The sequence below is a fragment of the Paracoccus onchidii genome, assembly GCF_028294535.1.
GTDB classification, from domain to species: Bacteria; Pseudomonadota; Alphaproteobacteria; order Rhodobacterales; family Rhodobacteraceae; genus Paracoccus; species Paracoccus onchidii.
Genome location: NZ_JAQBIE010000005.1, coordinates 1 through 57,671 on the forward strand (window position 1 = coordinate 1; position 57,671 = coordinate 57,671).

48 protein-coding genes are annotated in these 57,671 nt (G+C 60.5%); 29 read left to right on the plus strand and 19 right to left on the minus strand.

The features are described from left to right. From PAF17_RS05125 to PAF17_RS05135, 3 genes are all read right to left on the minus strand, one after another. The coding region (locus PAF17_RS05125; RefSeq protein WP_271888017.1) for a transposase at positions 1-180 on the minus strand (180 nt) is incomplete at its 3' end. Positions 181-293: 113 nt separating this feature from the next. Next, entirely contained in the window at positions 294-1,517 is a 1,224-nt protein-coding gene (locus tag PAF17_RS05130; protein ID WP_271888018.1) for a GumC domain-containing protein, read from the minus strand. Between the two features lie 7 nt (positions 1,518-1,524). Then, on the minus strand, positions 1,525-2,397 hold the full coding sequence (locus PAF17_RS05135) for a CpsD/CapB family tyrosine-protein kinase (protein ID WP_271888019.1): 873 nt from the start codon (positions 2,395-2,397) through the stop codon (positions 1,525-1,527). Positions 2,398-2,546: 149 nt separating this feature from the next. Here PAF17_RS05135 and PAF17_RS05140 point away from each other — a divergent pair, with 149 nt between their 5' ends. Next, the gene (locus PAF17_RS05140; RefSeq protein ID WP_271888020.1) at positions 2,547-3,563 is read left to right on the plus strand and encodes a glycosyltransferase; all 1,017 of its coding nucleotides are present in this window, start codon (positions 2,547-2,549) and stop codon (positions 3,561-3,563) included. Between the two features lie 3 nt (positions 3,564-3,566). Here the strand turns inward: PAF17_RS05140 and PAF17_RS05145 are convergent, their stop codons facing one another. After that, positions 3,567-4,322 carry a WecB/TagA/CpsF family glycosyltransferase gene (locus PAF17_RS05145; RefSeq protein WP_271888021.1) on the minus strand — a complete coding sequence of 252 codons (756 nt, stop codon included), beginning with the start codon at positions 4,320-4,322 and terminating at the stop codon, positions 3,567-3,569. Positions 4,323-4,487: 165 nt separating this feature from the next. Between PAF17_RS05145 and PAF17_RS05150 the strand changes: the two genes are divergently transcribed. From PAF17_RS05150 to PAF17_RS05195, 10 genes are all read left to right on the plus strand, one after another. Beyond that, on the plus strand, positions 4,488-5,939 hold the full coding sequence (locus tag PAF17_RS05150) for a hypothetical protein (RefSeq protein ID WP_271888022.1): 1,452 nt from the start codon (positions 4,488-4,490) through the stop codon (positions 5,937-5,939). 372 nt (positions 5,940-6,311) lie between these two features. After that, positions 6,312-12,710 (plus strand): type I polyketide synthase, encoded by a 6,399-nt coding sequence (locus PAF17_RS05155; RefSeq protein WP_271888023.1) that lies wholly within the window; start codon positions 6,312-6,314, stop codon positions 12,708-12,710. Between the two features lie 4 nt (positions 12,711-12,714). Further along, positions 12,715-13,713, plus strand: a complete 999-nt coding sequence (locus PAF17_RS05160) for a glycosyltransferase family 2 protein (RefSeq protein WP_271888024.1) — start codon at positions 12,715-12,717, stop codon at positions 13,711-13,713. Next, positions 13,710-18,287 carry a MupA/Atu3671 family FMN-dependent luciferase-like monooxygenase gene (locus tag PAF17_RS05165; RefSeq protein WP_271888025.1) on the plus strand — a complete coding sequence of 1,526 codons (4,578 nt, stop codon included), beginning with the start codon at positions 13,710-13,712 and terminating at the stop codon, positions 18,285-18,287. Before PAF17_RS05160 ends, PAF17_RS05165 begins: the two co-directional genes overlap by 4 nt. A gap of 2 nt (positions 18,288-18,289) precedes the next feature. Continuing rightward, positions 18,290-18,955, plus strand: a complete 666-nt coding sequence (locus PAF17_RS05170; protein ID WP_271888026.1) for a 4'-phosphopantetheinyl transferase family protein — start codon at positions 18,290-18,292, stop codon at positions 18,953-18,955. Positions 18,956-18,973: 18 nt separating this feature from the next. Next, positions 18,974-19,945 carry a hypothetical protein gene (locus tag PAF17_RS05175; RefSeq protein WP_271888027.1) on the plus strand — a complete coding sequence of 324 codons (972 nt, stop codon included), beginning with the start codon at positions 18,974-18,976 and terminating at the stop codon, positions 19,943-19,945. Beyond that, the gene (locus tag PAF17_RS05180) at positions 19,942-22,464 is read left to right on the plus strand and encodes a hypothetical protein (protein ID WP_271888028.1); all 2,523 of its coding nucleotides are present in this window, start codon (positions 19,942-19,944) and stop codon (positions 22,462-22,464) included. The genes PAF17_RS05175 and PAF17_RS05180 overlap by 4 nt, the downstream gene beginning before the upstream one ends. Beyond that, the gene (locus tag PAF17_RS05185) at positions 22,461-23,306 is read left to right on the plus strand and encodes a glycosyltransferase (protein WP_271888029.1); all 846 of its coding nucleotides are present in this window, start codon (positions 22,461-22,463) and stop codon (positions 23,304-23,306) included. The genes PAF17_RS05180 and PAF17_RS05185 overlap by 4 nt, the downstream gene beginning before the upstream one ends. A gap of 88 nt (positions 23,307-23,394) precedes the next feature. Beyond that, entirely contained in the window at positions 23,395-24,606 is a 1,212-nt protein-coding gene (locus PAF17_RS05190; RefSeq protein ID WP_271888198.1) for a glycosyltransferase family 4 protein, read from the plus strand. Continuing rightward, positions 24,603-25,943: an oligosaccharide flippase family protein gene (locus tag PAF17_RS05195; RefSeq protein ID WP_271888030.1), complete on the plus strand. Its 1,341-nt coding sequence runs from the start codon at positions 24,603-24,605 to the stop codon at positions 25,941-25,943. The genes PAF17_RS05190 and PAF17_RS05195 overlap by 4 nt, the downstream gene beginning before the upstream one ends. A gap of 16 nt (positions 25,944-25,959) precedes the next feature. Here PAF17_RS05195 and PAF17_RS05200 read toward each other — a convergent pair whose 3' ends face one another. Together PAF17_RS05200 and PAF17_RS05205 are read right to left on the minus strand one after the other, a co-directional pair. Then, on the minus strand, positions 25,960-27,102 hold the full coding sequence (locus PAF17_RS05200) for a Hint domain-containing protein (RefSeq protein WP_271888031.1): 1,143 nt from the start codon (positions 27,100-27,102) through the stop codon (positions 25,960-25,962). A gap of 136 nt (positions 27,103-27,238) precedes the next feature. Then, positions 27,239-28,234, minus strand: a complete 996-nt coding sequence (locus tag PAF17_RS05205; protein WP_271888032.1) for a GlxA family transcriptional regulator — start codon at positions 28,232-28,234, stop codon at positions 27,239-27,241. 172 nt (positions 28,235-28,406) lie between these two features. Here PAF17_RS05205 and PAF17_RS05210 point away from each other — a divergent pair, with 172 nt between their 5' ends. After that, a complete protein-coding gene (locus tag PAF17_RS05210) occupies positions 28,407-29,813 on the plus strand; it encodes a class II 3-deoxy-7-phosphoheptulonate synthase (RefSeq protein WP_271888033.1) in 1,407 nt (468 codons plus the stop codon). An 83-nt stretch (positions 29,814-29,896) separates the two neighbouring features. Here the strand turns inward: PAF17_RS05210 and PAF17_RS05215 are convergent, their stop codons facing one another. The 3 genes from PAF17_RS05215 to ssb all read right to left on the minus strand — a co-directional run bounded on the left by PAF17_RS05215 (position 29,897) and on the right by ssb (position 32,372). Then, positions 29,897-30,778: a lysophospholipid acyltransferase family protein gene (locus tag PAF17_RS05215; protein ID WP_271888034.1), complete on the minus strand. Its 882-nt coding sequence runs from the start codon at positions 30,776-30,778 to the stop codon at positions 29,897-29,899. Further along, the gene (locus PAF17_RS05220; RefSeq protein ID WP_271888035.1) at positions 30,775-31,650 is read right to left on the minus strand and encodes a DMT family transporter; all 876 of its coding nucleotides are present in this window, start codon (positions 31,648-31,650) and stop codon (positions 30,775-30,777) included. Before PAF17_RS05220 ends, PAF17_RS05215 begins: the two co-directional genes overlap by 4 nt. A 209-nt stretch (positions 31,651-31,859) precedes the next feature. After that, the gene (gene ssb, locus PAF17_RS05225; protein WP_271888036.1) at positions 31,860-32,372 is read right to left on the minus strand and encodes a single-stranded DNA-binding protein; all 513 of its coding nucleotides are present in this window, start codon (positions 32,370-32,372) and stop codon (positions 31,860-31,862) included. Between the two features lie 289 nt (positions 32,373-32,661). Between ssb and PAF17_RS05230 the strand changes: the two genes are divergently transcribed. The 3 genes from PAF17_RS05230 to PAF17_RS05240 all read left to right on the plus strand — a co-directional run bounded on the left by PAF17_RS05230 (position 32,662) and on the right by PAF17_RS05240 (position 35,265). Next, positions 32,662-33,285 carry a lytic transglycosylase domain-containing protein gene (locus PAF17_RS05230; protein ID WP_271888037.1) on the plus strand — a complete coding sequence of 208 codons (624 nt, stop codon included), beginning with the start codon at positions 32,662-32,664 and terminating at the stop codon, positions 33,283-33,285. A gap of 41 nt (positions 33,286-33,326) precedes the next feature. Beyond that, positions 33,327-33,851 carry a hypothetical protein gene (locus PAF17_RS05235; protein WP_271888038.1) on the plus strand — a complete coding sequence of 175 codons (525 nt, stop codon included), beginning with the start codon at positions 33,327-33,329 and terminating at the stop codon, positions 33,849-33,851. Between the two features lie 124 nt (positions 33,852-33,975). After that, positions 33,976-35,265 carry a homoserine dehydrogenase gene (locus PAF17_RS05240; RefSeq protein ID WP_271888039.1) on the plus strand — a complete coding sequence of 430 codons (1,290 nt, stop codon included), beginning with the start codon at positions 33,976-33,978 and terminating at the stop codon, positions 35,263-35,265. Between the two features lie 60 nt (positions 35,266-35,325). Here PAF17_RS05240 and scpA read toward each other — a convergent pair whose 3' ends face one another. Beyond that, a complete protein-coding gene (scpA, locus tag PAF17_RS05245) occupies positions 35,326-37,461 on the minus strand; it encodes a methylmalonyl-CoA mutase (RefSeq protein ID WP_271888040.1) in 2,136 nt (711 codons plus the stop codon). 57 nt (positions 37,462-37,518) lie between these two features. Between scpA and PAF17_RS05250 the strand changes: the two genes are divergently transcribed. Continuing rightward, positions 37,519-38,058 carry a DUF4174 domain-containing protein gene (locus PAF17_RS05250; RefSeq protein WP_271888041.1) on the plus strand — a complete coding sequence of 180 codons (540 nt, stop codon included), beginning with the start codon at positions 37,519-37,521 and terminating at the stop codon, positions 38,056-38,058. 89 nt (positions 38,059-38,147) lie between these two features. Here PAF17_RS05250 and PAF17_RS05255 read toward each other — a convergent pair whose 3' ends face one another. The 7 genes from PAF17_RS05255 to PAF17_RS05285 form a co-directional block, all read right to left on the minus strand. Next, positions 38,148-38,750, minus strand: a complete 603-nt coding sequence (locus PAF17_RS05255) for a hypothetical protein (protein ID WP_271888042.1) — start codon at positions 38,748-38,750, stop codon at positions 38,148-38,150. A 52-nt stretch (positions 38,751-38,802) separates the two neighbouring features. Continuing rightward, complete coding sequence (locus PAF17_RS05260; protein WP_271888043.1) at positions 38,803-40,851, minus strand: acetyl-CoA carboxylase biotin carboxylase subunit; 2,049 nt, start codon at positions 40,849-40,851, stop codon at positions 38,803-38,805. A 105-nt stretch (positions 40,852-40,956) separates the two neighbouring features. Continuing rightward, positions 40,957-41,142, minus strand: a complete 186-nt coding sequence (locus PAF17_RS05265; protein WP_271888044.1) for a hypothetical protein — start codon at positions 41,140-41,142, stop codon at positions 40,957-40,959. Between the two features lie 90 nt (positions 41,143-41,232). Beyond that, entirely contained in the window at positions 41,233-41,472 is a 240-nt protein-coding gene (locus PAF17_RS05270) for a hypothetical protein (protein WP_271888045.1), read from the minus strand. Positions 41,473-41,608: 136 nt separating this feature from the next. Beyond that, on the minus strand, positions 41,609-42,013 hold the full coding sequence (locus tag PAF17_RS05275) for a hypothetical protein (RefSeq protein ID WP_271888046.1): 405 nt from the start codon (positions 42,011-42,013) through the stop codon (positions 41,609-41,611). A 72-nt stretch (positions 42,014-42,085) separates the two neighbouring features. Continuing rightward, entirely contained in the window at positions 42,086-42,226 is a 141-nt protein-coding gene (locus tag PAF17_RS05280) for a hypothetical protein (protein WP_271888047.1), read from the minus strand. Positions 42,227-42,430: 204 nt separating this feature from the next. Then, positions 42,431-43,963: an acyl-CoA carboxylase subunit beta gene (locus PAF17_RS05285; protein WP_271888048.1), complete on the minus strand. Its 1,533-nt coding sequence runs from the start codon at positions 43,961-43,963 to the stop codon at positions 42,431-42,433. A 176-nt stretch (positions 43,964-44,139) separates the two neighbouring features. Here PAF17_RS05285 and alr point away from each other — a divergent pair, with 176 nt between their 5' ends. From alr to PAF17_RS05315, 6 genes are all read left to right on the plus strand, one after another. Beyond that, complete coding sequence (gene alr, locus PAF17_RS05290) at positions 44,140-45,156, plus strand: alanine racemase (RefSeq protein WP_271888049.1); 1,017 nt, start codon at positions 44,140-44,142, stop codon at positions 45,154-45,156. A 38-nt stretch (positions 45,157-45,194) separates the two neighbouring features. Then, the gene (locus PAF17_RS05295) at positions 45,195-45,917 is read left to right on the plus strand and encodes an MlaE family ABC transporter permease (RefSeq protein ID WP_408636379.1); all 723 of its coding nucleotides are present in this window, start codon (positions 45,195-45,197) and stop codon (positions 45,915-45,917) included. Continuing rightward, entirely contained in the window at positions 45,914-46,621 is a 708-nt protein-coding gene (locus tag PAF17_RS05300; protein ID WP_271888051.1) for an ABC transporter ATP-binding protein, read from the plus strand. The genes PAF17_RS05295 and PAF17_RS05300 overlap by 4 nt, the downstream gene beginning before the upstream one ends. Positions 46,622-46,777: 156 nt before the next feature. Further along, on the plus strand, positions 46,778-47,854 hold the full coding sequence (locus PAF17_RS05305; RefSeq protein ID WP_271888052.1) for a PhoH family protein: 1,077 nt from the start codon (positions 46,778-46,780) through the stop codon (positions 47,852-47,854). Then, positions 47,847-48,344, plus strand: a complete 498-nt coding sequence (ybeY, locus tag PAF17_RS05310) for an rRNA maturation RNase YbeY (protein ID WP_271888053.1) — start codon at positions 47,847-47,849, stop codon at positions 48,342-48,344. Before PAF17_RS05305 ends, ybeY begins: the two co-directional genes overlap by 8 nt. Then, positions 48,341-49,303: a hemolysin family protein gene (locus PAF17_RS05315; RefSeq protein WP_408636374.1), complete on the plus strand. Its 963-nt coding sequence runs from the start codon at positions 48,341-48,343 to the stop codon at positions 49,301-49,303. Before ybeY ends, PAF17_RS05315 begins: the two co-directional genes overlap by 4 nt. Here the strand turns inward: PAF17_RS05315 and PAF17_RS05320 are convergent. Next, positions 49,291-50,235 carry an alpha/beta fold hydrolase gene (locus PAF17_RS05320; protein WP_271888054.1) on the minus strand — a complete coding sequence of 315 codons (945 nt, stop codon included), beginning with the start codon at positions 50,233-50,235 and terminating at the stop codon, positions 49,291-49,293. The two genes, PAF17_RS05315 and PAF17_RS05320, sit on opposite strands and share 13 nt — an antisense overlap. Before the next feature lie 10 nt (positions 50,236-50,245). Continuing rightward, positions 50,246-50,530 (minus strand): SCP2 sterol-binding domain-containing protein, encoded by a 285-nt coding sequence (locus PAF17_RS05325; protein ID WP_271888055.1) that lies wholly within the window; start codon positions 50,528-50,530, stop codon positions 50,246-50,248. A 151-nt stretch (positions 50,531-50,681) separates the two neighbouring features. On the opposite strand from PAF17_RS05325, the gene PAF17_RS05330 reads away from it, so the two are divergent. From PAF17_RS05330 to PAF17_RS05360, 7 genes are all read left to right on the plus strand, one after another. Continuing rightward, positions 50,682-51,182 carry a tetratricopeptide repeat protein gene (locus PAF17_RS05330; protein WP_271888056.1) on the plus strand — a complete coding sequence of 167 codons (501 nt, stop codon included), beginning with the start codon at positions 50,682-50,684 and terminating at the stop codon, positions 51,180-51,182. 10 nt (positions 51,183-51,192) lie between these two features. Further along, positions 51,193-54,036 (plus strand): helicase-related protein, encoded by a 2,844-nt coding sequence (locus PAF17_RS05335; protein ID WP_271888057.1) that lies wholly within the window; start codon positions 51,193-51,195, stop codon positions 54,034-54,036. After that, on the plus strand, positions 54,033-54,326 hold the full coding sequence (locus PAF17_RS05340; protein ID WP_271888058.1) for an RNA-binding S4 domain-containing protein: 294 nt from the start codon (positions 54,033-54,035) through the stop codon (positions 54,324-54,326). Before PAF17_RS05335 ends, PAF17_RS05340 begins: the two co-directional genes overlap by 4 nt. A gap of 161 nt (positions 54,327-54,487) precedes the next feature. Then, entirely contained in the window at positions 54,488-54,826 is a 339-nt protein-coding gene (gene fdxA, locus PAF17_RS05345) for a ferredoxin FdxA (RefSeq protein WP_271888059.1), read from the plus strand. A 363-nt stretch (positions 54,827-55,189) separates the two neighbouring features. Next, on the plus strand, positions 55,190-55,699 hold the full coding sequence (locus PAF17_RS05350) for a CarD family transcriptional regulator (protein WP_271888060.1): 510 nt from the start codon (positions 55,190-55,192) through the stop codon (positions 55,697-55,699). Between the two features lie 148 nt (positions 55,700-55,847). Continuing rightward, a complete protein-coding gene (locus PAF17_RS05355; protein WP_271888061.1) occupies positions 55,848-56,765 on the plus strand; it encodes a manganese-dependent inorganic pyrophosphatase in 918 nt (305 codons plus the stop codon). After that, positions 56,765-57,634 carry a TIGR01459 family HAD-type hydrolase gene (locus tag PAF17_RS05360; RefSeq protein ID WP_271888062.1) on the plus strand — a complete coding sequence of 290 codons (870 nt, stop codon included), beginning with the start codon at positions 56,765-56,767 and terminating at the stop codon, positions 57,632-57,634. Before PAF17_RS05355 ends, PAF17_RS05360 begins: the two co-directional genes overlap by 1 nt. The last annotated feature ends 37 nt before the right edge of the window (positions 57,635-57,671 follow it).

The following is a 57,671-nucleotide window of genomic DNA, read 5'->3' on the forward strand; positions in this document are numbered from 1 at the left end:
TTCGCGCGCCGGCGTCAGCCGGCGCATCTCGTCGGGCAATGGCCCAGCATACTGCTTCCAGTTGAAACAGGTCGCCTGACTGAGCCCAGCCTTTCGGCAGATCTCGACAACCGGCATTCTCTCTTCGCCTTGCCGCAAGAGGAACGATTTCTGCGCATCCGTGAACTTCGATGCGTTCATGCGTGTCCGCTCCTTTCCCAGCCAGGAGAATCTACCTGAAAACTCCAGCTCCAAATGAGCCAGTTCTCAGGGGGAAAAGCAGGCTTTGGAGTGGGGAGCCGAGCCCCCCATAGTTATTTCGTTTGGGGCTTTCCGGCGAGTTTGGGAATGGTCGCGACAGGGCGCAGACCCGAGCTGCGCTCCATTTGCCCGGCGGATCTGATCACGGGTTTCAGCATTTCAAGCAACAGGGCCAGCATAAGAGCGAGCGCCATTGACCCCGCCAGTCCGAAAACCATCGTTTTCTTGCGACCCGAGGAAAGCGGATAATCCGGCTGCGTGGCTTGTTCCAGCAGGATGAATTGTTCGCTTTGCTGTTCGGCATCTAGGCGCTGCGCAGTCTCTGCTGCCGCGCGCCGACCGCTCATCTCGGCCTGTTGTTCGCGCAGTTGCAGAAGGCGCCGATCATAGGCTTGCATCTGTGCTTCGGCGTTGACGCTGCGCTGACCCGAGGCGCGGATTTCCGACATCCGTTCACGCAATTGGTCCTGGCGGGTTGTCATAAGGGTGATCTGGTTGTTGATCTGCGAGGCATTGCGCTGTTCGATCGTGCTTAGTGGGCTGCGGCTCATCAACTCATCATATTCGCTGCGCGCGCGAAGAAGGTCACCGGCGATTTCCGACAGTTCGGCATCGATGGTGCGCATCTCGGTGGGACGGTTGTCCAATGTCGTGGGCAGCACATCGAGATTTTCGTTGCGAAAGGCAGCCATCTCGGATTCTACGGCATCGATCTGTTGCGCAATGCGTGATTCTTCGCGGCTATAGAACTCCAGCGTTTCCTGAACCTGTTCGGTCTGGGTGGTCGAGTTCAGTTCGAGCACCCGTTCTGCCATTTCATTGGCCAGATCCGCAGCCAGTTTGGCCGAGGGCATGGTGGCAGTGACCCGCAAGACACCGGGCCACTGTTCTGCATTGGCATAATATTGTCCCCCGGTCACGGGATCGATGCGAAAGGAATTTCGCATGATCTGGACCTGCAGGGCTTCCGACATTGCGGGCGTGTCGGCGAACAGATCGTATTTGTCGATCAACCCGAGAATATTGTCCCGGACCATCAGGCGTGCTTGCACCAGTTGCAGCCAATAGCCCGCCGCGATGCCGCCGGTGCCACGCGGTGCGTCGGCAAAGCTGCGCGGGGTTTCGATTTGCAGCACCGCCGATGCGGCATAGCTGTGGGGCTGGCTGACCGCCATGTGATAGCTGAGCGCAGCGCCGGCCAGAACCGTGGTGCCAAGCACCAAGCGCCGCCGCCACAGCATCGAAAGAATATCGCCAATTGAACCTAGACTACCCATGACAGAACTACCTTTTCCTGCGACCGCGGAACCAGCGATCGCCAAAATCTTGCATGATCTCGGCCAGAGACCTGCGGATCTCTCCGCGATTCAGAACAACGGCAACCAGCTTGCTGCGGCCATTCAGCATTTCTTCCGCGGCGCGCAGTTGCGATGCGGTGTGCATCGTGCCATCGGCCACCAGCAAGACGCCATCGAGCTGGGGCAGGAACGACAATGTATCGTCATGCCCCAAAAGCGGAGGCAGGTCGTAGATTTCGACAGTGGGTCCGAATTTGCGCCGCATGTTGCCAAGCGCGACGGTGGTGGAACTTTCCTGCAAAATTTCGGCGCTGCCCTGAGCTACCTGAGAATTCATCAACACCGCAAGGCTTCCCTGATAGCTGCGCAGCTGATCGCTGGAGGGGTGCTTGCCTGCCAGAAACTCGGTCAGCGGGCCGGGAGGATTGGCGCCGAACATGCGCGCCAGACCGGGTTTGCGCAGATTCATATCCGCCAGAATCACCCGTGAACTGGGGCGCCGGGCCATTGCGAGCGCAAGATTGGCGGCGATGAAAGATGTTCCCGACCCTTCGGTGGGGGCGGTGACACCCAGGCGCAGGATGCCGTTTTCTTCCAGGGCGGTTGCAAGCAGGGTGCGCAGCATGTCGAAGCGGCGCGTTATATCGTCATCCTGACTGTCGGCAAAGAGGTGGTTGCGTTTCATCGAGGCCGCGTCGGCACGCATGGGCTTGATCGATGCCCAATTGCGCGCGTGATCGATACCGGCGGATGACGCATTACTTGTGCCGCTGCGGTCCAGCCGCAGCCGTGCTACCTTGGTTGGAGCCTGTTTCGCAGCGGCCGGACTATGCGCCGAATGCGGAGTGTCAGAAGTCATAACTGGTTACCCGGTCACTATCTTGTCGGAACTATGCAATATATGCAGCATGACTAACAGATGCCGTGACTTAATCAATTTGTACAATAGAACATGTAAAATGCAGACTATCACGGTGTTAGCCGTCTGTCAGAGGGAATAATCGGATCGTGAACACGAATTTACATCCAGCTTCCGGCAAGGCCGTTTCGGGCGCGATAGATGCCGTTGCGATCGGTCGCAATGAAGGGCGGCGGCTGACGGATTGCCTTGCGTCCTTGCAGCGGGCCGGCATTCGGCGGATCGTTTATGTCGATAGCGGATCGACTGATGGCAGTGTTCTGGCGGCCGAGGCCGCCGGGGCGAGCGTCATTCGACTGGATATGACACAGCCTTTTACGGCGGCACGGGCCCGGAACGCGGGACTGGAAATGTTGCTGTCGATGGATGATCCGGCTGAATTCGTTCAGATGATTGACGGCGATTGCGAGCTGCGCAGCAGCTGGCCATCCGAGGGGAAGGCGTTTCTTGACCGCAATCGCGAGGCGGTGGCCGTATGTGGGCGCCGTCGCGAACGTGCGGCGTCGGCAAGCGTATATAACCGGTTGTGTGACGTTGAATGGGACACCCCGGTTGGCAAGGCGCTGGCCTGTGGTGGGGATGCGCTGTTCCGACTGGACGCATTGGCCAAGGCCGGTGGGTATCGCGCCGATCTGATCGCAGGCGAAGAACCCGAGCTTTGTGTCAGACTGCGGGCAGCGGGCGGGCAGATCTGGCGTCTCGATGCGGAAATGACCTTGCATGATGCGGCGATGACGCGGTTTTCCCAGTGGTGGCGTCGCAGCCGCCGGGCGGGCTATGCCTTTGCCGAGGGGGCGGCGCTGCATGGGGCTGCGCCGGAACGGCATTGGGTTGCGCAAACCCGTCGGGCGGTTCTTTGGGGGCTGGCCCTGCCGGCGGCAATCGTGATTCTGGCCGGACTGTTTCCGTCACTTTCGGCAATGATGGCGCTGATATATCCAGCGCAGATCCTGCGGCTGGCCACACGGCGCGGCCTGTCAAAACGCCTGTCATGGGAAGTCGCGGTGTTTACGGTTCTGGGCAAGTTCCCCGAAGCGATGGGGGTGCTGTCTTACTGGCGAAATCGCATCGGCGGGCGCGCCGGGCGGCTGATTGAGTACAAGTAACCTTCAGCGCGCCGATCGCTGCCTTAAGGCGTTCATCGTTTCAAGAGGGAGGATCGCCGCGCAGCGCGCATAGCGAGGGGCCAGACGCTTGGGCGACGACAGCATGCGCCAGGCCCATTCCATTGCAATCTTGCGCACCCATTCCGGCGCGCGCTGCTGGTTTCCGGCCAGAAAATCCAGACCGGCGCCAATCGAGGCGAATCCGATTTCGGGGGCTTCGATCCGCCCGCGTGCGGCCAGTCGTTCCTGCTTTGGCGCCCCGAGTGCGACAAAGCACAGGCGGGCGCCACTGGCGCGAACCTGTGCCAGCAATTGGGTGCCTGCATCTGAATCGGGGTCAAAACCCATCGCTGGGGCGATGCAGGCGGTGATGTCGATTCCGGGGGCCTCGGCACCGATGCGGGCCGCTGCCGCTTCGAGCGCGGGCTGCGTGCTGCCGATCAGGGCGACGGGCACGTTTTCGGCAGCTGCCAGTCGTGCAAGGGGCAGGACCAGATCCGAACCGGGCAGCAGCGACAGATCCTTGCCGGCAAGGCGCGACAGCCAGATGATCGGGTTGCCATCGGCCACGATCAGATCCTGCGCGGCGTAGGCATGGCGGAACTGGCGGTCCTGGCGGAGCTTGACAAGGTGATCCAGGTTGATCGTGGCCAGGGCAAAACCCTGGCGGGCGCGAAATCGTCTGGTCAGTTCCGCCATCAGGCTTGGCTGGTCAGGCATATTGACCCGAATAATGTGATCTTCATAGGAAAATTGCATGCTTCTGGATGCCCTGAAAACTTCACTGTGCGGAAATACCGAACGCATTCGTTACAATGTCTGGCACTTTCAACGCGTCGGGACAAGCGGTGACAGTTTGTCAAAACCCGTAATTGTGCTAGTGACATAGAGGTTACCAGTTTTCGTTCCCTGCGATTTTTCAAGATGCCCAACAGTCTCGCCTTTCTCATGATTACCAGCTGGCCATTGGTCACGCTGATCATGTATTTGCGAATGCCACCAAGAACCGCGGTGATCTGGTCGATACTTGCGGGATACCTGCTGCTTCCCGCGGGGATGGTCCTGGATCTTCCGGGGTTGCCCGGACTCAGCAAACACAGCATTCCGGCGTTGTTCGGTTATCTTTACGTGACCTTGCTGCTGGGGCGGCGGGTGCGCATCATGCCCGAAAGCAAGGCGGGACGGATTCTGGTGGTGATGCTGTTGCTGTCGCCTTTCCTGACAGTGCTGACCAATGGCGATCCGATCTTCATCAACAGCTCGAAGGTGCTTCCCGGGCTGCGTCCCTATGACGGGGCCTCGATGCTGGTGGGGCAGGTCGGGTTTCTTCTGATCTGGGCGCTTGGCCGGGAATTTCTGCGCGATGGGGCGGCGGTTCGGCAACTGATTTCGGCGCTGGTGATTGCATGGCTCTGGTATTCCCTGCCCATGTTGTACGAGGTGCGGATGTCGCCGCAGCTGCACATCATGATCTATGGCTTCTTCCAGCATGATTTTGCGCAAATGATGCGGCAGGGCGGGTTCCGCCCGATCGTGTTCCTCGAGCACGGGTTGTGGATCGCGATGCTGACCTCGATGTCGGCATTGCTTTGCGTGGTGCTGGGGCGTGAAGCGGGTCCCGGCCTTTCCCGCAGGTACTACATGGCCGCCGCCTATCTGGTTGTGGTGCTTGTGCTTTGCAAAAGCGTGGCGGCCTTGCTGTATGTTCTGCTGTTGATGCCGGCGATGATCTTCCTCAGTGGCAGGCGGCTTGGTCAGATTGCCATGTTCATGGGGGTGCTGATCCTAAGCTATCCGATCGTGCGGACGCTGGACATCGTTCCGACCGAGGCGCTGATCGAAATGGCGGGCCGCGTTTCGGAAGAGCGTGCCCAGTCGCTGAAATTCAGGTTCGACAACGAGGATGCGTTGCTGGCGCACGCGATGGAACGTCCGCTGGCCGGGTGGGGCGGCTGGGAAAGAAGCTCGATCCATGATGTGACCACCGGCGAAACGGTTTCCACCACCGACGGTCTCTGGGTGATCGCAATGGGCTATAGCGGGTTCATCGGATTCATCGCCCAGTTTGGATTGCTTTGCCTGCCCATATTCCTGCTGTCTGGGGCCTATCGCACGGCGGGGCGCGAGATCAGCGTTCTGATGGGGGGAACAGCGGTGGTCCTGGCGGTGAACCTGATCGATCTGCTGCCGAATGCCACGATTTCGCCAATAACATGGCTGATCACCGGGGGCATGCTGGGATATCTGGAACAGCTGCGACACGGCGTTCCCGAGGGGGAGGGCGCGCCGCAGCCAGCCCCGGCAGCGCCGCGCGGTCCAAGGCCCTATGCCGGATTGGTCGGACAGGGCCGTATCGGGCCGCGCAGTCTGCTTTAGGATCGGGATGGTTGATGACGAAAGAAAAATGATTGGTTTCGTTCGGTATGGCTGTGGTTCCATGGTACATTCGATGCCGATGCTCAGGGACGAATGATCGCAACCTGTCCAAAGCGTCAGGTTCAAACCGCGGGCCGGGCGAATTAGCTGTTATGTCTGTGTATGAAGGTTGAATTGGTAAATGGAAATCGCGTTGCATGTGGCTTGGGCCGCGCACCGTCGGCATTCTTTGGAATGGTTGCAATTTCAGGCAGATCCCGCTGGCGCCAACAAGAATGGGCTGGCTAGATTGCCGGGGTCGAATCGTTCGTCGGCCATGATGAATGCGGAACGTCCGAATGCGGGACAGGGCAATGCGATACGGGTGGCGCTATGACAAAACACGATAATCCGGTGCAGGGTCTCGAAGGGGCAATCGCCATCACCGGCATGTCGGCGCATCTGCCGGGGGCGGCGGATATCGGTCAGTATTGGACAAATCTGCGCGACGGAATCGAATCCATTCGGCAAATGTCGGTCGAGGACCTGATTGCCAATGGCGAAAGCCCTGCGCGCATCCGCCAGAAGAACTATGTTCCCGCAGCTTCGGTTCTGGATGGTTTCGAACGTTTTGACGCGGATTTTTTCGGGCTGTCACCCAAGGAAGCCGCAATCATGGATCCACAGCATCGCCAGTTCCTGGAATGCGCGTGGGAGGCTTTTGAAAACAGTGGGCACACGCCCGAAGGGTTCGACGGCCCGATCGGGGTTTTCGCTGGCTGTGGTATGGGCAGCTACTTTTATTTCAATATCTGTTCGAACGCGGATCTGGTGAAGAACACGGGCATGTTCCTGTTGCGCCATACCGGCAATGACAAGGATTTCCTGTCAACGCGTGTCAGCCATATTTTTGATCTCAAGGGCCCAAGCCTGTCGATCCAGACGGCCTGCTCGACGTCGTTGGTGGCGGTTCATCAGGCCGCGCAATCGCTGTTGAATGGCGAATGTGACATGGCTTTGGCGGGGGGCGTCACGATCGAGCTGCCCCATGGGCGCGGATATCTGTTCGAGGATGGCGAAATCCTGTCCCCTGACGGGCATTGCCATGCCTTTGACCATCGCGCGCAGGGTACCGTTTTCGGGTCCGGAGCGGGGTGCGTGGTGCTGCGCCGGCTGGAAGATGCCATCGCCGACGGGGATCATATCTGGGCGGTCGTGCGTGGAACCGCGGTCAACAACGATGGATCTGCCAAGGCCGGTTATCTTGCGCCCTCGGTCGAGGGGCAGTCACGTGCGATTGCCGAGGCACAGGCTGTCGCGGGGGTGAATGCCGACACGATCGGATATGTGGAATGCCATGGCACCGGCACCTATCTGGGGGATCCGATCGAGGTTGCGGCACTGACCCAGGCATTCGAACAGACCACGCAGGCGCGCGGCTATTGCGGGATCGGCAGCGTCAAGACGAATATCGGACATACCGACACCGCGGCGGGGGTTGCCAGCCTGATCAAGGTCAGCATGGCCTTGCATCACGGCCAGATCCCGCCATCGCTGGGATATGAAGCCCCCAATCCGGCAATCGATTTCGAACATTCGCCATTCCTGGTCAATTCAACGCTGCGGGATTTCCCGCGCCTGAATGGCGCGCCGCGTCGCGCGGGTGTGAACAGCCTGGGCGTTGGCGGCACCAACGCCCACGCCGTGATCGAAGAAGCTCCGAAACAGGCGGCATCGGAAGAAAGCGATTGGCCGTTTCAGTTGCTGGTCCTGTCTGCGCGCAGCAAGAAGGCACTGGATCAGGCGGCGGGAAATCTTGCTGCACATCTTCGTGCCCATCCGGAACAGCCACTTGCAGATGTGGCCTGGACGCTGAAACAGGGCCGTCGTGCCTTTGAACATCGGCGTATCCTGGTGGCCAATGACCATTCCGAGGCCGCCGCCAAGTTGGAGGAATCGGACCCGCGCAAGGTTTTCACCCATCAGGAACTACCTGAACCGCCGGAAACGGTATTCATGTTTCCTGGCGGGGGTGCCCAATTCGCAGGCATGGCACGCGACCTCTATGAAACCGAACCGGTGTTTCAGGAATGGATGGATCGCGGTCTGGACCATCTGGCGCCATCGCTGGATTACGATTTGCGTGCGGTCTGGTTGCCCGGGGAAGCAGACTATGCCGATGCTGTCGAGCGGCTGAAGAAACCTTCGGTCCAGTTGCCGCTCATCATGATCACCGAATATGCGCTGGCGCAATTGTGGATCAGCTGGGGTGTTCAGCCTTCGGCTCTGATCGGTCATTCGATGGGGGAAAATACCGCGGCCTGTCTGGCTGGGGTGATGTCATTTGAAGATTGTATCGGCCTGGTGCATCTGCGTGGCCAGCTGTTCGACACGATTGCCCCCGGCGGGATGCTGTCCGTGCCGTTGTCGCGCGACGCCCTGCAGCCCTATTGGGCCGATGATCTGGACATGGCGTCGATCAATGCGCCTGACCTATGTGTTGTCTCTGGCCCTCAGGCGGCGCTGGAAGCGTTGGAAAAGCGCCTGGCGGGTGACGACATCGAAGCGCAGCGCATTCAGATCGACATCGCCGCACATAGCCGAATGCTGGAGCCGATCCTGACGCGGTTTGGTGATTACCTGCGGTCCATTCCGCTTCATGCGCCCCGATTGCCGGTGATTTCCAACCATAGCGGCGAGCCCCTGACCGCGGCCGAGGCGACCAGCCCCGATTATTGGGTCGCGCATCTGCGCAACACCGTCAATTTCGCCGACGGTATTGCCTGGCTGATGCAGAAACAGAACCGGGTTTACCTGGAGGTAGGGCCAGGCCGGGCGTTGTCGTCCTTGGCTCAGGCGAATGGAATGGCGTCCAATCAGGTGATCCCCTCATTGCGCCATCCCGATCAGCAGGTGCCCGATGATGAATGGTTCATCTCGACCCTGGGCCGGCTTTGGGCCGTTGGGGTTCCAGTCGACTGGGCGCCGATCTGGGGCGAGGCGCGGCGCAATCGCGTGCCGTTGCCAACCTATCCTTTCCAGCGCAGTAGCTATTTCATCGAACCCGGGCAGACCGCGGCCCCTGTCGAAGAAGAATGGCTGGAGCGCAGCGATGATATCGCCGAATGGGGTTGGCAGCCGCATTGGCGCCCGCGCGCTGCCGAAACCGAGATCGAGGCCGAGGATCTGGCCGCAAGTGATCCTCAGACCTGGTTGGTCTTTGCAGATGAGGTCGGATTGGCCGATCGCGCAATCACTCGGTTGCGTGATGCGGGGCACAGGGTCATCGAACTGCGTGCGGGCGATCTGTATGCGCAGACGGAAGAGGACCGTTTCACCCTGTCGCCTGAGCGTGGGCGCGAAGATTATGACCGGCTGATTCACGATCTGGTGGCGCAGGGTTTGGTTCCGCAGCGCATCGCCCATTTCTGGCTGGTTACCGCATCGGAAACCTATCGTCCCGGTTCAAGCTTTTTTCATCGCAATCAGGAACAGGGTTTTTACAGCCTGCTATTCCTTGCACAGGCCATCGCGGAAGAAAACCTGCCGCGACCGATCCATGTCATGGCGGCCACGACAGGCGCCGCACGGGTGCGGCAAGAGGGGTTGCCATATCCTGAAAAGGCAATGATCGCTGGGCCGCTGCGGGTGATGCCGCGGGAATTGCCCGGGGTGACTTGTTCGTCGCTCGATCTGACCCTGCCTGAAGGGCGGCGCGTGGATGCTGCATGGGCTGCCTTGACCGATCGCGTGCTTGAAGAAATGCTTGCCGATCCGGCCAATCAGTCCGCCGCCCTGCGTGGTGAGCGGCGGTATCAGTTGACTTGGCGGCCATTGCCGCTGAACGGTCAGTTGGCCACCCTGCCGCAAGATGCGGTGGTCATGCTGACAGGTGGTTTCGGCGGTATCGGGTTGACCATAGCCGAGCGTCTGGCCCGTGATTTCGGTGCCAGGATCGTGCTTGTCGGACGCCGCGCCCTGCCGGCGCGCGACCAGTGGGCGCGGATCTTGCGCAGTGCCGCCCCCAATGATGTAACCGCCTCGCGTATCCGGGGTGTGCAGCAACTGGAAGAAGTGGGCGCCGAGGTTGTCTGCCTGACCGCGGATGTCTGTAACATGCAGGACATGCAGGCCGCGCGCGATGACATCATGGCGCGCTTTGGGCGCATCGACACCGTGATTCACGGTGCGGGGGTCGTCGATGATGCGCCGATCCTGGCGAAATCTTCGGCCAGTGTAGAGAATGTCTTTGCGCCCAAGGTTCATGGCACCGAAGTTCTGGACAAGGTTTTTCCCGACGGTTCGGTCGGGCAGATCGTTGTGTTCAGCTCGACTTCGACGGCAATCGCGCCTGCGGGGCAGGTCGATTATGTCGCCGCGAATGAATTTCTGAATGCCTGGGCAAAGTCCCGCGCCGATGGCAAGACGGCGGTGACCGCCATCAACTGGGGGATCTGGGCCGAGGTCGGCATGGCGGCCGAAGCCTTTGCCGCACCCGAACCGGCACCTGTCGAACCAACCAAGGCGCCGCTGCTTGACAGCGCTACCTTTGATGCCGAAGGCAATCGGATTTTCCAGAGCGAGATGTCGACCCGGCATTGGCTTCTGGATGGTCATCGCACAAAAGATGGCCAGGCGCTGGTGCCTGGCACAGGTTATCTCGACCTGATTGCGCAAGCGCTGCGTGCCAATGGCGAACATGGCGATTTCCAGATTCGCGACCTGTATTTCTTTCGCCCGCTTTCGGTCGGCAATGACGCGTCGCGGCAGATGCGCCTGTCGCTTGGGCGCAATGACGAAGGCTATGCCGTTCAGATCCGCAGTCAGACCGAGATTGACGGTCGGACAGGATTCGAACTGAACGCGCAAGCTCAGATCAGCTTCCAGAAATCGCGTCCCGGAAAGATTGATCTGGAACAGGTCTCCGCACGCTGTCTTCGCAACATCGATGAGGGTGAATCAGGTCTGGTAAGCCCGCAGGAAGCCCATCTGCGTTTCGGTCCGCGTTGGCGTGTTCTTCGCCGTCGCGCCTATGGGGATGGCGAAGGTCTGGCCGCGTTGGCTCTTCCAGATGCATTCCGCAATGAACCCGCGCAGGGCTATCTGATCCATCCGGCGTTGATGGATTTGGCCACCGGTTGGGCAATGGGCTTGATCGCGGGGTATCAGGCGAACCATCTCTGGGTGCCGGTCAGCTATGGCAACGTCAAGGTATTCGCCCCGCTGCCCGCCGAGATCCGCAGTTGGGTGCGGAATGCGGCTGACAATAACAGCGCGTCTCCCTTTGCGCGATTTGATATCACCTTGACCGATCCCGACGGCAATGTGGTGATCGATATCGAAGGCTTTACGATCCACCGGATCGAAGGGGCTTTGGATTTCGGGGCCGCCAGCGGCAAGCGTGACGTGATCTATCCTGATCAGGACGACGGCGGGCGCAAGCTGTCGGCGGCCGAAGAACGGTTGCAGCACAACCTGTCGCAAGGCATACGCCCGCAGGAAGGTGCCGAAGGGTTCCTGCGGGCTTTGGCGGCGGGCCGGTCGCAGGTCATCGTGTCATCCATGCCTTTGCCGAAGCTGATTGCCCAGGCAGATCAGAATGTCGCGGAAGATCAGAAACGCGAAGGTTTCGAACGCCCGGATCTGGATAGCGATTATGTTGAACCCCGCAATGGCATCGAACGCAGCCTGGTTGGTTTCTGGCAGGAGCTGCTGGGGGTCGGTCAGGTCGGCGTCGAGGACAGTTTCTTTGATCTTGGCGGCCATTCGCTGATTGCGGTTCGCCTGTTCGCGATGATCCGCAAAACCTGGTCGGTCGATTTCCCGATTTCTGTCCTGTTCGAGGCGCCCACAATTGCCGCCTGTGCCCGGCTGATCGAGGATCGGATCGGCCCGCAAGATGGTGAGTCCGCGCCTGCCGCGAAACAGGCACCCAGTCGGCGCTATACGCATCTGGTCCCGATGCATCAGGGTGAGGGGGGCGACAAGCGGCCCTTCTTCCTTGTCGCCGGTATGTTCGGAAATGTTCTGAACCTGCGTCATCTTGCGCAACTGCTTGGCGGTGACCGGCCTTTCTATGGCATGCAGGCACGCGGTTTGTTCGGTGAAGATGATCCGCACGAAAATTTTGTTGATGCTGCAAGGGATTACATCGCAGAACTGAAGTCGGTTCAAGACAGCGGCCCCTATTTGTTGGGCGGGTTTTCAGGCGGCGGTCTGATCGCCTGGGAGATGGCCAGACAGTTGGAGGCCGAGGGCGAAGAAGTTGCCCTGACGGTGCTTCTGGACACACCCCTACCCATGAGGCCGGATCTGACAAGGCAGGACAAGGTCTTGATAAAGCTGGCTGAACTGCGCAAGAAAGGCCCGGCATATTTGGCCGAGTGGATGCAGGCACGCGCCGATTGGAAGCGTCGGCAAAAGCAGCGCGCCGATGCCCCGGCGGAAAGTGCCAACCAGTTCCACAATACCGCGATCGAGGCGGCGTTCCGCGCGGCATTGCCGCATTACGATATGCGCCCGCGCGACGCCAAGGTCGTGCTGTTCCGTCCGCCGATTGATCGCCACTGGCAGGTTTCGGGGGGGCGCTGGGTCAGTGCGGCCAAGGAATATGTCTATGAAGACAATGATTTGTCGCGTTTTGCCGCCGATCTGAAGGTGATCGAAGTTCCTGGCGATCATGACAGCATGGTTCTTGAACCGAATGTCAGGGTCATGGCCGCACGCATGCGTGACGCCATCGCCGAGGCCGAGCAGGCGCTTGACGAACCTTTCGCACAGGCGGCGGAGTAAGCGGATGACGACAGTATTGACGGTCATATTGAACTGGCGCACGCCATCCATGACCCTGAAATCGGCCGAGGCGGCGATTGCCGCCATGGACGGGATCGATGGGGACATCATCATCGTCGACAATGACAGTCAGGACGGTTCGGAAGATTTCATTCGCAACGCGGTCGCTGAACGCGGTTGGGCGCGGGTGCGGGTGATCCAGGCGGGACAGAACGGCGGCTTTGGTGCTGGAAACAATGTCGGCATTCGTGCGGGCCTGGCAACGGGCGCGCGGCCGGACTATGTTTATCTTCTGAACTCGGATGCATTTCCTGCGCCTGACGCCATACAGGTTCTGGTGGATCACATGCAGGCCAATCCCGAAACCGGTTTGGCGGGCAGCTATATTCACGGCACGGATGATCAGCCCCATGTGACATGTTTTCGGTTCCCTTCGGTGGCATCGGAATTCGAAGGCAGCGCGCAGACGGGGCCTGTGTCGCGGCTGCTGCGTCATGCCATCATTCCCCAACCCATCCCGGCGGAAACCACGGCAATGGATTGGGTCGCGGGCGCAAGCCTGATGATGCGGCAAGACATGCTGGATCTGATCGGGGCCTTTGACGAAGAGTATTTCCTGTATTTTGAGGAAACCGATTTGTGCCTGCGCGCAGCGCGTGCCGGTTGGCGAACCGATTACGTGCCCGCAAGCCGGGTCGCTCATATTGGTTCCGCGTCTACCGGGATGAAGAAATGGGACCGCACGCCCGGCTATTGGTTTGATAGCCGCTGGCGGTATTTCCGCAAGAATTACGGGCTTGGAAAGGCCGTCGCCGCCAGTCTGGCGCAGATATCCGGCCTGTCGATCAATCGTCTGCGCGCCGCGCTTGGAAACGCGCCGCGCAACGGACCGCGCGGTCACATGCGTGATCTGTTGGTGCATGATCTGCGCGCCTTGTGCACGGGCATTGCACCCGCAAGCATTCACAGCCCCGAAGCTTCCGTCACCGAGAGGACGACATGACGCAATCCGCCGTTTTTATCGGGAACGAATCCCTTTTGATCCAATGTGCAGGCCAGTGGCGTGATCGCGGGCATTCCGTCGCGGCGATCCTGACCCGAGACGCTGACATCCGCAAATGGGGCGAAGCACAGGGCATACCGGTCTTTGCCCAATCCGAGACCCGCGAGCCGGGAGATCTGGCATATGACTGGTTGTTCAGCGTCGCAAACCTGTCCTTGGTGCCGGATGCGTTGCTGGCCCGGGCAGGGCGGGGGGCGATCAACTTCCACGATGGTCCTTTGCCGCGACGGGCAGGGCTGAACACCCCGGCCTGGGCCATTCTGCAAGGGGATGATCAGCACGGCATCACATGGCACCTGATCGAAGGCGATATCGACGAGGGCGATATTCTGGAACAGCGCCTGTTTGCCATCAGCCCGGATGACACCACGCTAAGCCTGAACACCAAGGCGTTCGAGGCCGCGATCGACAGCTTTTCCGCTGTCATGGCGCAGGTCGAAAATGGATTGCAACGGCAGAGGCAGGATCTTTCGCTGCGCGATTACCACGCGCGGGCTGACCGGCCGGTTGCGGCGGCTTCATTGGATTTCACGGCACCTCGCGATCAGGCCTTGCGTCTGATCCGTGGTCTGGATCACGGGGATTATGCCAATCCGCTGGCACTGGCCAAGTTCGAGGTCGATGGACGCGTCGTGGCGGTTTCCCATGGGGCGCTTGCGGATGGGGTGGGCGCTGACGGTGCCGTGATCGCGGCGGAAAAGGATGCGATCACGGTGATATGTGCCGATGGCGCATTACGCCTTGAAGGGTTGCGCCCGCTGGATGGCAAGGATCTTGATTGCCCTGGCTTGCAGGGCAAGATGCTGTCTGGCCCGGCGGACCGGCAGGGTTTGACGGATGCAATTGCCGCGACCGTTCCATCTGAAGGCTATTGGCGCAATGCGTTGCGGCAGCTGGCCTCGGCGACCGTGCCCATGGCCGTCGATTCAGATGCACCCGCGCAGTGGAAAAGCCTGCAGGTAGACGCGTCAGATGGCGATGTTGTTGCGGGTCTTGCATTGCTGGCGACGGGTTTGGCCGGAGAAGAGGCCGTCGATCTTGCGCTGTCCGATCCCCGTGCGCCCGAAGCCGTCGGGTATCTGTCCGATTGGGTTCCGCTGCGGGTTGAGTTTGCTGCGGATGGCCTGACGGCGACGTTCCGCCGGGATTGCGTGCAGCGCCTTGAACGTGCACGGCGGCATCCGGCATTTGCGCTGGACCTGCCCCTGCGCGACCCGGCTATTGTGGCACCGCAACGCCCGGCGATCGGACTTGTCGCCGAAGGTGAATGCCCGGTGGCCGGAACCGTGCTGACGCTGGCACCGGAAACCGGAAAACTGCAATATGATGCCAACAGGTTGGGTGCGGATGCGGCGCAACTGCTGGTCAATCGGCTTGGGTATCTGGCACGCGCCGTCGTGCAGCAGGAAATGCTTGCCGATCTGTCGCCGATGCCCGATGCGGAACGCGAGCTGGTGATTTCGAAATGGAATCAGACAGCTGCAGATTTTCCCGATATCTGTATCCATGAGGCATTCGAGGCCCAGGTGGCCAGAACACCGGGTGCGATCGCGCTGACCGTAGAAGACCGCGTGCTGACCTATGCGCAATTGAATGAATATGCCAACCGCGCGGCACATACGCTGCGGGAAATGGGCGTCGGCCCCGACGTGCTGGTCGGAATCTATACCGGACGCAATGAACATCTGCTGATTGGCACGCTGGCAATCATGAAGGCGGGCGGTGCCTATGTCCCGCTGGATCCTGCCTATCCCGCCGATCGCATCGCGCTGTATATCGACGATAGTGCATGTCCGGTGATCGTCACCGAAAGCGGGCTATCCGCCGCGCTGCCGTCACATGGTGCAAAGCTTCTGGTGCTGGATCAGGATGCACGGCTTGAAGCCGCCCCGACCGACAATCCCGAAAGTGGTGTTTCGACCTCGGACCTAGCCTATCTGATCTATACCTCCGGTTCGACAGGGCGGCCCAAGGGGGTGATGCTAGAACATCGCAATGTCGCAAATTTCTTTACCGGCATGGATGACCGGATTCAGCATGATCCGGCCGGGGTCTGGCTTGCCGTAACCTCGTTGTCCTTCGATATTTCGGTTCTTGAGCTGTTCTATTCGCTGGCCCGTGGGTTCCGGTTGGTGCTGATGGGGGATGCCGAACGGGCATTGGTGTCAGGCGGCGCTGCCGTCAGTGACAAGGCGATGGATTTCAGCCTGTTCTATTGGGGGAATGACGACGGGGTCGGGCGTTCGAAATACGAATTGCTGCTTGAGGGTGCGAAATTCGCTGACCAGCATGGCTTTTGTGCCGTCTGGACGCCTGAACGGCATTTCCATGCCTTTGGCGGCCCCTATCCGAACCCTTCGGTAACCGGTGCTGCCGTGGCCGCCGTGACCAAGAACCTCGAAGTCCGGGCGGGCAGTTGTGTCGCGCCCCTGCACCATCCGATCAGGATCGCCGAGGAATGGGCCGTCATCGACAACCTGACCGAAGGTCGCACGGGTCTGGCCATTGCCTCGGGCTGGCACCCCGAGGATTTCGTGCTGCGCCCCGAAAACTCGCCCCCGGAAAACAAGCCGGCCATGTATAAATCCATCGAGATCCTGCGTCAGTTGTGGCGTGGCGAGAAAGTCCCCTTTGCCATGGCAGACGGCAAGATGGTCGACGTGCTGACACAGCCTCGCCCTGTGTCAGACGAGCTGAATGTCTGGGTGACAACCGCAGGCAACCCCGCGACCTGGCGCGAGGCTGGCGAATTGGGGGCCCATGTTCTGACGCATTTGCTGGGCCAGTCGATCGAAGAGGTGGGCGACAAGATCAAGATCTACCATCAGGCCCTGCGCGACAGCGGCCGTGATCCGGCAAAGTACCGGGTCACACTGATGTTGCACAGCTATCTTGCAGGTGATCGCGAAACCGCGCGCGAGGTCGCCCGCGGCCCGATGAAGGATTATCTGCGTTCGGCGGCGGCGTTGGTCAAGCAATATGCATGGGCGTTTCCCGCGTTCAAGAAGCCGGAAGGCGTGTCGAACCCGATGCAGATCGATCTGGGCAGCCTGAGCGATGAGGAAAACGAAGCGATCCTCGATTTTGCCTTCAACCGGTATTTCGAGGATTCTGGGCTGTTTGGCACCGTCGATGATGTGTTGCCGCGTGTCGAACAACTGAAACAGATCGGTGTGACCGAAATAGCTGCCCTGATCGATTACGGCATTGCCCGCGACAAGGTGCTGGAAGGCCTGCACCCGCTGGCCGAGCTGCTGGCGCGCAGCAATGCGGGCAGCGCACCGGCGGATGATGATTTCTCGATTGCCGCGCAGTTGCGCCGCCACAAGGTCACTCATCTGCAATGCACCCCGTCGATGGCCCGCATGATTGCAATGAATGATGATGCACGGGCGGCCCTGACAGGTGTCAGGCATCTGATGATTGGCGGTGAGGCGCTGTCAGGGGGGCTGGTCGCGGATCTCAATCAGGCAAGTGCGGCGACGATCGAGAACATGTACGGTCCGACCGAGACCACGATCTGGTCGACCACCGCCACCGCGAATGCCGGTGATGCCGTGACCAGCATCGGCACGCCGATTGCCAATACGCAGGTCTATGTTCTTGACGATGCAATGCAGCCGGTGCCGGTTGGCGCGCCCGGTGAATTATGGATCGGCGGCGCCGGCGTGGCGCGCGGATACTGGCAGCGCGAGGATCTGACCCAAGAACGGTTCAAGGATAATCCGTTCCATTCGGGGCGCATGTATCGCACGGGCGATCTGGTTCGCTGGAATGGCGATGGGCGGCTGGATTTCCTTGGCCGGGCCGACCATCAGGTCAAGATGCGCGGTTACCGCATCGAACTGGGAGAGATCGAGGCCGTGGCCGAGGGCTTTGCCGGGGTGCGACAGGCGGTCGTCATGGCGCGCGAGGACCAACCCGGCGATATGCGTCTGGTGGCATATGTCACCGCGGATAGCTGGCTGGCGACAGAAGCGTTGCGCGATCATCTGGCCCATGCGCTGCCTGCGCATATGATACCCTCGCATGTCGTGAAGTTGCCGGAATTTCCGCTGACCCCGAACCGCAAGGTTGATCGCAAGGCATTGCCGGCCCCCGCGCAAGCCAGCGCCCCTTCGCCCGAGGCATTCGTTGCGCCAAGCAAAGGTGTGCAGGCAAGCATTGCCGAGGTCTGGTCGCGCATTCTCAATCGTCCGCAGATTGGCGCAAAGGACAATTTCTTTGCGCTTGGCGGGCATTCACTGCTGGCGGTGCAGGCCCATCGGGAAATCAAGCAGGCGCTTGGCGGATCGGTGCGGTTGTCGATCACCGACATCTTCCAGTTCCCGACGCTGGAAACCCTATCGGCGCATCTGGGGCAGGGCGACGGCAATGCCACATCCGCCCAGCCTGCCATGGCGGGGGCGTCCGCCGAAGCCGCTTCAGGCGCAGGTCAGGAAGATCGCGCCGCAGCGCGGGCCGAGGCAATGTCTCGCCGGCGTGCCATGCGGGCTGGCAGGGGCAGGGGGTAGGCATGGCCAGTCTGGCGCGCATGGCAGGCACCTTGTTTCCCGACTCTGTCGGGCTTGGTGTCGTGTCGATCGGCGCGGCGGATGATCCATGGCCCGAAGAACTGCCTGCGATCGCCAGGGCCGTTCCCCATCGTCGCAATGAATTCGCGGCGGGTCGCGCGGCTGCGCGCATGGCGATGTCGGGGTTGGGGCTGGAACTGCAGGCCATTCCCGCGGGCGAAGATCGCGCCCCGATCTGGCCTGCCGGCCTGACCGGTAGCATTACGCATGGCGAGGACACGGCCCTTGCCGTAGTGTGCAAAAGCAACGAATTTCGGGGTCTGGGTATCGATATCGAACCAGATGCACCTTTGCCCGAGGATGTGCTGTCCGATATCTGCGACGGCGACGAATGCGCCTGGATCGCCGGTCAGGTGGCACCTTTGCGTTGGGCGCGCCTGATTTTCGTGGCCAAGGAAGCCGCGTTCAAATGCCAGTATCCCGCGACCCGCGCCATTTTCGGCTTTGATGTCATGACGATACGGATCATGCCGCAAGAGGGACGGTTGACGGCCCGCTTTACACGCGACGTTTCGCCTTATGCGGCGGGCGATCTGCTTGAGGGGCGTTTTATCCGGTCGGCAGGCATGATCGTCGCCGGATTTGTCGATCCGGCCGATCCGGTCTAGCGAAAACAGGAGAGGTTGATGAACCGGCGGTTTAGCCTGATAGGCGGAATTGCAGCAATTGGTGTCATGATGGCCGGTGCCGGTCTTGTTTGGCGCCGGCGCAAATCGGAAGGCCCGACACCGCTGCCGAAGATGCAGTCCGACGCCTTTGATGTGGCACATGTTCCGTTGCCGCCCCCGGCTGACGGCCTGAACGTCTATTTTCTGGGCCACAGCCTGATCGGGCGGGATATGCCGGCCATGTTGGCGCAGTTAGCGCCAGAAGGGCATGGATATGCGTCGCAATTGGGCTGGGGTGCCACCTTGCGGTCTCATTGGATGGGACCGGATGAAGTTGCCGGATTTGCGCAGGAAAACGCGCATCCCGCCCATCGTCCGGTGCAAGAGGCTATCGAAAGCGGTGAATATGACGCCGTGGTCCTGACCGAAATGGTCGAGCTGCGTCACGCGATACGTTGGCATGGCAGCAGCCAATACCTTGCCCGGTGGGCGCGGCGGGTTCATCAGGTTCGGCCCGAAACGCGTTTGTATCTGTATGAAACCTGGCATCAGCTTGACGATGAAGCCGGCTGGCTTGAACGCATCGACCAGGACAGCGATGCGCTTTGGAAAGAAGAGCTGATCCGCCGGGCCATGGGGGCGGAGGATGTGGGTGTCATCTATCGTATCGCGGGTGGGCCGGTGCTTGCGGCTGTGGCGCGCGCGGCCGAACGCGGTGAACTGCCCGGCGTCGAGCGGCGTGAAGATCTGTTTGCAATCGCGCCAGACGGTTCGCAGGATCAGATTCATCTGTCGGATCTGGGCAATTACGTGATTGCGCTGGTCCATTATGCTGTCTTGTATCATCGCGACCCGACAGGTCTGGCGACAAATGTGTTGCGTGCCGATGGCAGCGCGGCCGAAGCGTTCACACCCGAAGCGGCTGCACGGGTGCAGGCCCTTGTATGGGACGTTGTGGCCCGTGATCCGCTAAGTGGTCTGCGCCCATGATCGGATACGCACTGCTGACCGACATTCTGTTTATCGGGCTGGGCCTTTTCGCGCCCGAACTGCCCCAGATGGTCGAAGCAGCAGGGCGTATGTCGGGGGCCACAACGACCCGTGTCGAGGCGCGTCTGGCGCCGCATGGCCCGTTGAAGTTTCACTGGCTGAATGCAGCGGCCGGGCCGGGGCCTGACCCGCGTGCATTGTTGACATCCGGGCGGTTCGACCACGTTCTGATGACAGAAACATTGCCGCTGATCGACAATCTCGACCGGCATGACAGCATTGAATACGCAATCAGATTTCGCAACCTTGCCCTGCGCAACAACCCGAACGCCCAAACCTATCTGTATGAAAGCTGGCCCGAACTGCAATCGGACAGACATGGTGATTGGCGCCGGGGTGTGGCCGCCGGCGGCGTGTTCTGGCGGGCAGTGGTCAAGGCGGTCAATGAACAACCCTTTGCGGGTTCGGCTGCCCCGCCGATGCGCCTGATCCCGATGGCGCAGGGCTTGCTGGAACTGGATGACGCCATCAGGGCGGGTCGTGTTCCGGGGCTGGATGCACTGGAACAGGTTTTTCTGGATGGTCATCATCTGAATGGTCGCGGGTCCTATTTTGCGGCCATGCTGCTTCATGCCGCGCTGAGCGATGAGGATCCGACCGGCTTGCCGGTCTGGCTGGGACGAAATCGACCTGCAACGCTGGACGAAGCCATTACCACGCCAATGGCCGAGGCCATGCAACAGATCGCTCGACGCGTCATCCGCGACCAGAATGAACCTATTGCGGGATTGGCGGCGGCGATGCGCCGGGCCGATGCGGTGGTTCGCGAAACCCGGTCAGAGCGTCGAACGCAAAACCTCTGGCAGGATCCGGACGCTTCCTATCTGACCGGCGTTGAACGATCGGGCGTGGCGTTCAACCTGTCGGAAATCAACGATTGGTCTGCCGAGCAACCCTTTCTGGATATCTTCAAGACCGCGCGCCCCTGGGTCGGGCATCTGCCCGGGCAATGGGGCGGGTTCGATGCACCCGAGCTGCGCGCCGCAGGCTATCTGGATGAAGACGGTTGGCCCTTGCGTATGCCGTCCGAGGTTACACATATCTCGACCATGATCCTGTCCGGTCTTGATGCGGGCATGATTTCGATGGCTGGCCGGTATGAACTGCGCTATCGCGGCGATGGACGTATCGAACTTGACGGGCAGGCAAGGAACGTGACCTATCGGCCCGGACATATCACGTTTGACTATGCGCCGGGGCAGGGCACGGTCCTGATACATTTGCGTGCCATCAATCCAAATGATCCAATTCACGATATCAGCGTGGTCCGGCAGGATCGCATCGCGCTGGCCGATGCGGGGCGTCTGTTCAATCCCGACTTTCTGGCACGATTGCGTGGCGCGGAAATGCTGCGCTTCATGAACTGGATGCGGACAAACAATTCCAAGATGTCGCTGGCTGAAGATCTGCCCGAACAAGAGGATTATGTCTGGAGCACGCCACGTGGCGTCCCCCCCGAGGTCATGGTCGCCCTGGCAAATGAACTTGACCTGGATCCGTGGTTCACATTGCCGCATCTGGCCGATGACGAGCTGGTGCATGAATATGCCCGCAGGGTGCGCGACAATCTGGAACCCGGACGGCGGGCATGGATCGAATTTTCCAACGAGATCTGGAACGGGTCCTTCGAACAGAACCGATGGGCCGAGCGCAAGGCAGCCGATGAATGGGGCGTCGAAGGTGCCGCCATGCAATATGGTGCATGGCGCGCGGCGCAGGTTGCCGACATCTGGAACGCGGAATTCGCGCCATCCTCGGCTGGGCGTCTTGTCCGCGTGGTTGGCACCTTTACCGGTTGGACAGGGGCCGAGGATGACATGTTGATGGCGCCGGCCTGGAAACAGTTCGACCCAGACAGCTGGCAGCCATTGGCCCGACGTTTCGATGCCTATGCGATTACCGGTTACTTTTACGCCAATCTGGAAGATCCCAACCGTTATGCCTTGTTGGAGTCAACGCTAGAGGCAAGTCGGGCCGAGGCCAGGCGCAGGGGCGCCGCACAGAGCCTGACCGGAGACGAGTTAGAGGCATTTGTCGAAGATCACCGTTTTGACCTGGCCATTCGTCGTGTCGTGACCGAACTGCGCGCGGGATCGCTGAGTGGGGAACCGCAAGGCAGCGTTGAATGGGTGATTGATGAATTGTTTCGCCATCATGGCAGGGCGGCGCGCAAATACGGGTTGGATCTGGTCATGTATGAAGGGGGCAGCCATGTCGTGGCTTCGGGTGCTTTGGCCGATGATGAGGAACTGACCAGCTTTCTGGTCGCATTGAATTATGCCCCGGGCATGGGCGATCTGTATCGCCGCCTCATGCGCGGTTGGGAAAGGTTTAGCGATCAGCCTTTCAATTTCTATACTGCGTTTGGTGGCCCAAGCCGGTATGGCAGTTGGGGTGTGTTGCGGTATCTGGACGATGACAATCCGCGTTGGCGCGCAATCTCACAGGAGCGGGAATGACCGATGATCTGGCGCTAAGCGTCATTCTGCCGGCCAGCAACGAAGAGGCATGGCTGGGCGATTGCCTGGCAGCCTTGTTCGCAAGTGACCCGGTTCCGGGCGGCGCAGAGGCAATTGTCGTTGCGAATGGCTGCCACGACAGGACCGCCGATGTCGCACGGCAAGCCGAGGGACTGGCGCGTGACGCGGGTTGGTCGCTGACCGTCTGTGAACGCGCCGAGGGCGGCAAGATCGGGGCGCTGAATGCTGGCGATGCCATGGCCCGGGGTGCGGTGCGTGCCTATCTGGATGCGGATGTGGTGGTCAGCCCCGCGCTGATGGCTCATCTGTGCGGGGTTCTGCGCCGTGCCGATGGCCCCGCCTATGGCAGTGGCACCGCCGTCATTCCGCGCCCCCGCACATGGGTGACCCGCGCTTATGCACGGTTCTGGCAAACCCTGCCATTCGCGTGTAGCGAAGCGCCGGGATACGGATTGTTCGCGGTCAATCCGGCCGGGCGCGCACGCTGGGGGGAATTTCCCGACATCATCTCGGATGACACATTCGTGCGGTTGCAATTTTCCCCGTCAGAACGGCTGGGCGTGTCCCCGACCTATCGCTGGCCGATGATCGAGGGGTGGTCCGATCTTGTTCGCGTTCGCCGCAGGCAGGATGCCGGGGTGGCCGAAATCAACCGGCGCTGGCCTCAGATCATGGCAAATGAAGGCAAGCGGCCGATGGGGGCGACTGGCCTGTTGCGCCGGGCGGTGGCCGACCCGCTTGGGTTTCTGGTCTATGCCTCTGTTTCCGCAGCGGTGCGCATTGATCGCCAGAAATCGGGCGAATGGACACGAGGCAGATGAAGGTGATCGGGTGGTGCCCGGCTGATTGTTGCGGGATAGCGGTATTTGGTCAGGAAGCCGGCTCGGTGCAGATGATATGAGGAAGATGTTGCGTATTGGTTATTTGTTGAACACCTATCCCCAACCCAGCGTGACCTTTGTGCGTCGCGAGATCAGGGCCTTGGAACAGCAGGGAATTTCTGTTCACCGTTTTGCAATGCGAAGCGATCGCGATGCCCTGGTCGATCCGACGGATCTCAAGGAATATGACAGGACCGAGCTGATCCTGAAACATGGCGGCTTGGCCCTGGGCCTGAATGCGCTGGCATATGGGCTGCGTCATCCGCGCCGTTTTGCGAAGGCTGCCGGAATGGCTTGGCGGATGGGAGCGCGTGCGGGCCGCGCACGCCTGCGCCACCTGATATATCTGGTCGAGGCGGCCTGTCTGGCGCGGCGCGTGGCAGAGTTGGAAATTGATCATGTGCATGCGCATTTCGGCACCAATCCGGCGGCGGTCGCGCTGTTGATGCATCAGCTGAGCGGTGCGGGCTACAGCTTTACCGTTCATGGCCCCGAAGAATTTGACAGCCCGGTCGCGCTGGCCCTGAAGGAAAAGGTTGCACATGCGCGCTTTGCGGTGGCGATTTCGTCACATGGGCGCAGTCAGCTGTATCGATGGGCCGAGTATCGGGATTGGCCAAAGATAGATATCGTCCATTGCGGCATTGATCCGGATCTGTTCACCGGGAAGGTGGCGTTACCGGTCAAGGACGAACTGCGGCTGGTCAATATCGGGCGCTTTGCCGAACAAAAGGGGCAGCTGCTCTTGCCCGAAGCGGTTGCGATCGCCCGGGCCGCGGGGGCAAAAGTCCATGTCACCCTGGTGGGCGATGGCGAAATGCGGCCCCAGATCGAGGCTGCCATTGACCGGTTTGACGTTTCTGATGCGTTCACCCTGACCGGATGGCTTGATGAAAAAGGTGTGCGCGATGCCTTGGCCGATGCGCATGCACTGGTGTTGCCAAGCTTTGCCGAAGGGTTGCCCATGGTGGTCATGGAGGCCATGGCCGCAGGTCGGGCAGTGATCGCGACCTATATTGCAGGTAATCCCGAGCTGGTGCTGGATGGCGTCAATGGTTGGCTGGTGCCTGCAGGGGACCCCCATGCACTTGCCCATGCAATGATTACCGCGCACCAGACCGAAGCGGCGGTCCTTGCCGCGATGGGTGATGCTGGTCGCGGCCGTGTGTTGGCGCGCCATGACATCAATCAAGAGGCCGGCAAGCTGGCCCGTCTATTTCAGAAAGCAATCGCCCAATGAAACCGCTGAAAAGCTATCTTTCCGGTCAGAGCATTACCCAGCGCGTTCTGCGTGGCTCGGCGATTTCGGGCGTGGGCTATTTTCTGGGGCAGGGGATCCGACTGGCCAGCAACCTGATCCTGACACGCCTCTTGTTTCCGGATGCTTTCGGCCTGATGGCCTTGGTGACCATGTTCGTGCTGGGTGTCGTCATGATGACGGATGTCGGGCTGACGCCATCGATCATGCAAAGCAAGCGCGGTGACGATCCAAAGTTTCTGAATACCGCCTGGTCGGTCAAGATGCTTCTGCATAGCTTTTATTTTGTTATCATCTGCCTGCTGGCCTGGCCCGCGGCGCAGTTCTATGATGCGCCGCAACTGGTCCAGTTGATGCCTGCCGTCGGGCTGAGCTTGTTGATTGGCGGGTTGGTATCGCCCAATATCGAACATGCGACGCGACATATCCGGTTGGGCAGGGTGACGATGATCGATCTGACCAGCCAGGCGGCTTCGGTGGCCGCGATGGTCATATTCGCTTTGCTGACGCGTTCGATCTGGGCCCTTGTCTTTGGTCAGTTTGTCGCCGCCGGGGTCAAGGCGTTGCTGACACGCTATTACCTCAAGGGGCCGACAACGCATTTTGCATGGGACCGGTCCGCGGTACACGAGCTGATCCATTTCGGGAAATGGATCACGCTCAGTTCGGCCTGCGGCTTTATCCTGTCTCAGGGGGATAAGGCCGTTCTCGGGAAATATCTCAGCCTGGAACAGTTGGGGGTCTATAATATCGGCTTCTTCCTGGCATCCTTTCCGATGGCCCTTGCGGAAAACATCACCGGGCGCACCATCATTCCGGTGTATCGCGACAGCCCACCATATGAATCGCCCCAGAACTTCCGCACCGTGCGCAGAATGCGCATGGGGCTTTCTGCGGTGGTCATGGCGATGATTGCGGTCATGGTGCTGTGTGGCCCGTTCATTATCAACCTGCTCTATGATTCCCGCTATGCCGGGGCGGGGCCGATTGTGGCATTGATTGCTTGCGCGCAAATCCCCGTGGTGCTGGGCATGACCTATCCGCAGGCGGCATTGGCGGCGGGGGATTCCCGCAGCCCGTCGCTGCTGACCATGCTGCGCGCCGGAGTGCAGATTGCCGCGTTTCTTACAGGTGCCGAAATGGGCGGGCTGACAGGGGCGATTGTCGGGCAGATGTTGGCGGGATGGGTGTTGCACCTGTTCATCATCCGCCTCGCGGTTCGGCATCGGGTCTGGGATCCGCTGCATGACGCGATCTTCGCCGGGATCGGCCTGCTATTGACCTTTGGCGGTCTGTCCCACCTGTTTATGGGGGGCTAGCGGGGCTGCCCCCGATCTAGGTTGCGGCAATCAGCCGCTTGCCGTTCTTTTTGTGGCGTTCGGCAAGCTTGCGCCCCGTCCGGCCCGATGCCAGCGGCCGCGCCGGTGTCGGGGAAAAGCTTTTGTCGCGCAACTCGGGGAATAGCGAAAGGATCTCTCGTCTGGCGGCGGCTGACACCGATTTCAGCGCGGTCGCGCCTGTATACAGGCTTTCGGTCCACGCGCCTTCGGACAGCACGATCTCGTGAGACTGAAACAGGATATGCCAATAGGTGACGCTTTGCGCATTCCGCATCAGCTCGATCCCGGGCAGGCCAACCAGATGCTTGGCGGCAACCAGCACCTCCGGGGCGCCGAACATGCGCGCCGCGATCCGAGAGCGAACCAGCACGCGATGTTGGGGCGACACAATCAGATCGGCCTGCGGGGTGCCGTCGCCCAAGGCATCCTTGGCAATGCGAATGGGCCGCAATTGGGGGCGCATGTCGAGTTGCCGCGCGTCAAGTCGGGTGTTCCCGATCCAGCGGATCGCCTGAAACCCCTTGTCCCGGGTCAGCACCAGATCGCCGACGGCAAGCTTTTCGATGGGGCGGGTGCCTTGGGTGGTAACGATTCCAGTGCCTGATACGAAACATGTCACTGAAGATGGCGGATAGTCCAGGCTGTCATCGGCTGTGCCGATCGGATTGATGCTGACAAAGCGATATTGATTTTCCAGCGAGAATTCCGGATAGCTTACGTCGCCGGTATCGGGATCGACATTCTCGACCGGGAACAAGAGGACGGAATACTTTTCGCCAAGTTCTGAATCCGATGTCGATGCGGTGAAATCGCGCGGAAAAACCGCCTGGAACCGATTGCCGTCGGCGTCGACAATGTAAGAGCCGATGAAATTGGACAGTTGCGTTCCGGCCGGAATCGTTTCCTCGGCCGCGCCGTAACCGAAGGTCGTGTCGTGCACCAGTGTTTGTTGGGTTTCTTCCGGGGTGTAATAGCTGGATTCGAACTCGGGGTCATCATCGGCAATCGTGATCGTGGTCAGCTGGCCATCGGGGAACGTGATTGGCGACGAGGTGCCGGACCATGGCGCGTAACGGGCGGTGCCGGTGCCGGTCGGGATAATCTGACTTAGCGTCAGCATGGTTACCTGATAATCCATCGCCCCCTTGCCATCCGAGCTTGCGTGCCAGCCGCAGTGCAGGCCGGGGCGTGGACCCCGATTACCCGCCCGACCGCCTTCATTCATTAACCATCGAAAGTTAATGAAGCGTTAAGTGTTGTTAATCCGTGAAAATTCAGGCGCCGGGGCTGGATTGCGGCGTGTTTGACGCACCCGTACCGCGTTCACGGTAAGGCGTGCTGCCATATTGGGCACGATAGCATTTCGAAAAATGCGACGGGCTGGAAAAGCCTGATGCCAGGGCAACCTCGATGATCGACAATTCCGTTTGCATCAACAGGTTGCGTGCGCGGCCCAGACGGGTTTCCATGTAATAACGTTTGGGGCTGCGGTTGAGGTATTTGCGAAACAGTCGCTCCAGCTGCCGGGTCGACATCCCCGCGTCGGCGGCAAGTCGCGCCGGGCTGATCGGATCTTCCAGGTTTTCTTCCATTCGGGCAATTACCGCGGCCAATCTGGGATGGCGCACCCCGATCCTTGTGGGGATCGACAGGCGCTGGCTGTCCTGATTGGTTCTGATCGAAGTGTGCAGCATCTGATCGGCCACCGTCGCGGCCAGATCATCGCCGTGGCTATGTGCGATCAGATGCAGCACAAGGTCAATCGGAGAGGTTCCGCCTGCCGCCGACAAGCGGTTGCCGTCATCGACGAAGACCGACCTGAACAGATCGACATCGGGATAGGCCTCGGAGAAGCCGTCATGAAATTCCCAATGGATCGTGGCCTTGCGCCCGTCCAGCAGTCCCGCGGCCGCGATCACCCACGAACCGGTGCAGATCGCGCCGATCATGGCCCCGCCGCGGGCCTGTTTGCGCAGCCAGTTCAGCACCGGCTTGGTGGCCTCGCGACCGATTTCCGTGCCGCCACAGACAATGACGACATCGTCGCGCGACAACGTTATGTTCGGGTCAAGACCCGCATCCAGCACGACACAGGTGCCGTTCGAGCATCTTGCGATATCGCCAGATGCGCCGACAAGGCGCCATTCATAAAGGGTCGCGCCCGCTGCCCGGTTGGCCAGCCGTAGCGGTTCCAGCGTTGCGGCAAAGGGCAGCATCGTGAAACGATCCAGCAACAAGAAGGTAAATCGGCGCGGTCTTTCGGATGGCATTCGGCTATCTCACGGCGACAGGTGTTCGAGCCAGTCAACAGGGATTTTCGTGACAGGCAAGAGGAGATTTCGGCAAATGCCTTGCCTTGCCGGTTTTCATGGGCGGTCGGGTCTTTCCCTGACGGTCGCAAAGGACTATATCGATGCGACCATTTTTCAAGGAGCGCGTATCATGACGCAGGATAACCGCAAGACCGCCACCCAAAGCTGGGACAAGGCCGGCTGGCGCAACTATCCTCGGGTGCAGATGCCGGAATATACCGATCCCGCCGCACTTGCGGCGGTCGAGGCACAGTTGCGCCAGTACCCGCCCCTGGTATTTGCCGGCGAAGCCCGCCGTCTGCGCAATGAACTGGCCGAGGTGGCGGCCGGGCGGCGTTTTCTGCTGCAAGGGGGCGATTGCGCCGAAAGCTTCAATGAATTCAGCGCCGACAATATCCGCGATACCTTCAAGGTCATCCTGCAGATGGCCGTGGTCCTGACCTGGGGGGCGCAGCTGCCCGTGGTCAAGGTGGGCCGTATGGCGGGCCAGTTCGCCAAGCCGCGCAGCGCCCCGACGGAAACCGTGGATGGGGTCGAGCTGCCCAGCTATCGCGGGGATATCATCAATGGCTTCGATTTCACGGCTGACGCCCGGACCCCCGATCCCAAGCGTATGCTGGCGGCCTATACGCAGGCGGCTGCATCGCTGAATCTGCTGCGCGCGTTCTCGACCGGCGGTTTTGCCGATATGCAGCGTGTCCAGAGCTGGATCGCCGATTTTGTCGGCGGATCGGAGGCCGCGAAATATCGCGATATTGCCGATCACATTCGTGACGCGATGGCCTTCATGCAGGCGGCGGGCGTAAATTCGGAAACCGCACATCAGCTGTCGAAGGTGGATTTCTACACCAGCCACGAAGCGTTGTTGCTGGAATACGAAGAGGCGCTGGCCCGCATCGATACCACGACCGACACACCGGTTGCGGGGTCGGGGCACATGATCTGGATCGGCGATCGCACCCGTCAGCCCGATGGCGCACATGTCGAGTTCTGCCGCGGCGTCCAGAACCCGATCGGTCTGAAATGTGGTCCGACGACCACGGCTGATGATCTGAAGGTTCTGATGGAAAAACTGAACCCCGAGAACGAGGCCGGACGCCTGACGTTGATTGCACGCTTTGGTGCCGGAAGCGTCGGTGATCACTTGCCGCGTCTCATTCAGGCGGTCCAGCAAGAGGGGGCCAATGTGGTTTGGTCCTGCGATCCGATGCACGGGAATGTCATCAAGTCATCGACCGGATACAAAACCCGCCAATTCGATTCGATCCTGCGTGAAGTCCGGGAATTCTTTGCCGTTCACAATGCAGAGGGAACGATTCCGGGCGGCGTCCATTTCGAAATGACCGGCAAGGACGTGACCGAATGCACGGGCGGTGTGCGCGCCGTGACCGATGAAGATCTGTCGGACCGGTATCATACCGCCTGCGATCCGCGCCTGAACGCAAGCCAGTCTCTGGAACTGGCGTTCCTCGTGGCCGAGGAATTGCGCGCCCGCCGCGAGGCCGCATCGCCGGCCCGTCGTGCAGAGGCCGTCTAGGCCCGGCACATGATCAATCGAAACAGCCGCCGAATTTCGGCGGCTGTTTTCGTTTCTGCTGTCGTTGGGTGTGGTCGGGCCAGTCAGCCGATCTGTTTCCAGCGCCGATGGACCCAGAACCACTGGTCCATATGCCGCCGCACCTGCATTTCCAGATCGTCATTCAGCGCCTGCATCATGTCTTTGGGTTCGCCATGTTCGATTGGGTGGCCGACCAGAACCCGGAAAGACAGACCGTCATCGCGGCGCAAGCCGTGCACGGGCAGGAGCAGGGCGTCATATCGAACCGCCAGTTCGGCAGGCGTCAGGACGGTCTTGCTGGGCAGATCGAAAAAGCGCAGCTCGGGCGCATGGCGGTCATGCTGGTCAAACCCCAGCGCCAGCCATCCGCCACCCTTCAAAAACCGCAGCATCGCAGCCAGACCGGCGCGCCCGCGCGGAAACAGGGGTTCTGAAATGGCCGAAATGGCCGGGACATAATGCTGGTTGAACGCCTCGTTGTTCATCGGGCGATACAGGGCGCCAACCGGCCAGCCCCTGGCGACCAATGCGGATCTCATGGCATCATAATTGCCGAAATGCGCACAGGCGATAATGACCGGTCGCCCCGTTTCGAAGGCCTGCTCCAACGCTGGCAGTCCGGGGCCCTCCAGCGGATCCGATGCTTCGATCCGGTCAGTGAACTCTTTTCCGGAATAGATTTCGGCGACTGATTTACCGGCATTTGCGGGCACGGCGCGTTCCAGCGCACGGATTTCGTCTTGGGTCAGATCGGGGCGGGCAAGGGCAAGATTTGCACGTATACGGCGGCGCCATCCGGCGACAGGCCCGACGACATGGCCAAAGATCCAGCCGACCGATCTGATGCGCTGTTCATATGGCAACAATTTGACGGCGGACATGATCGCCAGAAAGGCTGAACTGGCCAGCCGATCCGTCAATGGGGGCTTGTCTTCCTCACTCATCCTTGTCCCTTCGCCATACGGGCCTCTCGTGACCAGACATACAAACCGGCCCCGACGATAATGGTCGCGCCCAGAATGGTCCAGCTGTCGGGAAACTGGTCGAAAAACAGCCAGCCCCAAAGCCCGGCCCAGATCAGCCCGGTATATCCGAACGGGGCAAGGGTGCCGGCTTCGGCCAGAGAAAATGCCTTGATCAACAGAACCTGGCTGACCGTTCCAACGACACTGAGCGCCAAGAACGCCCAGAGATGTTGCAATGCGATCGGTTGCCAGATGAAAGGAACGATGCAGGACGTGGCCAGCAGACCGATATAGGCCGACCACAAGATCGATGTCGCCGTGGAATCGCTGCGCACAAGCCGGGTCAGCAACGCGCCTGCGGCATAGGTGAACGCCCCGATGACGGGCAGCAATGCGGCGGGCTGGAAAACGCCGGGACCGGGGCGGATGATGATCATCGCACCCAGAAGGGCAGCGGCGATGCCCAATACCCGCCGGATGCCGATACGTTCACCCAGGAACAGCGCCGCGCCCAATGTTATCAGCACGGGATTGGTGTCCATGATCGCCGTGGCTTCCGCCAGCCCGATGAACTGCAGTGAGGTAAAGAACAGCCCGACCGAAGCAAGCTGCGCCATCGCCCGCCAGAACTGCAAGGCGGGTTGGCGGCTGCGCAGCAGGGCAGGGATCTTACGGTGAAAGATCAGGGTGACAATCAGCGCATTGCCAAAGAAACGCGCCCAAACGACCTGAGCGACGGGATAGGTCTGTGTCAGGTATTTGGCCGATGCATCCATCAGGGTGAAGAACAGCACCGCACCGCATAACAGGACGATGCCGGCAATCTGGCCATGAGCCGGTTCCGGCGTCATGCCCGAACCTCGGCGCATAATCGCGAATGCTTGCGACAATGCGCGCATCAGATCCTTACCTTCAACTGAGTGATCTTTGGCCGGACATGCGCGCCGGCGCGCATCGCATCCGGATCGTAGCGGAGCGCGCCACACGCGGCGCGTTCCATCTGCGGAGAAATGCGCCCGTCATGACCAGATGTCGTCGGGCGCATCAGATTGCCTGGTGATCAGAACGGGATTTCGTCGTCGTAGTCGCTGCGTCCACCGGAACCACCGCCCGGTCCCCCGGATGAGGCGCCTCCGCCCGTCGGTTCATTGCGATAGCCATCATTGCCGCCGCCATAACCTCCGCCGCTATAGCTGCCGCCACCGCCACCGCCGCCTTCTCCGCGACCGTCAAGCATTTGCAGGGTGCCGTTGAAGCCGCGCAGGACAACCTCGGTCGAATAGCGGTCCTGACCGGATTGGTCTTGCCATTTGCGGGTTTCCAGCTGGCCCTCGACATAGACCTTGCTGCCCTTTTTCAGGAACCGCTCGACGACATTGACCAGGCCTTCGGACATGATTGCCACCGAATGCCATTCGGTGCGTTCGCGCCGTTCGCCGGTATTGCGGTCTTTCCATTGTTCGGATGTCGCGATCCGCAGATTGGCGACCTTGCCGCCGTTCTGGAATGACCTGATTTCCGGATCGCGGCCCAGATTGCCGATCAGAATGACCTTGTTGACGCTGCCTGCCATTGCCGAGTTCCCTGCTTCGAATTCCTTGAGCATGGGGTCTAGCCCAGCCGGGGTGCAAGCTGCAAGTCCGGGCAGTATGGTCGCGGGTCAGGAAGGCCAGTCCCGTTTCGGCGGGTTTCCGCCTATGGTGCGGGGCGGAAAGAACGTGATTTCCTGCCCGCTGGCAGGATTTCGGATTTGCTGTATAGTCTCGGCCAACGCGTCGGTCGTAATCAGGCGCGATGAACAGCCCGACGGCAAGGCATTCCTGCCTCGGGTTTTCGGCGATATAACGAATGAGGGCAGATGGATGCGGATCATTCCGAAAGCAAGAACAGCGATTGGCATTGCCTTGATGGTGGCACTGGCGACTCCGGTTGCGGCCGAAGGGCTGCGTCTGACGGGAAGCTCTTCCAAGTCGCGGGCGGATCAATTTGCCCGGCAGACGCGGCTGATGGATTCGCGGTTGGCGACACAGTATCAGCAATCGGTTCGACTGCAGCCCAATGGCGGCAATCGCAGCATCGTCGGCATTGAACTGTCCACGAATATTCCGGCCTATCGGGGCAAGAACAGCGATTATGTCCCGCATGCACGTGCGGCGGCGCGCAAATACGGCATTCCCGAGGATCTGTTCCTGCGGCTGGTGCAGCAGGAATCCGGCTGGAACCCGCGGGCGCGCTCGCACAAAGGGGCCACGGGCCTGGCGCAGCTGATGCCGGGAACTGCCGCCAAGCTGGGCGTGAATCCGCATGATCCGTTGCAGAATCTTCAGGGTGGCGCGCGCTATCTGCGCATGATGTATGATCAGTTCGGGAACTGGCGCCTTGCACTGGCGGCCTATAATGCAGGGCCGGGTGCGGTATCGAAATATAACGGGATCCCGCCCTATCGTGAGACCCGCAACTATGTTCGCATTATCGCCGGCGGCTGATCTGTGCCGGGTGGAATTGCGATGCCTGTGATCGATCCCGCATGAGCCTGCCGCGTGCGCCGGATCGGTTGTCCGATGACATGGCTGCCGCGATCGGCCATGCCGTCGCGGGTTTCGGCTTTCTGGAAGAAGCGTTGAAGCGCGCGTTGTTTTCCCTGACCAGGCAGGGCCTCGGAGAAGACGCGACCGAGGCCGAGCTGGAAAAATGGCTGCGGCGGATCGATGATATTGCCGATGACTCGCTTGGCACCCTGATCGACAGTTTCGGGGCCGCGATGTCACAGGCTGGTGTGTCCGGCCGTGGCGAACTGATCGCCGCGCTTCAGCAAACCCGATTGCGGCGCAATCTGCTGTGCCATGCGTCATGGCGGCCGGGGGCGGAACACGGATACTGGCATCCGACATTCATCAACACGCGGGGCGAACGCTATCCCGATGACATGAATGCCGGGGATGTTCAGAAGATCCATGCTGAAACATTGCGGCTTGCACGTCGTGTGGTGTCAATCATGCGCGCGACCGGGATTGATGGCGAATGGGTCGGCCATGAATATGACGAAGACTAGGCCACTGTCTTGCGGCATCTTTGCCGCAACAATCGGGACGAGTTATGCGCGAATTTGCGATCGCGCGTTGCAACGGCCGTAAGGGCAGGCTAACAACCCGTCCAATCCAAGACGAGAGGCTTTCATGTCGTCCCCCCTCCGCCTGGGCATTGCCGGGCTAGGCACCGTCGGGATCGGTGTCGTCAAGATCGTGCAGAAACGCGCAGAGTTGCTGAACGTCCGTTCCGGGCGCGAGGTTGCCATTACCGCTGTGTCCGCACGCGATCGAATGAAGAACCGCGATGCGGATTTGTCGGGCTATCGCTGGGAAACAGACCCGATGGCCGTGGCCACGGCGGATGATGTCGATCTGTATGTCGAGCTGGTGGGCGGCGATAGCGGCATTGCCAAGGACAGCATCGAGGCCGCGCTGCGCTCGGGCAAGGATGTCGTGACCGCCAACAAGGCTTTGCTGGCAAAGCATGGTCAGGAACTGGCCGAGCTGGCCGAAAGCCTTGGGCGGGTGATCCGCTTCGAGGCGGCCGTTGCGGGCGGCATTCCGGTCATCAAGACAATGACCGAATCCCTCGCCGGAAACGAAGTGCAGCGGGTGATGGGTGTCATGAACGGCACCTGCAACTATATCCTGACACGGATGGAAAGCGCCGGCCTGCCTTATGAGACCGTGTTCGAAGAAGCGCGTCAGCTTGGCTATCTTGAAGCCGATCCGACACTGGATGTCGGCGGCATCGATGCGGGGCATAAACTGGCGATTCTGTCTTCGATTGCCTTCGGAACGCAGGTCGATTTCGACAATGTCGAGATCGAGGGCATCGAACGGGTCAGCATCGACGACATCAACCGTGCCGCCGATATGGGCTATCGCATCAAATTGCTGGGCGTTGCCCAGATGACTGCGCGTGGTCTGGAACAGCGCATGTCGCCCTGTCTGGTGCCTGCGGACAGCCCGCTTGGACAGTTGAATGGCGGCACCAACATGGTCATCGTCGAAGGCGATGCGGTTGGCCAGATCGTGTTGCGGGGCGCAGGGGCGGGCGAAGGTCCGACGGCCAGCGCCGTGATGTCCGATATCGTCGAGGTCGCGCGCGGTGTGCGGCTGTCGGTATTCGGTCAACCCGCGACCAGCTTGACCGCTGCACAGCCTGCCCGGACTGCCGTGCCCGCAGCCTATTACATGCGGCTTGAACTGCAGGACAAGCCCGGCGCATTGGCCAAGGTCGCGACGGTTCTGGGGGATGCGGGCATTTCGATCGACCGCATGCGTCAATATGGGCACACGAACAAGGCAAGCGTGCCGGTTCTGGTCGTGACCCATAAGACGACGCCTGACGCGATCGACCACGCCATCGAGGTTCTGCCGCGCACCGGGGTTCTGGTCAGCGACCCCGTCGAATTGCGGATCGAGGATGTCTAACGACAGTCGATAGATGATACTGAATTAAGGCCGCAGATCGCTCTGCGGCCTTTTTCATGCCTAGTCTTTGCGCGCAGCCCGGATCAGACTCAGGATGTCGGCCGCTGCGGCCGGGATATTCGTGCCGGGGCCAAAGATAGCCTTGACGCCAGCTTTCTGCAGGAATTCGTAATCCTGCTGCGGGATGACGCCGCCGCAGATCACAAGGATGTCGCCCGCGCCCTGCGCCTTCAGCGCCTCGATCAGCTTCGGCGCCAAGGTTTTGTGACCTGCCGCCTGCGAACTGATGCCCACGACATGCACGTCGTTGTCCACGGCATCCTGCGCGGCCTCTTCCGGGGTCTGGAACAGCGGGCCGACATCAACATCGAAACCGATATCGGCAAAGGCGGTCGCGATCACCTTGGCGCCGCGATCGTGGCCGTCCTGACCCATCTTGACGACCAGCATCCGGGGACGGCGGCCTTCCTCCTCGGCGAAGGTTTCGACATCCTTCTGGATCTGGGCAAAGCCCTCGTCGCCCTCGTAGGCCGCGCCATAGACACCGGCCAGCGTCTTGACCTCGGCGCGGTGACGCCCGAATTCCTTTTCCATCGCCATGCTGATCTCCCCTACGGTTGCGCGGGCGCGGGCGGCCTCGACGGCGGCGGCCAGCAGGTTGCCGCCCTGCGTGGCGCGGCGGGCAAGTTCGTCCAGCGCCGCCTGACAGGCGGCCTCGTCGCGGGTGGCGCGGATGTTTTCAAGCCGCGCGATCTGGCTGGCACGGACCTTGACGTTGTCCACGTCCAGAATGTCGATCGGGTCTTCGCGGTCCTTGCGGTACTTGTTGACGCCGACGATCACATCCTCGCCCCGGTCGATCAGGGCCTGACGACGGGCGGCGGTCTCCTCGATCCGCAGCTTGGGCATGCCGGACGCGACGGCCTTGGTCATGCCGCCCATTTCTTCGACCTCTTCGATCAGGGCCCATGCCTTTTCGGCCAGTTCGGCGGTCAGGCTTTCGATATAGTAGCTGCCTGCCAGCGGATCGACGACATTGGTGATGCCGGTTTCCTCCTGCAGGATCAGCTGCGTGTTGCGCGCGATGCGGGCGCTGAAATCGGTGGGCAGCGCGATGGCCTCGTCCAGCGCGTTGGTGTGCAGCGACTGCGTGCCGCCAAGGGCTGCCGACATCGCCTCATAGGCCGTGCGGATGACGTTGTTGTAGGGGTCCTGTTCCTGCAACGACACGCCCGAGGTCTGGCAATGGGTGCGCAGCATCTTGGACCCCGCCTTTTTCGCGCCGAATTCGTCCATGATGCGGTGCCACAGCAGGCGTGCGGCGCGCAGCTTGGCGATCTCCATGAAGAAGTTCATGCCGATGGCGAAGAAGAAGGACAGCCGCCCCGCAAAGGCGTCGACATCCATGCCCGCCGCGATGGCCGCGCGCACATATTCGCGCCCGTCGGCCAGCGTATAGGCCAGTTCCTGCACCAGGTTCGCCCCGGCCTCTTGCATGTGATAGCCGGAGATCGAGATGCTGTTGAAGCGCGGCATTTCGGAACTGGTGAATTCGATGATGTCGGAAATGATCCGCATCGAGGGCTCGGGCGGATAGATATAGGTGTTCCGCACCATGAATTCTTTCAGGATGTCGTTCTGGATGGTGCCGGACAGGACCGATTTGTCGTGGCCCTGCTCCTCGCCCGCGACGATGAAATTCGCAAGAATCGGGATCACCGCGCCGTTCATGGTCATGCTGACGCTGACCTTGTCCAGCGGGATGCCGTCGAACAGGATCTTCATGTCCTCGACGCTGTCGATGGCGACGCCCGCCTTGCCGACATCGCCCTCGACCCGCGGATGGTCGCTGTCATAGCCGCGATGGGTGGCCAGGTCGAAGGCCACCGAGACGCCCTGCTGACCGGCCGCAAGGTTGCGGCGATAGAAGGCGTTCGATTCCTCGGCCGTGGAAAAGCCCGCATATTGCCGGATCGTCCAGGGGCGGCCCGCATACATCGTGGCGCGTGGCCCGCGCGTGAAGGGCGCGATGCCCGGCAGGCTGTTCATGTGATCCAGCCCGTCCGTATCGGCCTGCGTGTAAAGCGGCTTGACCGGAATTCCCTCCAGCGTGTCCCAGGTCAGGCTGTCGGGATCGCGGCCCTTCAGCTCTTTCTCGGCAAGTGCGCGCCAGTCATCAAGCGTCGGTTTTGTCATGATCCGTCCTTTCCCCGCGGCTGACTCGTCCTATATTCAGATAAGGAAGAGGTGCCGATGAAGTTGAATTTCCTGATATTTGCGATGGCTCTGGCCGCCATGGGCCCGGCCCGAGAAGCTGCGGCGCCATCGGTCGATGCCGATATCGCAACGCCAGAGCCGACAAGCCCCCCCGCGCCCGCAAGCCCCGAAGAGATCGCCAGCCCCAAAATGCCCGAAGCCCCACCGCTTCGCGTCGAAGAACATGCGGCCGCAGATGTGCAGCCGGACCAGTTTCGCTGGGTGTCGCGCCCGGTCGTGGTTTTTGCCGATACACCAGAAGATCCCGCCTTTCGGGAACAGATGTCGGCGTTACGCACACGCCCCGCAATGCTGGTCGAACGTGACGTCGTGGTGATTGTGGACACCGATCCCGAAGGCGGCAGCCCCTGGCGGGAATTGCTGCATCCACGTGGTTTTTCATTGGTGGTTCTGGACAAGGACGGGCAGGTGAAATTGCGTAAGCCACTCCCCTGGGATATTCGCGAGATCAGTCGTGCAATCGACAAGTTTCCCTTGCGTCGCCAGGAAATCGGGCGGGCAGGGGTCATGCCATGACAATTGAAATATGCTGGCGAAACGCCTATATTATCAAAACCGGGAAAGGAGTTCAGCGATGAGCACGACATCTTACAACCCTCCGCCGATTACTGGTCGGACCGGCCCGAAGCCGGGTTATTGACCGTATCGACACTGGCAGCATCAACATTGGCAGCGCGCCCGTCTATATTGGCGCGAATCGCCTCAAGCGCCTGATCGCCCAGTTCAAGCGCCTCTATCTTCATCGAAATGTAATCGCGATACATGTTCGCTGCCCGCTCGGCACCGATCACGCCAAGTTTTAATTGGCGCAGATCCGCGATGATCGCGGAAATTGCATTCAATTGGCTGTAATACAACACGATCGGGTCCACCGTGTCGCGCGGCAGTACGTGTATTTCGCCGGCGATCGCCTTGAATATCGCGTTGTTGTTTTCGCTTGGAATGACAGGGAAATAGCCGGGTTCGTTCAAGATACGTTCCCGGATCTTTGCGCCGTATTCCCCGACATTGTCACGCCGCAGGGCCGCAAGATATGCTCGAATTTCGGCAAAAAGCGCCCGTTGCACATCGCGCACGCGGTCCGCGCGCAGCTTGGCGTCGCGCTTGCGATTTTGCAGCGCCACGACCCACCAACCGATCGCCAGAAACAGGCCGGCAATGACGGCCTGCTGCGCTTGCGGAGCAAGATATGAATCAAGGGGCGGCATCAACCGCATATCCCCAACATATCCTGGATCGGCATAGGGCGGGCAAATGCGATCATTCGAATTCCATGATCACATCATCGACCTTGAGGCTTTGCCCGGCCTCGGTGTTGATCGCTTTCACGACACCTTTCTTTTCGGCACGCAGGATATTTTCCATTTTCATTGCCTCGACCGTGGCCAGGGGCTGGCCTTCCTGAACTTCGTCACCGACGGCGACATTGATTTTGACGATCAGGCCGGGCATCGGACAGAGCAGGAATTTCGATGTGTCCGGTGCAACTTTCTGTGGCATCAGCCGGACCAGCTCGGCCGCGCGCGGGCGGCGAATATGGACTTTCAAATCCGCGCCACGACTGCGCAGCCGATATCCTGCGGCGATCTTGTCAACCTTGAGGACCAGCAATTCTCTGTCCACCGTCAGACGGGCCAAGGAATCGCCGGGGGTCCAATCGCTTTCGATGCGAAGATCCTTTCCGTCCACCGTCACTGTTGCGCCGTCGCGATCGGCCCGGATCCGCACGGGCACCTCGGTTTCGGCAACAAAGACGACCCAATGCTCGCCCACGTGCCGTTCGTGGTTGTCCAGACGTCCGCTGATACGTGTGCGGCGTATTTCCGCGACGCGATGCATCGCCGCCGCCGCCGCCGCGATGCGGATCGTGGCCGGGTGCGAGGGGCTGACCCCTTGAAAGCCGTCAGGATATTCTTCGGCAATGAACGCGGTGGTCATATCGCCCGAAGTGAATTTGGGGTGGTCCATCACTGCCGAAAGGAAAGGCAGGTTGTGGCCGATTCCCTCGACCTCGAACTCGTCCAGCGCGACGCGCATCGCCTCTATGGCGTCATCACGCGACGGCGCCCATGTGCAGAGCTTGGCGATCATCGGGTCATAGAACATGCTTATTTCGCCGCCCTCATAGACGCCGGTATCATTGCGCACGGCGACGGGGCTGTTGCCGCCTTCATTGGCGTTGACCCAGTTGCCGGAATCCTTCAACGGTCCGGCGGCGATTTCAGCGGGCGGGCTATAGCGGGTCAGCCGCCCGATCGAGGGCAGGAAACCGCGATAGGGGTCTTCGGCGTAAAGGCGGCTTTCCATGGCCCAGCCATTGATCGTCAGATCGGACTGCGCAAAGGGCAGCTGTTCTCCGCCGGCCACGCGGATCATCTGTTCGACCAGATCGACGCCGGTGATCAGTTCCGTTACCGGATGTTCCACCTGCAGGCGGGTGTTCATTTCGAGGAAGTAGAAATTCCGGTCGCCATCGACGATGAATTCGACGGTGCCCGCGCTGGTATAGTTCACCGCCTTGGCCAGTGCCACCGCCTGTTCGCCCATGGCCTTGCGGGTGGCTTCGTCCAGGAAGGGCGAGGGGGCTTCCTCGATCACCTTCTGATTGCGGCGCTGGATCGAGCATTCGCGTTCATGCAGATAGACCGCATTGCCATGCTGGTCGGCCAGCACCTGAATTTCGATATGGCGCGGCTGGGTGACGAATTTTTCGATGAAGATCCGGTCGTCGCCAAAGCTGTTGGCGGCCTCGTTCTTCGAGGATTCAAAGCCCTCGCGGGCTTCTTCCTCGTTCCAGGCGATGCGCATGCCCTTGCCGCCGCCGCCCGCGCTGGCCTTGATCATCACGGGATAGCCGATCTCGCCCGAGATCTTCACCGCCTCATCGGCATCGGCGATCAGGCCCATATAGCCCGGCACCGTGCTGACCCCGGCTTCCTGCGCCAGTTTCTTCGAGGTGATCTTGTCGCCCATCGCCTCGATCGCCGAGGCCGGCGGGCCTATGAAGGCGACACCCGCAGCTTCCAATGCCTCGGCGAATTTGCGGTTCTCGGACAAAAAGCCATAGCCGGGATGCACGGCCTCGGCGCCGGTCTGGCGGATCGCCTCCATGATCTTGTCGATCACGATATAGGACTGATTGGCCGGGGGCGGGCCGATATGAACGGCCTCATCGGCCATCTTCACATGCAGCGCGTTGCGGTCGGCGTCGGAATAGACCGCGACCGTCTGGATCCCCATCTTGCGGGCGGTCTTGATGACCCGGCAGGCGATCTCACCCCGGTTGGCGATCAGGATTTTCTTGAACATGGGATCCCCCGGTCAAAAAGACATGAAAAAACCGCCCGCGGCGCAAGGCCACGGACGGTTTCGAAAAAGTCAGGGCGCGTCAGACGGACGCGCGCAGGAACCTGGTTATTCGCAAAGACGGACGTCGTCGCACAATGCGCCACCGGCCGCGCCGATTGCTGCACCGCCCAGCACGTTTTCACCGGCAAGCTCTGCGATGACGGCACCGGCGCCTGCGCCGATAAGTGCGCGGTCCGTATCGGTCGGATTGATGTTTTGCGTGCAGGCTGAAACTGCGATAACTGCGAGCACTGCTGAAGCAGAGAGGAATTTCCGCATAGTTTGTTTCCAGTCTTGTTAATGGACGCAGGAAAAACCCCCGCGCGAATCCGGGTCCGACGATCAGTAGCGGCGCTGGCAGACGCCCGCGTCGTCACACAATGCACCACCGGCCGCGCCGATGGCTGCGCCGGCTGCGATATCTTCGTCCAGAACTTCTGCGATGACGGCACCGGCAGCAGCTCCGCCAAGGGCGCGTTGTGCGTCGGGGGAGAGGCCGGTCTGATAGCCCGAAGCGCAGGCCGAAAGCCCGGCTGCTGCGAAAGTGAGGCCGGCGAGGCGAATGAACAGCGAATTTTGCATTTTGTTATGCCTGTATCTGACGACCCTGCACGGGCCAGTTTTCTCAAGTGCCAATCGACTATTACATAGTTGCCATGCCCGTCAAACTGACATGGGTGTGAAAAACGGCGATATGGCAGAGAACCGCGCATAAGCATCAGTCATCGTCCTCGTCGCCCCAATCGGCATCATCCCAATCGAAATCGGGCTGATCGTTGGTGGCGAACAATTCGGGAAATGATGCTTCGGCGGCGGTGAAATCGACCTGGAGCAGCTGCGCGTAATCGGTCGGGTCCAATTCGCCGATGGCGACAATTTCGCGCCCGATCAACCAGCCAATCCGACCTGCGTCCAGATTTCCGCGCTCGAATGGTTCGGCACCGAAATGCTGGATCAAGGCGGACAGAAAGCCGGCATCGGCCCGCTTGTCGGCGGGTTTGCGATCGCGGAAACGTTCGCGACGGGTAATCGGAGTCGCGCCCTTCTTGCGATTTTCGCGGCGAATGGTGAATTGGTAATCGGTGCCGGGAAGGCGGCTTGGAAAGCCACGATGTTTCAGCATGGTGCCCTCATGAGGTTGGGGCGCCGGAGGCACGGGCAGCCGGGCCGCCCGCGCATGTTTTGGTCGGGGGTGTCAGCCGCCGTATTTGCCCTGGTAAACCGGCTCGGTCGTGACCGGATCTGGCGTGGTGGGCACATAGACTTCGGGTTCCTGGCGCTGGCAGGCGGCAAAGGCCGAAACCAGAACGAGGCCGAGAATGAACTTCTTCGACATGCTTTATCGCTCCTGAATGGCGGGCGGTTGAACGCCCGGCTGCTCGAATACGGGCAAGCCTCTTGTCGGGCCCGCCCGGCGGCGATGTTATCGCCCCCGTGCCATCCGAGACAGCACACCGTCAGGCCAGCGCTGGAAACTGCGCGACCCTGTGGCCTGCCTGCATCATTCACGCAGATGTGCATTTCCATGGTTCGTCGCCGGTTACAATGGGATATTGTCGTGTTTTTTCCACGGGTTGGACAATTTCTTGTTGCGCAGTGACGCAAAGGCGCGCGCCACCCGCCGCCGCGTCGAACGGGGCTGGATCACTTCGTCGATGAAACCTTTCTCGGCAGCAACAAACGGGTTCGCAAAGCGGTCCTCGTAATCCTTGGTGCGCTCGGCGATCTTGTCGCTGTCGCCCAATTCGTTGCGATACAGGATCTCGACCGCGCCTTTCGCGCCCATGACCGCGATTTCTGCCGTCGGCCATGCATAGTTGAAATCGCCGCGCAGATGTTTTGATGACATCACGTCATAGGCTCCGCCATAGGCCTTGCGCGTGATGACGGTAACTTTTGGCACCGTCGCCTCGCCATAGGCGAACAGCAGTTTCGCGCCATGCTTGATGACGCCGCCATATTCCTGACTGGTGCCGGGCAGAAATCCGGGTACATCGACAAAGGTCAGTATCGGAATCTCGAACGCGTCGCAGAACCTGACGAAACGCGCGGCCTTGCGGCTGCTGTCGATATCAAGACAGCCTGCCAGAACCATCGGCTGGTTGGCCACGACCCCGACCGTGCGTCCCTCCAGGCGGATAAAGCCGGTGACGATATTGCCGGCGAAGTCCTTTTGAATTTCGTAGAAATCGCCCTCGTCGGCAATCTTCACGATCAGCTCTTTCATGTCATAGGGCTGGTTCGGATTGTCGGGGATCAGGGTATCCAGACTTTCCTCGACCCGTGCCGGGTCGTCAAAGAAGGGGCGTACCGGAACCGAATCGCGGTTGTTCATCGGCAGGAAATCGAACAGGCGCCGAATTTCCGAAAGGGCTTCCACGTCATCCTCGAATGCGCCATCTGCGACCGAGCTTTTCTTCGTATGCGTGCTTGCACCGCCCAGCTGTTCCGCGGTGACCACCTCGTTCGTGACGGTCTTGACGACATCAGGTCCGGTCACGAACATGTAAGAGGTGTCTTTGACCATGAAGATGAAATCGGTCATGGCGGGTGAATAGACCGCGCCCCCGGCGCATGGTCCCATGATGACGCTGATCTGCGGCACCACGCCCGATGCCATGATGTTGCGCTGGAACACATCGGCATAGCCGGCAAGGCTGGCGACGCCTTCCTGGATGCGTGCGCCGCCTGAATCGTTGATGCCGATGACCGGGGCGCCGTTTTGCATCGCCATGTCCATGATCTTGCAGATCTTCTGTGCATGGGTTTCCGAAAGCGATCCGCCAAAGACGGTGAAATCCTGCGAAAAGACATAGGCCATGCGGCCATTGATCGTGCCCCAGCCGGTCACCACACCGTCGCCATAGGGGCGGTCTTTTTCCATTCCGAAATCGGTGCTGCGATGGGCGACGAACATGTCGAATTCTTCGAAACTGCCTTCATCCAGCAGCAATTCAATGCGTTCGCGCGCGGTCAGCTTGCCGCGCGTGTGCTGGGCGTCGATGCGACGCTGGCCGCCGCCCAGCCGCGCCTGATCGCGACGGCGCTCCAACTCTTGCAGGATATCCTTCATGGCAAGCCTCCGGGTTCTGTTGAGGCACGGTAGCCTGACGGTTCCGAGCAGAAAAGGAAAATCGGGGAAATTTGCAAACTAGGCCGGTGACGGTTGCGGTAAATTGCAAAAATGCAAATTGCCGATTTCGCTGCTCTGGTCTTGACGATTACAGGGTCCGGCGTCATGCCACGCATATGGGACTTCGGATCGATATTCAGGCCATCGTGGCCAATTGGCGGGCGCTTGCGTCCAGGGCCCCGACGGCGCGCACGGCCGCCGTGGTCAAGGCCGACGGTTATGGCCTTGGGGCCGAGCGGGTGGCGACAGCACTGTATCAGGCGGGGGCGCGGGATTTCTTCGTCGCGCTGGCCAAAGAAGGACGTGCGCTGCGCCCACACTTGCCCGAGGACGCCATGATCAATGTTCTGTCCGGGCATATGCCGGGTGAAGACCTGACTGGCCTTGTGCCGGTTCTGAACAGCCCCGAACAGTTTTTTCGGGATCGCACGATGCGGCCGGGCCAGCCCTTCGCGTTGCAATTGGACAGCGGAATGAACCGGCTTGGGATGGAGGCCGCTGAATGGACCGCAATCCGGTCCGAGGCGCTTGAGGCAGGTCCCGATTTCATCATGTCGCATCTGGCTTGTGCCGACGAACCGGATCATCCTGCGAATGCTGCGCAACTGGCTGCATTCCGCGAAATGACAGCGGGTTGCAATGTGCCGCTGTCCCTGTCTGCGACCGGGGGAATCCTGCTTGGCGCGGATTACCATTTTGACATCGTTCGTCCGGGTGTGGGTCTTTATGGCGGGATGCCATTCGCTCAGGCCCGGCAGGTGGTTCGGCTGTCGCTGCCGGTGATCCAGACCCGCGAGGTGCATGTGGGCGAGTTCGTCGGCTATGGGTCGACATGGATTGCCGGGGATACGTGCCGGGTGGCGACCGTCGCGGCGGGATATGCGGACGGTATCCTGAGGGCGCTGTCATCCAGCGGAGCCTGTCTTTATGCTGATGGAGTTGCCTGTCCGATTGTCGGGCGGGTGTCGATGGATCTTGTCACCGCAGATGTCAGCGCGCTGTCCGATGTTCCGGCCGAGCTGGACCTGATCTGCGATCAGCAGCCCATCGATCGGGTTGCCGATTTTGCGGGAACCATCGGCTATGAAATTCTCACTGCGCTGCGCCAAAGATACGAGCGGACCTATCTGTGACCCCAGTCAGGCTGATCGGACGTTTTGCGCTGTCGCTCATGGGTCGGATCGGGGCGCTGACCTTGTTTGTGATGCGCGGTCTTTTCGGGCTGCGACCGTTCTATCCGCGCGTGTTTCTGGTTCAGTTGGTTCAGATCGGCTGGCTGTCCTTGCCTGTGGTCGGTTTGACCGCGCTGTTCACCGGCGCGGCGCTTGCCTTGCAAATCCATTCGGGCGGGGCGCGGTTTCAGGCCGGTGATGTCGTGCCGGCCATCGTCGCCATCGGCATGGTCCGCGAACTGGGACCGGTGCTTGGGGGGCTGATGGTCGCGGCGCGCGTGGCCAGCAGCATCGCAGCCGAAATCGGCACGATGAAGGTGACCGAGCAGATCGATGCGCTTGTCACGCTTTCGACCGATCCGATGCGCTGGCTGGTCACCCCGCGGCTTTGGGCTGCGATTGTCACGGTTCCTTGCCTTGTCGCTGTTGGCGACATCGTCGGCATCATGGGGGGCTGGCTGATCGGCACCGGCTCGCTTGGGTTCAACTCGACCACCTATCTGTCCAACAGCTGGGCGTATCTTGAATATTGGGATGTCGTTTCGGGCCTGATCAAAGGGGCGTTTTTCGGCCTGATCGTCGCTGCCAGCGGATGTTGGTGGGGCATGAAATCGGGCCGGGGTGCCGAAGGTGTAGGGCGGGCCACGAAATCGGCGGTCGTCGCCGCCGCTATCGGCATTCTGGCCGCGAATTTCGTGCTGACGGGGCTGTTTTTCACATGATCGAGGTTCGGGGGCTGTGCAAGGAATTCGGACCGAAAAGGGTTCTGTCGGGCATTGATCTGACGGTCAGGCAGGGGGAAAGCCTTTGCATCCTTGGGCAATCGGGAACCGGTAAGTCGGTCCTGCTGCGCTGCATGCTGGGGCTTGAAAGCCCCGATTCCGGCGAGATCCTTTGGAACGGGCGACCTCTCGGGGAAGATCGCGGCATGTTCCTGGGTGGTTTTGGGATGTTGTTTCAGGGCGCGGCGCTTTTTGACAGCCTTCCGGTCTGGAAGAATGTCGCCTTCAAACTGATGCAGCGCATGCCTGCGGCCAAGGCAAGGGGCATCGCGATCGACAAGCTGGCGCGGGTCGGACTGTCGGCTGATACCGCCGATCTGATGCCGGCCGAGCTTTCGGGGGGCATGGCAAAAAGGGTCGGTCTGGCGCGTGCCATTGCCGATGATCCCGAGGTGATCTTTTTTGATGAACCCACCACCGGGCTGGACCCGATCAGGGCGCGTCGAATCAACCAGTTGATTCACGATATCGTGCAGGAAACCGGCGCGACGGCGATCACAATCACGCATGATATGGAAACCGTGCGCAAGGTCGCCCGCCGTGTCCTGTTGCTGCAAGACGGGGCCGTTGCCTGGTCGGGGTTGGTGGGGGATATGGACGCCGCGCCACAAATGTCAGAATTTCTTGGGAAAACCGGATTGTAATGACTGGTCATCGGGTTGCCTTGCTGGCAGGCTTTGTAACAGCGGTTGTGCAAATTGCATATCGTGCCAAGAACACAGAGCAATCATGCAACATGATCTTGTGCGAATCCCTCTGGGTTGCCACCATAGGCATATAAGACTGAGCAGGAGATAGATTTGGGCCTGACCCCAACGCCCCCCGTCGCGACACATTCTGGCGAAACCCTGTTGGAATTCCCTGACAACCGGCTTTTGATCGATCTTTGCGGTGCCAATGACCGCCATCTGGCGCGCATAGAAGAGGCCATGGGCATCCATATTTTGCGGCGTGGCAACCAGCTTGCCATAGTCGGCACCCCCGAAGCGCAGGCCGAAGCAGCGCAGCTGCTGAACGGGCTTTACGCCCGGCTTGAGCAGGGGAAGCCCGTCAGCCTGGCGGAAATCGACGCCGCGCTTCGAATGGGGGTGGATGGCCCCGCCGAAACATCCCCGACCGAACAGTTGGAAATGTTCGCGGGCGGCAATTACGAATTGCGGACCCGCAAGAAGTCGGTCGAACCCCGCACCGACGCGCAAAAGGCCTATGTCCGGTCATTGTTCGAACATGAACTTGCCTTCGGGATCGGACCGGCAGGCACCGGCAAGACCTATCTTGCCGTGGCGGTCGGCGTCACAATGTTGATCGGCGGGCAGGTCGACAGGATCATTCTTTCACGTCCCGCCGTCGAGGCAGGGGAAAGGCTTGGCTTTCTGCCCGGCGACATGAAGGAAAAAGTCGATCCTTACATGCAGCCGCTCTATGACGCGCTGAACGATTTCCTGCCCTCGAAGCAGATGCAAAAGCTGATCGAGGAAAAGCGCATAGAAATCGCCCCCCTAGCCTTTATGCGGGGACGTACACTGGCCAACAGCTTTGTTGTTCTGGACGAAGCGCAAAACGCGACTCAGATGCAGATGAAGATGTTTCTGACGCGTTTGGGCGAGGGGTCGCGCATGGTGATCACCGGCGACCGCACGCAGGTTGACCTGCCCCGCGGCATGCAATCCGGGCTGGTCGATGCCGAACGGATTCTGGCGGGTGTGAAAGGTATCAATTTCAGCTATTTCACCGCCAAGGATGTCGTGCGTCATCCGCTGGTCGCGCGCATCATCGATGCCTATGATGCGGAAGATGTGGCGGCAATCAGCCGCGGCGAAAGTTCGGATGGCCGGGGCGGTTATGCGCCGCGTCGCGTGATGAGAAACGATGCCTGAGGAAATTTCGACCGACTGCGTGATCGAGGACGAGCGATGGAACGAGGTCGATCTTGAGGGCCTCGCGCAGCGCGCCGTTGCCGCGACGTTGAATTGGCACCGGACCGGTGGCGAGGTGGTGGTGATGGGGTGCGACGATCAGCGTATCGCCGCATTGAATGCCGATTTTCGCGGCAAGCCGCGCGCCACCAATGTCTTGTCCTGGCCTGCGGTCGAACATGTTCCGCATGAACCTGGTGCATTGCCTGCACTGCCCGATTCTGACGAATTGGGCGATATTGCCATCGCTTTCGAAACCTGCCTTGCCGAAGCAGAAGCGCAGGGAAAGCCGTTTGACCATCACGCCTTGCATCTGCTGGTGCATGCGGTCCTGCATTTGCTGGGCTATGATCACCAGAATGACCCCGACGCAGAAACCATGGAGGCAACCGAGAGGTTGATCCTGCAGGATCTGCAAGTACCCGACCCTTATTCCGAGAAGGCATCATGAGTTCCGAGCCGCGATTACCCGAATATTCGCTTGTCGACGATGGCAATCCGTCAGGGCAGGACGGCGAGGTCGATATACCTCCGCCTCGTGGTTTTTTCGGGCGCTTCCTCGACGCTCTGACAGGTTCGGAAGAAGAAGCTCAGGACATCGGGCAGCAGGATCGCCCGGTTTCGCAGCCGGCACCTGGGATGGTGAACCTGCGCCGCCTGCGGGTTGATGACGTGGCCATTCCCAAGGCCGAAATCGTCGCCGCACCTTTGAATGTGACATTGGACGACATGGTCGAGATGTTTCGCGAGCATGGATTTTCGCGAATTCCGGTTTTTCGCGGCACTTTGGACAGCCCGCTCGGCCTGATCCACCTCAAGGATCTGGCGCTGAAACACGGGTTTGGAACCGGCGGCAAGTTTACCCTGCGCCCGATGCTGCGACCATTGCTGTATGTGCCGCCCTCGATGCCGATCGGCGTGCTGTTGCAGCAGATGCAACAGAAGCGCACGCATATGGCCCTGGTCATCGACGAATATGGCGGGGTGGATGGCCTGGTCACGATCGAGGATCTGATCGAACAGGTCATCGGTGAAATTCAGGACGAGCATGACGAGGTCGAAGGCGGGCTTTGGGTGGCTGAAAAAACCGGGCAATGGTTGATTCAGGCGCGCGCCCCGCTCAACGAAGTCGAAGCCGAAACCGGGCTTAAACTGGCCAGCGACGATGAAGATGAAGAGGTTGACACTCTGGGCGGCCTGATCTTCATGCTGACTGGAAGGGTGCCGCTGCGCGGCGAGGTTATCGCCCATGAATCGGGCGTTGAATTCGAGGTGGTCGATGCCGATCCCCGCCGGATCAAGCGCGTGCGGTTGCGCCTGCCCGGCGTGGCGGCCGCCGTGGCCAAGGCAGAAACGCCTCGGCCCGTTGATCCGACCCATCCTGCGGATCGCGAAGGTCAGGCCGACTGAAACCGTTCCAGTGTCGCCTGCAGGAACATGTCCTGCATCGGCGGCACCTCCATCATCACCTCATGACGCGCGCCTTCGACATGCAGAAGGCGTGCCTCGGGCCATTGATCGACGCGCTCTGAAATCGCCGCGGCCGACACGATGCTTTCAAGGCTGCCAAGGGAAACGGTCATCGGAACGTCAGGAGATGGCATTTGCGACAATCTGTTGCATTCCCTCAGCGCCTTGCCGACCCAGTCGAAAGTCGCCCCCCCGATGGTCAGCTCGGGCCAGGCCAGGGCTTCGCGCAACAGGCGGCACCATTCGTCGATATTCGATGTCAGCAGGTTGCTTCCGAAGCATTCGTCAACCAGATAGGTGCCGTTCGCCCCGCTGCCCGGGGCCGCCCGCCCGCCTTTGCCAGCGCGCCCGGCCAGATAGGCCAGAGCCAAGGCAAGCCTATGGGGGAATTGCCGCAGATTGATGCCCCACATGGGTGCGGAAAACACCGCTGATTCGACGGGCAGGCCATCATGCAATGCGGCAAGGCCGATGCAGCCCCCCATGGAATGGGCAAGCAGATGCCAGGGGCGCGGCAAGGACATTTCGGTTGCGGCCGTCACCATTTCGATGACGTCGCGCTGATAATCCGAGAATTCGCCGATATGACCGGGGCGCGGGTCGTCTTGCAGTCGCGCCGACATGCCTTGCCCGCGCCAGTCAATCGCAAGCACGGCGTAGCCGGCATCGTTCAGGCGATGCGCGAAGGGCGCGTATTTTTCAATATATTCGGTGCGCCCCGGAAACAGAAGCACTGTGCCTCGGGCGGGGGATCCGCCCGGTTGCCACAACGCAAGGCGCAGGCGGATACCGTCATCCGCTGTGGACCAGAAAGCGGTTGCCGGGCGCAAAGGGTCGCCCGGCAACTGATGGAATGGAGCCGACTCGGTCACGGCCGGATGATCAGGACAGTGCCTGGCCAAGCTGCATTGCGACGCCCATGTTGCCGTCGATCTTCAGCTTGCCCATCATGAAGGCCGTCGCCGGGTTCACGCTGCCGTCGAGGATGCCTTCGAAGGTTTCGCGGCTGGCTTTCAGCGTGACTTCGGCTTCCTCGTCACCCGCGCGGACACCGCTTTCGTCGATCATGATCGCGCCTTCATCCTCGATCACGAATTTTGCGCTCGAATCGAAGCCACTGATTTTTTCATTCAGCTTCTCGACGGCTGCGGTAACAACTTTGCTCATTTCGATCCTCTTTTCGCGCTTAGGCTGGCGCCCGGTGGCCGGGCTGGGTTACACCACGTTTATGCGCCACGAACACATATATTTCCATTCTGTCGTCGCGGCATTCTGTATCCGAGTTCTTACGATTTTCATTTTATCCGCAACAGTTTTCGTGGATTCGGGGCAGGCGCAACCGCATACCCAATTGGACGAGGCGTTTGCGCAATTGGCCAATCCCGATGGCGAAGGCTGGCGAATCGCCGAAGCGGACATTCTACGGGAATGGTCGAAATCGGGGTCGGCATCGATGGACCTGTTGCTGAAACGCGGTGAAGAGGCGCTGGATCAGGGTGAGATCGAACTGGCCATCGGTCACCTGACCGCCTTGACGGACCATGCCCCCGATTTCGCAGCCGGATGGCAGGCGCGGGCCGCGGCATATGCGGCGGCGGGCAAGTTCGGTCCGGCGATAGGCGATCTGGGCCGGGCGCTTCAGCTTGAGCCACGACATTTTGTCGCCCTGACCCAATTGGGGGCCATGCTGGAGGAAGCCGGTGATTCAGACCGTGCGCTTGCGGCATATCGCCAAAGTCTGAAGATCCACCCCCACCAGCAAGAGGCAATTGACGCTGTTCAGAGACTGGAAGATCAGCGTCAGGGCACCGATATCTAGGGGCATGAACATGCACGACAAGGGCCGGATCACGGCCGTTCTGGGGCCGACCAATACCGGCAAGACCCATTACGCGATTGAACGGATGCTTGCGCATCGAACTGGTGTGATCGGCTTGCCGCTGCGTCTTTTGGCGCGCGAGGTATATGACCGCATCGTGAAATTGCGCGGTCCTTCGGTCGTGGCGCTGGTTACGGGTGAAGAACGAATCGTGCCCGAACGAGTTCGTTATTGGGTCGCGACGACCGAGGCGATGCCGGAAATCGGCGCGGATTTCGTGGCCATCGATGAGATCCAGTTATGCGCCGACCCGGATCGCGGGCATGTTTTCACCGACCGGCTTCTGAATATGCGCGGATTGCAGGAAACCTTGTTCCTCGGCAGTGACACGATGCGACCCGCAATTGCAGCTTTGGTGCCGGGCGCGCAGTTCCAGCGCCGCGAACGGTTTTCGACCTTGTCCTGGGCGGGATCGAAAAAGCTTAGCCGGATGCCCGCGCGTTCGGCGGTTGTCGGCTTCAGCGTCGACGACGTGTATGCCATGGCAGAGCTGCTGCGCCGCCAAAAGGGGGGGTGCGCGGTGGTGATGGGCGCCTTGTCGCCGCGCACCCGCAATGCCCAGGTCGAGATGTATCAGGCGGGGGAGGTCGACTATCTCGTCGCAACCGATGCCATCGGCATGGGGTTGAACCTCGATATTCGTCACGTGGCGTTCAGCGCCACGCATAAGTTTGATGGCCGTCGCGTGCGCCCGTTATTTCCGCATGAGCTGGGCCAGATTGCCGGGCGGGCAGGGCGCCACACGGAATCGGGCAGCTTTGGCGTCACCGGCGAGGCGCAAATTCTGGAGGAAGGGTTGATCGCGGCCATCGAGAACCACCGGTTCCAGCCGATCAGCCGCCTGATGTGGCGCAACACCCGGCTGGAATACGGAACCATGGATCGGCTGGTCCAAAGCCTTGAGACCGGGCCAGACCATGAATTGCTGGTTCGCGGGCGTGAGGCCGATGATATTCACGCATTGAAGATTCTGCGTGAGATGCCGGAGATCCGTGACCGCGTGCAGGGGGGCAGGGACGTGCGCCTGCTGTGGGACGTGTGCCGGGTTCCCGATTTCCGCAAGATTTCAACCGGCGAACACAGCACTCTGCTGGCGCGAATATTCGGATTCCTGCAGGATGGAAGAATCCCCGGCGACTGGTTGGCGCGGGCGGTCGCAAGAATCGACCGGACCCATGGCGATATTGATGCACTGTCGAAAAGACTGGCATATATTCGCACATGGACCTATGTCGCGCAGCGATCGGGCTGGGTCGAAGACGAAAGTCATTGGCGCGGGGAAACTCGCGCTGTAGAAGACCGCCTGTCTGACGCGCTGCATGCGGCGCTGACCCAACGATTTGTGGACCGGCGCACGTCAGTGCTTTTGCGCCGGCTCAAGCAGAAGGAGAGCCTTGTGGCCGAAGTGAACGACAAGGGCGAAGTAAGTGTCGAGGGCGAATTCGCCGGTCGACTGGAAGGTTTCCGCTTTCGTCCCGACCAGACCGCGACGGCGGACGAGGCAAGGATGCTGAACCGCGCAAGCTACGAGGCGCTGCGCCCTGAATTCCATTTGCGGGCCGACCGTTTCTATAACGCCCCGGATACCGAGCTGGACTTTACCGAGCAGGGCGGCCTGATGTGGGGCGACTCGGCTGTTGGCAAGCTGGTCAAGGGGGCGGATGCGCTCAGCCCTTCGGTGCAGGTTTTCGTTGACGAAGAGGCGGGTGAAGACATCGCCGAAAAGGTTCGCCGCCGTCTGCAGCACTTCATCGACCGCAAGGTTGCAGCGCTGTTCGAGCCGCTGATCGCCATGCAGAAGGACGAAGCCCTGACTGGGCTGGCCCGGGGGTTTGCCTTCCGGCTGGTGGAATCGCTTGGCGTCGTGGCGCGTGAAGGTGTCGCCGCCGAGGTAAAAGAACTCGATCAGGAAGCGCGGGGCATGCTGCGCAAACATGGCGTTCGCTTTGGTCAGTTCACGATCTTCCTGCCCGCGCTGCTCAAGCCTGCGCCGACACGCCTGCGGCTGGTTCTTTGGTCGCTGTCCGAAGGTCTGGACGAATTCCCCGAAAGCCCTCCTCCGGGGCTGGTGACGATACCCCATATCCCCGAGGTTCCCGAAGGCTATTACACGCTGTCTGGCTATCGCCCCGCCGGCGATCGCGCCATTCGCATCGATATGCTGGAGCGTTTGGCCGATTTGCTGCGCGCGCAGGACACCCGCGGCGGGTTCGAGGCGAATCCCGACATGTTGTCGATCACCGGCATGACGCTAGAGCAGTTCGCAAGTCTGATGCAGGGCTTGGGTTATGCGGCCGAAAAGGCCGAGCGCCCAAAGGTCAAGGCGGTCGAACCTGCGCCCGCACCGACGCCCGAGGCCGAAACCTCGGATGCGCCGATGACCGAAGAGGAAAGCGTGCTGGCCGCAGAAACGCGCGCCAAATGGGAAGCAGAACAGGCTGAAAAACGTCGTGCATCCGCCGAAGCCGAAGGTACCGAAGCGCCCACCGAGGATGTCGCAGCGCCGGAAATCGAGGTTTATTATACCTTCCGATGGGCACCCAAACCACGCCAGAACCGCCGCCCGCAGGGTGACGGGCAGGGTCGCAAGGGTGGCCAGCGCCGCGATGCCACCGGAGACGCCCGCGGCGGAAAACCCGGACGGGACGGAGGCAAACCGCGTGGCAAGGGCGGTCCTCGCAAGGGTGGCAAGCCGCAGAAACAATCGCCCAAGTCGTTTTCGTCGCGCCCCGAGAAGAAGGCTGATCCTGATAGCCCCTTCGCGATATTGGCTGCCCTTAAAGACAAGAAGTGAGCCAGCCGGACGACGCATTGCGGTTGGACAAATGGTTGTTTTTCGCGCGGCTTTTCAAGTCGCGCGGATTGGCGGCCGAGCGGATTGAAGGCGGTGGCGTCCGGTTGAACGGAATGCCTTGCCGCAAACCGGGGCGTATGGTGCGCCCCGGCGATGTTGTGGTCGTGTCGGCATATGGGCAGCTGCGCTGCGTCAGGGTTTTGTCATTGCCACAGCGTCGCGGCCCGGCAAGCGAGGCACAACACAGTTATGAAATCGTCCAGACCGATCAGGCCGACGGGCGCGACTAGGCCATCGGTCAGGGAATTGGTTCCGTTCGGATCCGGCCTGGCGCGAACAGCTGTTTCGTTGCGTTTGCCATGACGATGACAGGGGTCTTTTCCTGCATCGTGACCTTGAATGATCGCATTCTCGGGCGTAACTGTCTGCCCGGACCGAACTGGAGTGTGCAATGACATATGTCGTCACCGATAATTGCATCATGTGCAAATACACCGATTGCGTGGAGGTGTGTCCTGTCGACTGCTTCTATGAAGGTGAGAACACACTGGTCATTCACCCCGATGAATGTATCGACTGCGGCGTGTGCGAGCCGGAATGTCCGGCAGACGCGATCCGTCCGGATACCGAACCGGACATGGAAAAATGGGTCGAGTTCAATCGGAAATATTCCGAGCAATGGCCCGTGATCACGCAAAAGAAAGATCCGATGCCGAGCGCCGCCGAGATGGACGGTGTGGAAGGCAAGCTGGAAAAGCATTTCTCAGAGGCGCCAGGCGAGGGCGACTGAGGTTTCACGCCTGTTTTCCGGTTGCATCCGGAAAGCGAATGCGGGCGATTCGCGCTGACACTGCCGTGAGCAATTCGGTGCTATTCCATTCAAGTGCCTGTAAGATTTTCGTTAATTCGAATATCGCAGGCATTGGAACAGTGATCTGACGCCACTTTTTTTGTGGCGTTATTTATGCTATGTTCAATTTTCATTTGCATCCGGCGGGAATTCAGAGGTCCGCGGGATGCACGCCCCCGCACTGCCTCTCCATGTTCTCTGCCGGACATGGGGCAAATACAAAGATCAAGATCGGACCGCAGGCGGCATGCGCCGCTTACGGTCTTTTGCGCCCTGATTGGGTGCCACCTAGAGGAAGCCTGAATGTCCAAAGCCAAGAAAAACGAATTTCGTCCCGACGATTACGTTGTCTATCCTGCCCATGGCGTCGGTCAGATCGTGTCGATCGAAGAGCAGGAAGTCGCTGGATTGCGTCTGGAGATGTTTGTGATCTCGTTCGAGAAGGACAAGATGACTCTGCGCGTCCCGACCGCACGCGCCAGCGAAATCGGGATGCGTGGCCTGTCCTCGCCTGATCTGATCGATCGTGCGCTGGAAACGCTCAAGGGCAAGGCTCGGGTCAAGCGGGCGATGTGGTCGCGCCGCGCACAGGAATATGACCAGAAGATCAATTCCGGTGATTTGATGTCGATTGCCGAGGTGGTGCGCGACCTGCACCGCAATGACGAACAGCGCGAGCAATCCTATTCCGAGCGTCAGCTCTACGAAGCTGCGCTTGATCGGCTGACCCGCGAAGTGGCGGCTGTCAGCGGTCTGGATGAAGGTGCCGCGCAGAAACGTGTCGAAGATGTGCTGATGTCGCGCGCGGCCTGATCGGATTTTCGATCTCTTGAATGGGCGTCCCGCAGGGGGCGCCTTTTTTGTTGTTCTGGCTTGATGCCCGCCGGATTGCCGCGCGTGGACATCCGCCCCCCCGATGCCTATAAGTCGCGCGACTTCGGACCCCCTTTAGAGGTGCAACATGATCAAGGTCTTCGGACATACCGCCCCTGACACCGATTCGACCGGCTCTCCTATCATCTGGGCCTGGTATCTCAACGAAATCCGGCAGTTGCCTGCAATGGCGGTTCTGCAGGGCGAACCGAACACCGAAGCCGCCTGGATGCTGCAGCGATGGAACCTCGATAAACCCGGATTGATCGAGGATGTTGTGGCCGGTGAGGATTGTGTCATTGTCGACACGAACAACCCGGCCGAGCTGCCGAAATCGATCAACGATGCAAATGTCATCGAGATCATCGATCACCACATGCTGGTTGGCGGCATCAAGACCCGCACCCCGATCAATATCACCATCCGCCCTCTGGCCTGCACGGCGACGATCATGCATGATCTGATCGGCGATGATATGGCGCGGATGCCTGAGCCGGTCAAAGGGGCAATGCTGACCTGCATCCTGTCGGACACGATGGAGTTCCGCAGTCCGACGACGACCGATCACGACCGTGCGGTTGCCGAAAAACTGGCCGCGGATCTGGGTGTCGACATTCCTGAATTCGCCGCCGAGATGTTCGCCGCGAAATCCGATGTCAGCAGCTTCAGCGAAGAAGCGCTGCTTCGTATGGACAGCAAGGAATTCGAACTGAACGGCAAGAAGCTACGGGTTTCCGTTCTGGAAACCACAGCGCCGCAGGTCTTGTTGGATCGCAAGGATGCGCTGATGGCAGCCATGCCGACGGTCGCGGGTGCCGATGGCGCGGACGAGGTGCTGCTGTTCGTCATCGACATCCTCAAGGAAGAAGCGACGCTGCTGGTGGCGAATGATCTGATCAAACAGATTGCCGAAAAGAGCTTTGGGGTCACTGTCGGTGGTGACACGGTCGTTCTGCCCGGCGTTCTGAGCCGCAAGAAGCAAATCATTCCCGCGTTGGCCGTCTGATGACCCAGATTGTTCAATCCCTGTCGCAGATCGGCACGAATTACGATGTTCTCTTCTGCGACCTGTGGGGCTGCCTGCACAATGGCAAGCAACCCTATGCGGCCGCCGTCGCGGCTTTGCAGGAATTTCGCAAATCGGGTGGGCGTGTGGTTTTGATGACCAATGCCCCGCGTCCCAACAAATATGTCATCGCGCAGCTGGACCGGATGAAAGTTCCGCGGGATGCCTGGGACATGGTGATCAGTTCGGGTGATGCGGCACAGGATTCGATGTTCGCCGGGGCCGTTGGCCGCAAGGTCTGGCATATCGGAACCGCAAAGGATGACGGTTTCTTCAATGATGTCCCCGACGAATGGGCCGATCAGCCGGTCGTGACGCGGGTCCCGTTGGAAGAGGCCGAAGGCATCGTGGCCACCGGTCCCTATGACGAAGCAAACGAAGCCCCCGAGGATTATCGCGCGCAATTCATGCTTGCGCGCGAGCGGGGGCTGAAGCTGCTCTGTGCCAACCCGGATGTGGTCGTGGACATGGGAGAGACGCGGATCTATTGCGCGGGTGCCCTTGCCGAGTTCTATGAAGAGATCGGTGGTGAATCGCTGTATTTCGGCAAACCGCACCCGCCGATTTACGAACGGGCCAGGCGATTGATGAACCTGACCGAGAACGCACGGATACTGGCCATTGGTGACGGGATCAACACGGATGTTCGTGGCGCGGGGCAAGAGGGTATCGATGCGCTGTTTGTCACCGGCGGGCTTGCGGCTGCCGCATTTGGCGATGACGTTGAAAATCCCGATGACGATCTGCTGCGGGAATGGCTGGCTTCGCGCCAGCTGAACCCTGAATACAGTATCGGCCGCTTGCGCTAGGTCCCAAGATCCGAGCCTTGATCATGGCCCGCTTCGA

What these genes read in the sequence shown, in the direction of transcription:
- PAF17_RS05275 (WP_271888046.1), bottom strand. Translation starts at nt 42,013, where the DNA reads ATGCTGAAACATCGTGGCTTTCCAAGCCGCCTTCCCGGCACCGATTAC.
- PAF17_RS05155 (WP_271888023.1), top strand. Translation starts at nt 6,312, where the DNA reads ATGACAAAACACGATAATCCGGTGCAGGGTCTCGAAGGGGCAATCGCC.
- PAF17_RS05230 (WP_271888037.1), top strand. Translation starts at nt 32,662, where the DNA reads ATGCGGATCATTCCGAAAGCAAGAACAGCGATTGGCATTGCCTTGATG.
- PAF17_RS05300 (WP_271888051.1), top strand. Translation starts at nt 45,914, where the DNA reads ATGATCGAGGTTCGGGGGCTGTGCAAGGAATTCGGACCGAAAAGGGTT.
- PAF17_RS05235 (WP_271888038.1), top strand. Translation starts at nt 33,327, where the DNA reads ATGAGCCTGCCGCGTGCGCCGGATCGGTTGTCCGATGACATGGCTGCC.
- PAF17_RS05335 (WP_271888057.1), top strand. Translation starts at nt 51,193, where the DNA reads ATGCACGACAAGGGCCGGATCACGGCCGTTCTGGGGCCGACCAATACC.
- fdxA (WP_271888059.1), top strand. Translation starts at nt 54,488, where the DNA reads ATGACATATGTCGTCACCGATAATTGCATCATGTGCAAATACACCGAT.
- ssb (WP_271888036.1), bottom strand. Translation starts at nt 32,372, where the DNA reads ATGGCAGGCAGCGTCAACAAGGTCATTCTGATCGGCAATCTGGGCCGC.
- scpA (WP_271888040.1), bottom strand. Translation starts at nt 37,461, where the DNA reads ATGACAAAACCGACGCTTGATGACTGGCGCGCACTTGCCGAGAAAGAG.
- PAF17_RS05215 (WP_271888034.1), bottom strand. Translation starts at nt 30,778, where the DNA reads ATGAGTGAGGAAGACAAGCCCCCATTGACGGATCGGCTGGCCAGTTCA.
- PAF17_RS05260 (WP_271888043.1), bottom strand. Translation starts at nt 40,851, where the DNA reads ATGTTCAAGAAAATCCTGATCGCCAACCGGGGTGAGATCGCCTGCCGG.
- PAF17_RS05145 (WP_271888021.1), bottom strand. Translation starts at nt 4,322, where the DNA reads ATGCAATTTTCCTATGAAGATCACATTATTCGGGTCAATATGCCTGAC.
- PAF17_RS05255 (WP_271888042.1), bottom strand. Translation starts at nt 38,750, where the DNA reads ATGCCGCCCCTTGATTCATATCTTGCTCCGCAAGCGCAGCAGGCCGTC.
- PAF17_RS05360 (WP_271888062.1), top strand. Translation starts at nt 56,765, where the DNA reads ATGACCCAGATTGTTCAATCCCTGTCGCAGATCGGCACGAATTACGAT.
- PAF17_RS05295 (WP_408636379.1), top strand. Translation starts at nt 45,195, where the DNA reads ATGGGTCGGATCGGGGCGCTGACCTTGTTTGTGATGCGCGGTCTTTTC.
- PAF17_RS05150 (WP_271888022.1), top strand. Translation starts at nt 4,488, where the DNA reads ATGCCCAACAGTCTCGCCTTTCTCATGATTACCAGCTGGCCATTGGTC.
- PAF17_RS05165 (WP_271888025.1), top strand. Translation starts at nt 13,710, where the DNA reads ATGACGCAATCCGCCGTTTTTATCGGGAACGAATCCCTTTTGATCCAA.
- ybeY (WP_271888053.1), top strand. Translation starts at nt 47,847, where the DNA reads ATGCCTGAGGAAATTTCGACCGACTGCGTGATCGAGGACGAGCGATGG.
- PAF17_RS05200 (WP_271888031.1), bottom strand. Translation starts at nt 27,102, where the DNA reads ATGGATTATCAGGTAACCATGCTGACGCTAAGTCAGATTATCCCGACC.
- PAF17_RS05350 (WP_271888060.1), top strand. Translation starts at nt 55,190, where the DNA reads ATGTCCAAAGCCAAGAAAAACGAATTTCGTCCCGACGATTACGTTGTC.
- PAF17_RS05285 (WP_271888048.1), bottom strand. Translation starts at nt 43,963, where the DNA reads ATGAAGGATATCCTGCAAGAGTTGGAGCGCCGTCGCGATCAGGCGCGG.
- PAF17_RS05135 (WP_271888019.1), bottom strand. Translation starts at nt 2,397, where the DNA reads ATGACTTCTGACACTCCGCATTCGGCGCATAGTCCGGCCGCTGCGAAA.
- PAF17_RS05205 (WP_271888032.1), bottom strand. Translation starts at nt 28,234, where the DNA reads ATGCCATCCGAAAGACCGCGCCGATTTACCTTCTTGTTGCTGGATCGT.
- PAF17_RS05160 (WP_271888024.1), top strand. Translation starts at nt 12,715, where the DNA reads ATGACGACAGTATTGACGGTCATATTGAACTGGCGCACGCCATCCATG.
- PAF17_RS05315 (WP_408636374.1), top strand. Translation starts at nt 48,341, where the DNA reads ATGAGTTCCGAGCCGCGATTACCCGAATATTCGCTTGTCGACGATGGC.
- PAF17_RS05210 (WP_271888033.1), top strand. Translation starts at nt 28,407, where the DNA reads ATGACGCAGGATAACCGCAAGACCGCCACCCAAAGCTGGGACAAGGCC.
- PAF17_RS05170 (WP_271888026.1), top strand. Translation starts at nt 18,290, where the DNA reads ATGGCCAGTCTGGCGCGCATGGCAGGCACCTTGTTTCCCGACTCTGTC.
- PAF17_RS05175 (WP_271888027.1), top strand. Translation starts at nt 18,974, where the DNA reads ATGAACCGGCGGTTTAGCCTGATAGGCGGAATTGCAGCAATTGGTGTC.
- PAF17_RS05270 (WP_271888045.1), bottom strand. Translation starts at nt 41,472, where the DNA reads ATGCAAAATTCGCTGTTCATTCGCCTCGCCGGCCTCACTTTCGCAGCA.
- PAF17_RS05195 (WP_271888030.1), top strand. Translation starts at nt 24,603, where the DNA reads ATGAAACCGCTGAAAAGCTATCTTTCCGGTCAGAGCATTACCCAGCGC.
- PAF17_RS05240 (WP_271888039.1), top strand. Translation starts at nt 33,976, where the DNA reads ATGTCGTCCCCCCTCCGCCTGGGCATTGCCGGGCTAGGCACCGTCGGG.
- PAF17_RS05180 (WP_271888028.1), top strand. Translation starts at nt 19,942, where the DNA reads ATGATCGGATACGCACTGCTGACCGACATTCTGTTTATCGGGCTGGGC.
- PAF17_RS05185 (WP_271888029.1), top strand. Translation starts at nt 22,461, where the DNA reads ATGACCGATGATCTGGCGCTAAGCGTCATTCTGCCGGCCAGCAACGAA.
- PAF17_RS05280 (WP_271888047.1), bottom strand. Translation starts at nt 42,226, where the DNA reads ATGTCGAAGAAGTTCATTCTCGGCCTCGTTCTGGTTTCGGCCTTTGCC.
- PAF17_RS05355 (WP_271888061.1), top strand. Translation starts at nt 55,848, where the DNA reads ATGATCAAGGTCTTCGGACATACCGCCCCTGACACCGATTCGACCGGC.
- PAF17_RS05130 (WP_271888018.1), bottom strand. Translation starts at nt 1,517, where the DNA reads ATGGGTAGTCTAGGTTCAATTGGCGATATTCTTTCGATGCTGTGGCGG.
- PAF17_RS05220 (WP_271888035.1), bottom strand. Translation starts at nt 31,650, where the DNA reads ATGACGCCGGAACCGGCTCATGGCCAGATTGCCGGCATCGTCCTGTTA.
- alr (WP_271888049.1), top strand. Translation starts at nt 44,140, where the DNA reads ATGGGACTTCGGATCGATATTCAGGCCATCGTGGCCAATTGGCGGGCG.
- PAF17_RS05325 (WP_271888055.1), bottom strand. Translation starts at nt 50,530, where the DNA reads ATGAGCAAAGTTGTTACCGCAGCCGTCGAGAAGCTGAATGAAAAAATC.
- PAF17_RS05250 (WP_271888041.1), top strand. Translation starts at nt 37,519, where the DNA reads ATGAAGTTGAATTTCCTGATATTTGCGATGGCTCTGGCCGCCATGGGC.